The 57,671-nt window shown below is 71.9% G+C and carries 47 protein-coding genes (1 of these 47 running past the window's edge); 18 read left to right on the top strand and 29 right to left on the bottom strand.

All coding sequences use genetic code 11. The annotated features are described in order from the left end of the window. Positions 1-388 precede the first annotated feature (388 nt). From P696_RS51370 to P696_RS0140140, 3 genes are all read right to left on the bottom strand, one after another. Entirely contained in the window at positions 389-1,588 is a 1,200-nt protein-coding gene (locus P696_RS51370; RefSeq protein ID WP_051468977.1) for an FAD-dependent oxidoreductase, read from the bottom strand. Between the two features lie 163 nt (positions 1,589-1,751). Beyond that, complete coding sequence (locus P696_RS51375) at positions 1,752-2,150, bottom strand: spore-associated protein A (RefSeq protein ID WP_211245996.1); 399 nt, start codon at positions 2,148-2,150, stop codon at positions 1,752-1,754. A gap of 153 nt (positions 2,151-2,303) precedes the next feature. Beyond that, on the bottom strand, positions 2,304-3,785 hold the full coding sequence (locus tag P696_RS0140140) for a carotenoid oxygenase family protein (RefSeq protein ID WP_026416740.1): 1,482 nt from the start codon (positions 3,783-3,785) through the stop codon (positions 2,304-2,306). 53 nt (positions 3,786-3,838) lie between these two features. On the opposite strand from P696_RS0140140, the gene P696_RS0140145 reads away from it, so the two are divergent. The 4 genes from P696_RS0140145 (at position 3,839) to P696_RS0140160 (ending at position 8,555) form a co-directional block, all read left to right on the top strand. Continuing rightward, complete coding sequence (locus P696_RS0140145; RefSeq protein ID WP_084338989.1) at positions 3,839-4,546, top strand: TetR-like C-terminal domain-containing protein; 708 nt, start codon at positions 3,839-3,841, stop codon at positions 4,544-4,546. A 183-nt stretch (positions 4,547-4,729) separates the two neighbouring features. Then, a complete protein-coding gene (locus P696_RS51380; protein ID WP_170026729.1) occupies positions 4,730-7,426 on the top strand; it encodes a PQQ-dependent sugar dehydrogenase in 2,697 nt (898 codons plus the stop codon). 10 nt (positions 7,427-7,436) lie between these two features. Then, positions 7,437-8,264: a phosphotransferase family protein gene (locus P696_RS51385; protein WP_051468984.1), complete on the top strand. Its 828-nt coding sequence runs from the start codon at positions 7,437-7,439 to the stop codon at positions 8,262-8,264. A gap of 51 nt (positions 8,265-8,315) precedes the next feature. After that, positions 8,316-8,555: a TFIIB-type zinc ribbon-containing protein gene (locus tag P696_RS0140160; RefSeq protein WP_026416742.1), complete on the top strand. Its 240-nt coding sequence runs from the start codon at positions 8,316-8,318 to the stop codon at positions 8,553-8,555. 135 nt (positions 8,556-8,690) lie between these two features. Here P696_RS0140160 and P696_RS0140165 read toward each other — a convergent pair whose 3' ends face one another. From P696_RS0140165 to P696_RS53480, 3 genes are all read right to left on the bottom strand, one after another. Next, positions 8,691-11,222 (bottom strand): polynucleotide kinase-phosphatase, encoded by a 2,532-nt coding sequence (locus tag P696_RS0140165; RefSeq protein WP_026416743.1) that lies wholly within the window; start codon positions 11,220-11,222, stop codon positions 8,691-8,693. Next, positions 11,219-12,649 carry a 3' terminal RNA ribose 2'-O-methyltransferase Hen1 gene (locus P696_RS0140170; RefSeq protein WP_026416744.1) on the bottom strand — a complete coding sequence of 477 codons (1,431 nt, stop codon included), beginning with the start codon at positions 12,647-12,649 and terminating at the stop codon, positions 11,219-11,221. The genes P696_RS0140165 and P696_RS0140170 overlap by 4 nt, the downstream gene beginning before the upstream one ends. A 164-nt stretch (positions 12,650-12,813) precedes the next feature. Further along, entirely contained in the window at positions 12,814-13,740 is a 927-nt protein-coding gene (locus tag P696_RS53480) for a DUF3152 domain-containing protein (protein ID WP_051468986.1), read from the bottom strand. Positions 13,741-13,770: 30 nt separating this feature from the next. Between P696_RS53480 and P696_RS53485 the strand changes: the two genes are divergently transcribed. The 3 genes from P696_RS53485 (at position 13,771) to P696_RS51395 (ending at position 17,055) form a co-directional block, all read left to right on the top strand. After that, positions 13,771-14,097 (top strand): hypothetical protein, encoded by a 327-nt coding sequence (locus P696_RS53485; RefSeq protein ID WP_026416745.1) that lies wholly within the window; start codon positions 13,771-13,773, stop codon positions 14,095-14,097. Between the two features lie 66 nt (positions 14,098-14,163). Continuing rightward, positions 14,164-15,012, top strand: coding sequence for a TIGR02452 family protein (locus P696_RS0140185; protein ID WP_026416746.1), 849 nt, complete (start codon positions 14,164-14,166; stop codon positions 15,010-15,012). A 303-nt stretch (positions 15,013-15,315) separates the two neighbouring features. Beyond that, positions 15,316-17,055, top strand: a complete 1,740-nt coding sequence (locus P696_RS51395; RefSeq protein ID WP_157430227.1) for an MFS transporter — start codon at positions 15,316-15,318, stop codon at positions 17,053-17,055. A 94-nt stretch (positions 17,056-17,149) separates the two neighbouring features. Here P696_RS51395 and P696_RS0140195 read toward each other — a convergent pair whose 3' ends face one another. The 4 genes from P696_RS0140195 to P696_RS0140210 all read right to left on the bottom strand — a co-directional run bounded on the left by P696_RS0140195 (position 17,150) and on the right by P696_RS0140210 (position 20,726). Then, a complete protein-coding gene (locus P696_RS0140195) occupies positions 17,150-18,076 on the bottom strand; it encodes an LLM class F420-dependent oxidoreductase (protein WP_026416747.1) in 927 nt (308 codons plus the stop codon). Between the two features lie 102 nt (positions 18,077-18,178). Further along, complete coding sequence (locus P696_RS0140200) at positions 18,179-19,771, bottom strand: DUF11 domain-containing protein (RefSeq protein WP_026416748.1); 1,593 nt, start codon at positions 19,769-19,771, stop codon at positions 18,179-18,181. Positions 19,772-19,890: 119 nt separating this feature from the next. Next, positions 19,891-20,157 (bottom strand): hypothetical protein, encoded by a 267-nt coding sequence (locus P696_RS0140205; RefSeq protein ID WP_157430228.1) that lies wholly within the window; start codon positions 20,155-20,157, stop codon positions 19,891-19,893. A gap of 179 nt (positions 20,158-20,336) precedes the next feature. Further along, a complete protein-coding gene (locus P696_RS0140210) occupies positions 20,337-20,726 on the bottom strand; it encodes a helix-turn-helix domain-containing protein (protein ID WP_026416750.1) in 390 nt (129 codons plus the stop codon). 194 nt (positions 20,727-20,920) lie between these two features. On the opposite strand from P696_RS0140210, the gene P696_RS0140215 reads away from it, so the two are divergent. Both P696_RS0140215 and P696_RS51400 read left to right on the top strand, forming a co-directional pair. After that, complete coding sequence (locus P696_RS0140215) at positions 20,921-21,232, top strand: hypothetical protein (protein ID WP_034489573.1); 312 nt, start codon at positions 20,921-20,923, stop codon at positions 21,230-21,232. Between the two features lie 244 nt (positions 21,233-21,476). Next, entirely contained in the window at positions 21,477-24,554 is a 3,078-nt protein-coding gene (locus tag P696_RS51400; protein ID WP_051468988.1) for an NACHT domain-containing protein, read from the top strand. Positions 24,555-24,670: 116 nt separating this feature from the next. On the opposite strand, the gene P696_RS0140225 is transcribed toward P696_RS51400, so the two are convergent. Next, on the bottom strand, positions 24,671-25,288 hold the full coding sequence (locus P696_RS0140225) for an LUD domain-containing protein (RefSeq protein ID WP_026416752.1): 618 nt from the start codon (positions 25,286-25,288) through the stop codon (positions 24,671-24,673). Positions 25,289-25,437: 149 nt separating this feature from the next. Here P696_RS0140225 and sigJ point away from each other — a divergent pair, with 149 nt between their 5' ends. After that, on the top strand, positions 25,438-26,379 hold the full coding sequence (gene sigJ / locus P696_RS0140230) for an RNA polymerase sigma factor SigJ (RefSeq protein ID WP_026416753.1): 942 nt from the start codon (positions 25,438-25,440) through the stop codon (positions 26,377-26,379). Positions 26,380-26,416: 37 nt separating this feature from the next. Here the strand turns inward: sigJ and P696_RS0140235 are convergent, their stop codons facing one another. Further along, positions 26,417-26,872 carry a MarR family winged helix-turn-helix transcriptional regulator gene (locus tag P696_RS0140235; protein WP_026416754.1) on the bottom strand — a complete coding sequence of 152 codons (456 nt, stop codon included), beginning with the start codon at positions 26,870-26,872 and terminating at the stop codon, positions 26,417-26,419. Between the two features lie 94 nt (positions 26,873-26,966). On the opposite strand from P696_RS0140235, the gene P696_RS0140240 reads away from it, so the two are divergent. Further along, positions 26,967-27,383 (top strand): organic hydroperoxide resistance protein, encoded by a 417-nt coding sequence (locus P696_RS0140240; RefSeq protein WP_026416755.1) that lies wholly within the window; start codon positions 26,967-26,969, stop codon positions 27,381-27,383. 60 nt (positions 27,384-27,443) lie between these two features. Here P696_RS0140240 and P696_RS0140245 read toward each other — a convergent pair whose 3' ends face one another. Continuing rightward, complete coding sequence (locus tag P696_RS0140245) at positions 27,444-27,896, bottom strand: MarR family winged helix-turn-helix transcriptional regulator (protein ID WP_026416756.1); 453 nt, start codon at positions 27,894-27,896, stop codon at positions 27,444-27,446. A gap of 85 nt (positions 27,897-27,981) precedes the next feature. On the opposite strand from P696_RS0140245, the gene P696_RS0140250 reads away from it, so the two are divergent. Together P696_RS0140250 and P696_RS51405 are read left to right on the top strand one after the other, a co-directional pair. Next, complete coding sequence (locus P696_RS0140250) at positions 27,982-28,254, top strand: hypothetical protein (RefSeq protein WP_211245998.1); 273 nt, start codon at positions 27,982-27,984, stop codon at positions 28,252-28,254. Then, positions 28,251-29,432, top strand: coding sequence for a serine hydrolase domain-containing protein (locus P696_RS51405; protein ID WP_051468990.1), 1,182 nt, complete (start codon positions 28,251-28,253; stop codon positions 29,430-29,432). The genes P696_RS0140250 and P696_RS51405 overlap by 4 nt, the downstream gene beginning before the upstream one ends. On the opposite strand, the gene P696_RS0140260 is transcribed toward P696_RS51405, so the two are convergent. Further along, complete coding sequence (locus P696_RS0140260; protein WP_026416758.1) at positions 29,422-30,342, bottom strand: NADP-dependent oxidoreductase; 921 nt, start codon at positions 30,340-30,342, stop codon at positions 29,422-29,424. The genes P696_RS51405 and P696_RS0140260 overlap by 11 nt on opposite strands. Positions 30,343-30,520: 178 nt before the next feature. Between P696_RS0140260 and P696_RS0140265 the strand changes: the two genes are divergently transcribed. Both P696_RS0140265 and P696_RS0140270 read left to right on the top strand, forming a co-directional pair. Beyond that, entirely contained in the window at positions 30,521-30,712 is a 192-nt protein-coding gene (locus tag P696_RS0140265) for a helix-turn-helix transcriptional regulator (RefSeq protein WP_026416759.1), read from the top strand. Beyond that, complete coding sequence (locus P696_RS0140270) at positions 30,702-31,091, top strand: DUF2178 domain-containing protein (protein WP_026416760.1); 390 nt, start codon at positions 30,702-30,704, stop codon at positions 31,089-31,091. Before P696_RS0140265 ends, P696_RS0140270 begins: the two co-directional genes overlap by 11 nt. A 116-nt stretch (positions 31,092-31,207) precedes the next feature. Here the strand turns inward: P696_RS0140270 and P696_RS0140275 are convergent, their stop codons facing one another. Both P696_RS0140275 and P696_RS0140280 read right to left on the bottom strand, forming a co-directional pair. After that, entirely contained in the window at positions 31,208-32,563 is a 1,356-nt protein-coding gene (locus P696_RS0140275) for a class I SAM-dependent RNA methyltransferase (RefSeq protein WP_051468992.1), read from the bottom strand. Beyond that, positions 32,553-34,622 carry an APC family permease gene (locus tag P696_RS0140280; RefSeq protein WP_026416762.1) on the bottom strand — a complete coding sequence of 690 codons (2,070 nt, stop codon included), beginning with the start codon at positions 34,620-34,622 and terminating at the stop codon, positions 32,553-32,555. The genes P696_RS0140275 and P696_RS0140280 overlap by 11 nt, the downstream gene beginning before the upstream one ends. A gap of 189 nt (positions 34,623-34,811) precedes the next feature. Here P696_RS0140280 and P696_RS0140285 point away from each other — a divergent pair, with 189 nt between their 5' ends. Both P696_RS0140285 and P696_RS0140290 read left to right on the top strand, forming a co-directional pair. After that, positions 34,812-35,477: a potassium channel family protein gene (locus P696_RS0140285; RefSeq protein ID WP_026416763.1), complete on the top strand. Its 666-nt coding sequence runs from the start codon at positions 34,812-34,814 to the stop codon at positions 35,475-35,477. Continuing rightward, entirely contained in the window at positions 35,477-36,136 is a 660-nt protein-coding gene (locus P696_RS0140290) for a potassium channel family protein (RefSeq protein ID WP_026416764.1), read from the top strand. The genes P696_RS0140285 and P696_RS0140290 overlap by 1 nt, the downstream gene beginning before the upstream one ends. An 87-nt stretch (positions 36,137-36,223) precedes the next feature. On the opposite strand, the gene P696_RS51410 is transcribed toward P696_RS0140290, so the two are convergent. The 7 genes from P696_RS51410 to P696_RS51420 form a co-directional block, all read right to left on the bottom strand. Beyond that, the gene (locus P696_RS51410; protein ID WP_051468994.1) at positions 36,224-37,726 is read right to left on the bottom strand and encodes a hypothetical protein; all 1,503 of its coding nucleotides are present in this window, start codon (positions 37,724-37,726) and stop codon (positions 36,224-36,226) included. After that, on the bottom strand, positions 37,726-40,281 hold the full coding sequence (locus P696_RS0140300) for a serine/threonine-protein kinase (protein WP_084338999.1): 2,556 nt from the start codon (positions 40,279-40,281) through the stop codon (positions 37,726-37,728). Before P696_RS0140300 ends, P696_RS51410 begins: the two co-directional genes overlap by 1 nt. A gap of 123 nt (positions 40,282-40,404) precedes the next feature. Beyond that, on the bottom strand, positions 40,405-41,229 hold the full coding sequence (locus P696_RS51415; protein WP_064744313.1) for a DUF3159 domain-containing protein: 825 nt from the start codon (positions 41,227-41,229) through the stop codon (positions 40,405-40,407). Between the two features lies 1 nt (position 41,230). Then, entirely contained in the window at positions 41,231-41,641 is a 411-nt protein-coding gene (locus tag P696_RS0140310) for an OB-fold nucleic acid binding domain-containing protein (protein WP_084339001.1), read from the bottom strand. Between the two features lie 72 nt (positions 41,642-41,713). Further along, the gene (locus tag P696_RS0140315; RefSeq protein WP_026416767.1) at positions 41,714-43,693 is read right to left on the bottom strand and encodes an APC family permease; all 1,980 of its coding nucleotides are present in this window, start codon (positions 43,691-43,693) and stop codon (positions 41,714-41,716) included. Positions 43,694-43,830: 137 nt separating this feature from the next. Then, positions 43,831-44,505, bottom strand: a complete 675-nt coding sequence (locus tag P696_RS0140320) for a response regulator (protein WP_026416768.1) — start codon at positions 44,503-44,505, stop codon at positions 43,831-43,833. Then, entirely contained in the window at positions 44,502-47,138 is a 2,637-nt protein-coding gene (locus P696_RS51420) for a sensor histidine kinase (protein WP_064744315.1), read from the bottom strand. The genes P696_RS0140320 and P696_RS51420 overlap by 4 nt, the downstream gene beginning before the upstream one ends. A gap of 269 nt (positions 47,139-47,407) precedes the next feature. On the opposite strand from P696_RS51420, the gene P696_RS51425 reads away from it, so the two are divergent. Continuing rightward, a complete protein-coding gene (locus P696_RS51425; RefSeq protein ID WP_051468997.1) occupies positions 47,408-48,403 on the top strand; it encodes a L,D-transpeptidase in 996 nt (331 codons plus the stop codon). 23 nt (positions 48,404-48,426) lie between these two features. Here the strand turns inward: P696_RS51425 and P696_RS0140335 are convergent, their stop codons facing one another. The 6 genes from P696_RS0140335 to P696_RS51440 all read right to left on the bottom strand — a co-directional run. Continuing rightward, positions 48,427-50,358, bottom strand: coding sequence for an APC family permease (locus P696_RS0140335; protein WP_245628000.1), 1,932 nt, complete (start codon positions 50,356-50,358; stop codon positions 48,427-48,429). A 195-nt stretch (positions 50,359-50,553) separates the two neighbouring features. Further along, a complete protein-coding gene (locus tag P696_RS0140340) occupies positions 50,554-52,113 on the bottom strand; it encodes a Na+/H+ antiporter (RefSeq protein ID WP_026416770.1) in 1,560 nt (519 codons plus the stop codon). 145 nt (positions 52,114-52,258) lie between these two features. Then, a complete protein-coding gene (locus P696_RS53490; RefSeq protein WP_051468999.1) occupies positions 52,259-52,594 on the bottom strand; it encodes an SdpI family protein in 336 nt (111 codons plus the stop codon). Positions 52,595-52,627: 33 nt separating this feature from the next. Continuing rightward, positions 52,628-54,448 (bottom strand): APC family permease, encoded by a 1,821-nt coding sequence (locus tag P696_RS51435; RefSeq protein ID WP_245628001.1) that lies wholly within the window; start codon positions 54,446-54,448, stop codon positions 52,628-52,630. Between the two features lie 184 nt (positions 54,449-54,632). After that, positions 54,633-55,310: a response regulator gene (locus P696_RS0140355; protein ID WP_026416771.1), complete on the bottom strand. Its 678-nt coding sequence runs from the start codon at positions 55,308-55,310 to the stop codon at positions 54,633-54,635. Beyond that, positions 55,310-57,671 carry the 3' portion of a sensor histidine kinase gene (locus P696_RS51440; RefSeq protein WP_051469003.1) on the bottom strand. 305 nt of this gene lie beyond the right edge of the window, so the window shows 2,362 of its 2,667 coding nt (coding positions 306-2,667); its start codon lies off the right edge, out of view — the gene reads right to left on this strand; its stop codon occupies positions 55,310-55,312. The genes P696_RS0140355 and P696_RS51440 overlap by 1 nt, the downstream gene beginning before the upstream one ends.

Here is a 57,671-nt window from a genome sequence, read left to right on the forward strand (position 1 = left end):
TGGCCTGATCTATAAAGGCACTGGCTTTTAACACGCTGTTGAGTTCTCAAGAAACGGACACCCACGCGCTCCGTCCGCGTTTTCCGCGGCTTTCGCTCCGTGGCGACTCGCTTACTTTATCAGTTCCGTCCGGCTTGTCAATTCCCGGCCGATTCTGATTCCGCAGTTCCCGCCCGCTTTCGCGGCCGTTCCCTGCAGCACTTCTATTTCACCAGATCCGCGCCGATTCGCAAAATCGAGCTTTTCCGGAGCCATCAGGACACGCGGACACGACGGATCGGATCCGCATAATCGTTGATGGTCGCGCACACCGGGCCGGCCACCGCTCAGCGGCGTCCTGCATCCCTCAAGGCGCGAGGAAGTACGTTACCTACTTGTTCCGCAGGAGTCAAGTCGCGGACGCGCGGACGACATGGAGGGCGGCTGGGGGCCGGGAGACGGCCAGGGCGCTCAGCTCGTCGTGGCGGCGGTGGCTGAGGCTTCGAAGCAGTGTTCCCAGCACGGCGTTTCCGGTGTTGGCGGGGGCCAGGGACGTCAGGTTGAGCATCGGGAGGCTGTGTCCGAGGGCGGCCGGTCCGGTGAGGCGGATGGCGTCGCGGGCCAGGGCTCCGGCCAGGACGGCTCGGCGACGGCGGTTCCGCTCGTAGGTGCGTAGGGCCTTGCTCAGGTCGGATCGTCCTGCGAGCTCGGTCATCAGGACGGCCACGTCCTCCAGGCCCTGGTTGAGGCCGTGGGCCATGACCGGGGGCATGCCGTGTGCGGCGTCGCCGACGAGGGTGCAGGGTCCTCGGCCCCACACGCGCGGGATGTGGTGCCTGGTGTGGGGGAAGAGTTCCAGGTCGTCGTCGGTCAGGGCTTCGAGGAGGTCCGAGATCGGGGCGGCGAAGCCCCTGTGGTGCTTGCGGAGTTCGGCGAGGGGGTTGGCGGGAGTGGTGGCGCCGGATGCCCAGGGGACGTTGAAGAAGAAGGCGAGCATGCCGTCGCCCGCGCCCATCAAGCCGCAGTCGCGGGTGCGGTCGAGCATCATCGTCATGCGCGTCCCGGGGGCGAAGGGGGCGGGGATGAGGCCCTGCCAGGTCGCCATGCCGGTCGGACGTGCGGGGGTGGCGTCGACCAGGCGCGCGCGCACGCGTGAGTGGACGCCGTCCGCGCCTATGAGGAGGTCGGCGCTGTGCTGGGCGCCGTCCGTGGTGGTGACGGTGACGCCGTGCGGTGTGTGGGTGAGGCCGGCGAAGTTCGCGTTGAATTCGATGGGGATGCCGGACGCGAGCTGGCGTAGGAGGGCGCGGCGTGGAATGACGACGGCGGGGGCTCCGGCTTCGTGGGCGATGCCGGTGAGGTCGCAGTTCAGGACCGTCCTGCCGGTGGGGGTGCGGAGGTCGACCCCGGTGATGGGCTGTCCGGCGGTTTCGGGGTGGACGCCCAGGACGGACAGGACGGCGTTGCCGAACGGCCACACGGTGACGGCGCCCCCGCGCGTGCGCAGGGCGGGGGCCTGTTCCAGGACGGTGACCTCGTGACCCGCGGCGAGGAGTCCGCGCGCGGTCGCGAGGCCGACGAGTCCGGCCCCGATGACAAGAGCGTGCACCGTTGCACCTCCGACGATGAGTAGTACTACCTGTTGTAGTACATGCGCGGGCCGAGGTACAGACCCAAGTCGTCGGAGGCGGGTCGCGCCGAGGGCCCCGAGGCGGGTGGAGTCCGCCTCGGGGCCCTGGTGTTTCCCCTGGATGGTCCGGGGGTCAGCGGGCTCAGCCGCAGTGCGACCAGCCGCTGTACCAGTACTGGTAGTTCGTGCCGCCGCCCCAGATGACGCACTTGCCGGCGGCGCTGGCGTAGGTGGGTCCGGCGTAGGTCGTGTAGTTGTCGATGTCGGTGATCGCGTTGGCACCCTGGACCTGCAGGTAGGTCCCGGTGCGCGTGGAACTGCCGACGTCCTTGGTCTTGATGGTGACGACGCAGTTCTTGCCCGAGCCCGAGCTGTAGGCCAGGTAGACGGTCGAGCCGTTCAGGGCCTTGGAGTCGACGACGGAGTACCCGGATCCGCAGATGGCGGATGCGGAGGCCGCCGAGGCCGGCGCGGCGGCGAGGGCGCCGAGGCCTGTGGTGGCGGCCGCGGCGGTGAGGGATAGGACGGCGATGCGCTTCACGATCACTCCTTCCGGACACCGGCCCCTGCCGACGTCCGAAATGATCTTCATCTGCGCCCGCCGACCTGCGGGTGAACCCCAAATGATCTTGTAGTGGCGGGCGGCCCGGCGCGGGGTGACTGACGGGCCGTCCGACCTCGGGGCCCGGCGGTGTCAGGGGGTTGCGGGCATCCAGTTGCCGTGGAAGCCGCTGGGGATGCGGGCGGGGAGGTGGACGGCGCCGGTCTGTTCCAGGGTCGCGGCGTCCAGGAAGACCAGGTCGCTGCGGTCGGTGGTGGTGTCGAGGACGTAGCCCATGAGGACGCCGTCGTCCTCGGCGGACGCGTCGGAGGACGGGACGAAGGAGAACTCGCTCGCGATCCGGTTCGGGCCGAGACGGTGGACCTCGGTCTTGCGGTTCAGGAGGTCGTGCTTGAGGACGGCGTCCGGCTCGAAGACGGCGAGGTCGACGCGTTCGCCTTCGCCGAAGTCGGATCCGGCGATGTCGATGCCCACGCCATAGCCGTAGCGGTAGGGGCGTCCCACGAGGCGTTCGTCGTGGCGGGGGAACTCCTGGGGACGGTCGTCGAGGCGTTCGGTGCTGACGCGCCCGGTCGTCCGGTCGAGGGTCCAGCGGTCCAGGCTGGGGGCGCCTTCGCCGGGGATGCTGCCGGTGGCGAACATGCGCGGGTGGCGGATGACGTCCAGGACGACCGTTTCGCCGTCCTCGTAGGCGTTGAGCGGGTGGAAGACGTAGCACGGGTCGATGTCGAACCAGCGGATGTCACTGGCGCGTCCTTCGCGCGGGAGCAGGCCGACGCGGGCGGGGTAGGCGGGGTTCCAGGAGTACGGGAGGCCAGGGGGGCCGCCGCGGCGGGAGCGGATGGCGGCGGCGACGACCGGCTCGGGCAGGGTGCGGCGGCCGATGACACGGGACAGCAGGGACGTCACGGGTCCGGCGAGGGCGGACGGCACCCCGGCGGCGGCCTGGCGGGGGTCGAAGGTGACCGGCAGGTCGTACAGGACGACGTAGTGCTCGGTCAGGGAGAAGTCGTGCATCATCGGGCTGCCGTTGACCTGGACGTCCACGACCTTGCGGATGCGCCCGGACGTGCCGAGGACGGTGTACCGGACCTTGTCGCCCCAGCCGAAGAAGTACGAGACGGCGTGCAGTTCGCCGGTGGCGGGGTCGCGGTGCGGGTGGGCGGTGTACCCGCCGGGGAGCGTGCCGTCGAAGTCGCAGGGGCCGACGGTCTCCAGTTCGTCGGTGAGTTCGTAGGGGCGGCAACCGGCCTCGACGAGCGCGAAGGTGCGTCCGGCGTGGGCGAGGACGTTGGTGTTGACCGCGTAGTCCATGCCCGCGTGCGCGCGTCCGGGGCGGGGGCGCTCCCCCATCTGGCGGGCCAGGTCGGCGTGACGGACCCAGCGGTTGCGGTACCACTCGGCGCGGCCGTCGCGTAGGCGGACGCCGTGGACCATGCCGTCGCCGGTGAACAGGTGGTACGTCGCCGGATCGGGCGCGGCGAAGGGGTTGGGGCCGATGCGCGCGTACCGGCCGTCGAGGTGGGCGGGGATCTCGCCGGTGGTCTGCAGTTCGGTGACCGTCAGCTCCTCGTGCACGGGCGCGTACTGGCCGTCCAGGATTCCGTTCGTCATCTTGTCTGCCCTCCGCTGCGAAATAACGCTGTTATATGGGATATAACGCTGTTATGAGCGAGGCGTCAACGGCTGCGGCGAAACCGGCATCGACGAAGGGCGGCGGAGCGAGCGCGGGCGTGGGCCCGGCCGGTGCGGCGGCGGATGTGCGGACGCGGTTGCTGGAGGCGGCGGCGCGGCTGCTGGCCGAGGAGGGGCCCAAGGCGCTGACGGCACGCCGCCTGGCCGCCGAGGTCGGGGCGTCCACGATGGTCGTGTACACGCACTTCGGCGGGATGCCGGACCTGGTGCGGGCCGTCGTGGACGAGGGGTTCGAGCGGCTGGCGGCGATGCTGGCGGAGGTGCCGCCCAGCGATGACCCGCTCGCCGACCTCGCGCGCCTGGCCGTCGCCTACCGCGCGAACGCGTTGGCGAACCCGCATCTCTACTCGGTGATGTTCGGGGGCGTCGTGCTCGGCACGCTCTGCGAGGACGACGAGGAGATCCGTAGCGGACGGTTCACGGAGGGGGCGGGCACGTTCGGCGTCCTAGTGGAGACGACAGGGCGGGCGATGCTGGCCGGACGGCTTCCGGGGGCGGGCACCGCCGATCCGGCCGACGTGTCCGCGCAGCTCTGGAGCGCCCTGCACGGGTACGTGATGCTCGAACTGGGCGGACACTTCACGCCCGCGGACGAGGAGACGGTCTTCGTTCCGCTGCTTCGGACCTTGGCGGTCGGGCTTGGCGCCGCCGTCCCGGACGTGTGGACGGCCAGCAGCTGACGGCCGACCTCGGGCGACGCCATGCGGGTGGCGTTGTCGTGTGAAGGCACGCGGTGGTTGACGGTTTGCCCACTCTGGCCACGTTCGGTCCCGGTCTCCACATGAATGCGGTTTTCGTTCATCGTTCCCTGCTACAGCTGCGGATCATGCGGTTCCGCACCTGGGCTCGGGAGGGGTGCGGCCGTGAGCGAAGGGGCTGGGGCCCGGCGGACGCGGCGGCGTCCGGTGGCCTTGCTGGTGGCGGTGGTCCTGGGGGCGGCCCTGCTGACGGGGGCTTCGTTGATGCGCGCGGGCGCGGCGCGGGCGGCGTTGCCGGGCGGGTTCCGGCAGCAGACCGTCCTGTCAGGGCTGACGGCGCCGACGGCGGTGCGGTTCTCACCGGACGGGCGGGTGTTCGTGGCGGAGAAGAGCGGCATCGTGAAGATGTTCCAGTCGCTCACCGACACGAACCCGGTCGTGTACGCGGACCTGCGGCAGCAGGTGTTCAACGGGTGGGACCGCGGGTTGCTCGGGCTCGCGCTGCACCCGAACTTCCCTACGGATCCGCGGGTGTACGTGATGTACACGTACAACGGCGAGTTGGGCGGGGCGTATCCGAGGTGGCCGTCCGCGAACGGTAGCGACGACCAGTGTCCGGACCCGCCGGGTGCGAACAAGGACGGCTGCGTGGCTGCGGGCCGGATCTCGGTGCTGACGCCGCCCGTTCAGGCCGCGGGCGCGCTCGCGCCGCGCGCGGACAAGGGCCCGGCCACCGAGACGGTGCTGCTTGAGGACTGGTGCCAGCAGTTCCCGAGCCACACGGTCGGGACGCTCCAGTTCGGTGCGGACGGCATGCTCTACGCGGGTGCGGGAGATGCCGCGTCCTACACGTATGCCGACTACGGGCAGACCAAGAATCCCTGTGGTGACGCTCCTGGAAAGCGGGGCGAGAACCTGAAGGCGCCGACGGCGGAGGGCGGGTCTCTGCGTGCGCAGGATGTGAACACTCCGGCCGACCCGACGACCCTGGACGGTTCGATCATCCGCATCGATCCGGACACGGGGAGGCCCGCGCCCGGAAACCCCGCGACGACCGGGGACGAGAACGCCAGGCGGATCATCGCGCACGGGTTCCGGAATCCTTACCGCTTCACGATCCGTCCGGGGACGAGCGAGGTGTGGGCGGGCGACGTCGGGCTCAGCACGTGGGAGGAGATCGACCGGATCCCGGCCTTGCCCGCGAAGGCCGCCAACTTCGGATGGCCCTGCTACGAGGGGGCGGGGCATTACGCCGGTTACGAAGCCATCGGCCTCACCATGTGTCAGAAGCTCTATGCGGCCGGTGCGTCCGCTGTGGTCACGCCGTATTTCACCTACAAGCACTCCGCCAAGGTCGTGCCCAACGAGACGTGCGGGACGGGCAGTTCGGCCCTCAGCGGGACGGCGTTCTACACGGGGAGCGCGTACCCGCAGCGGTACCAGGGAGCGCTGTTCTTCGCCGACTACGCGCGCGAGTGCGTGTGGGCCATGCGCGCGGGCGCGAACGGCCTGCCGGATCCGAAGAGTGTTGAGACGTTCGACGCGTCCCCTGGCGGCATCGTCGATCTGGAGGCGGGGCCGAACGGCGACCTGTTCGGCGTGGACGTGCTCGCCGGACGGGTCGTCCGGTGGGTGTACGAGGGGGCCAACAACCCGCCGGTCGCCACGATCAAATCCAACGTGGTGAGTGGGAAGCTGCCCCTGAACGTGCGGTTCGACGCGTCGTCCTCGTCCGACGTGGACGGCGACCTGCCGTTCGCGTACGACTGGGACCTCGACGGCGACGGTGTTTACGGGGACTCGCACGACGCCCAGCCGTCCTTCGTCTACGAGCAGGCGCGCGCGTACGACGTCGGGTTGAAAGTGACCGACTCACGCGGTGCGACCGACACGGCGATCCTGCGGATCACGGCCGGGTCCACGCCGCCGGTCGCGAAGATCACGACGCCCGCGTCCGGGCTGACGTGGCAGGTCGGCACCCGCGTCCCGTTCACCGGGACGGCGGCCGACGCGGAGGACGGGACGCTGACCGGCAGGGCGCTGAACTGGCAGATCATCATTCATCACTGCCCGAGCAACTGCCACACCCACGAGATCACCGCGCAGGACGGGACGTCCGGGTCGTTCGTCGCGCCCGATCACGAGTACCCGTCCTGGATCGAGCTGCGGCTGACCGCGACCGACGCGTCCGGGCTGACCGACACCCGGAGCGTGGAGCTGCATCCGAGGACGGCGAAACTGACGCTGGCGAGCAGTCCGGCGGGCATCCCGCTGACCCAGGGGCAGCGCACCGGGAACGCGCCGTTCAGCGGGACGGTGATCAAGGGCTCGGTGGTCTCGGTCGCGGCGCCGACGGCGACGCAGATCGTCGGCGGGAACGCGTACGAGTTCGTGGGGTGGTCCGACAAGGGCGGGTCCGCGCACAACGTGACCGTCGGGCAGGACATGACGCTGACCGCCACGTACCGGCTCAAGGCGAACCTCGCGCTGAAGCGTCCGGTGACGGCGTCCAGTGTCGAGCAGTCCGGGTACCCGGCGCGGAGCGGAGTGGACGGCAACCGGAAGACGCGGTGGTCGAGCAAGCGGACCGACCCGCAGTGGTTCCGGGTGGACCTGGGCTCGGTGCGGCAGGTCGGGTACGTGTTGCTGCGCTGGGAGTCGGCGTACGCGACGGCGTTCCAGATCCAGGTGTCCAAGGACGGGCGGGCGTGGACGACCGTCCACGCGCGCACGAACGGGAACGGTGGCGTGGACTTCGTTCCGTTCACACCCGTGCAGGCGCGCTACGTCCGGACGGTCGGGACGAAGCGGGCGACCAAGTACGGGTACTCGCTGTGGGAGATGGAGGTCTTCAACAGGTGATACTTGCGTGGTGTCCGCGCAAGTCATCTATGACCGGAATGATGTTCTGGTGGTCCGGGCCCGGGACGTGGTCGCCAAGGCGCACCGTCCCGGACGGGCCGTCGGGCCCGAGTTCGCCCGCCGCGTCGAGATCGCCGCGTCCCTGCCCGAACTGTTCAACGCGCCGTTGGGACCGCCGCTCGACGTTGAGGGCCGGACGGTCACGCTAGAGCGCTACGGGACGCCCGTCGATCCGTTCGATCCGCCCTGGGAGGACGCCGGGCGCTTGTTGGCTGCGCTGCATGCCGTCCCTGTGCCTGCTGATACGCCGTCGTTCGGCCGTCCTACGCGGGTGGCTCGTGCCGTGTCTCGCCTGGGGGACGGCGAGGCGGCCGACGCGGTTCGGCGCGCGTTCACCGGGCTGCCCGCGTGGGTGCGCGGGGACGCGCCCGTCCCTGGGGTGAAGGACGAGCGGCTGCTGCACGGCGACTTTCACCTGGGCCAGCTCGTGCGCGCGGGCGAAGGTGGCACGTGGCGGTTCATCGACGTGGAGGACATCGGACGCGGCGACCCGGTGTGGGACCTCGCACGCCTGGCCGCGCTGTTCGCGGTGGGGATCCTGGCGCCGGACGCCTGGGGACGCTTCCTGCGCGCGTACCGGATAGCGGGTGGAGTGGCCGTCCCCCCTGATGAGGGGTCGGAGTGGACGGTGCTGGACATGCCGTCGCGCGCCCTGGTGGTGCAGATCGCGGCGACGTCGCTCCGGCTGGCGGCTGAGCAGGACAGGGATCTGGCTCCGGAGGAAACCGGGCTCGTGGGTGCGTGCGTCAGAATCGCAGAGCTGCCCGCTCTGCCTTAGATTTACCCTTTGATTACGTTGAACAGCTGGACCGGAAGGACGACATAGGCGATGCACTGCCCCAAGTGTCACGGCTTCATGCGCACGTACAACCGCAGCGGCGTCCAGATCGAGCAGTGCGACAACTGCCGTGGCGTCTTCCTCGACTACGGCGAGCTGGAGGCCCTCGGCCGTATGGAGTCCGGCTACCACGCCGCGCCGCCGCCCGCCCCGGGCTGGGGACACCACGGCGGGCACCACGGCCACCACGGTCACCACGGCGGCCTGTTCCACGCGCTCTTCACGACCTGACCGACCTGATCGGCGCCTCGCACGCGCCGAACGCGAGACGGCCCGCACCTGTCCGGTGCGGGCCGTTCCCGTTCGATCGCCCGGTCGTCGCGGGCCCACCGCCCGCTTGAGCCCAGGCGCGGCTGAGAGCGCTTCTCAGAGCCTCGGGTCCACCGGCTCGGACTCGAGGGCCAGGACGGCGAACACGGCCTGGTGGACGCGCCACAGCGGCTCGCCGGCGGTGAGCCGGTCGAGGGCGGCGAGCCCGAGCGCGTGCTCGCGCATCGCGAGCGACCGCTTGCGCCCCATCGAGCGGGCACGGAGCCGGTCCAGGTGGTCGGTGTAGTCGGGGCCGTAGATGATCCGCAGGTACTCGCGCCCGCGTACCTTCAGCCCCGGCTGCACCTTGCGCTCCGGCGGGAGCGGGCCGAGCGGCTTCACGACCATCCCTTCGCCGCCGTCCGCCGTGAGCCGCTCCCACCAGGACGTCGCGTCCGCCTCGGACGCGGGGTCGGCGAGGTCCACGATCCGCGTCGCGGTGCTCCGCACGAGTCCCGACTCGTCGGCTGCGGCGAGGCGGTCGGCCATGGACATGTGCCAGTCGTGCGCGCGGGTCGTCGCGAGCGTCTCCCCCTCGGCGGCGAGGAGCTGGAACGGCGCGATCCGCAGGTCGCCGACACCGTCCACGTCCCAGCAGTAACGCGCGAACGCGTCGCGGAAGCGGGCCGCGTTGGCGGCGCGGTGTTCGGTGCGTTCCCGCAGGTCCGCGATGTCTAGCCCGCGCGCGTGCGCTTGGGCGAGGGCCGTGGACGCGGCCGGGAGCGCGGCCCGCGCGGCGGCGGCGGTCGCGGCGTACTGCGTGCGGATCAGCTCCATCGCCTTCGCCGACCAGGGCAGCAGCTCGCAGTCCAGGACGAGCCAGTTGGTGTTCAGCTCGTCCCAGAGGCCCGCCTTGCCGATCGCGTCGCGCACGCGCGCGAGGACGGCGTCGGTGCGGGCCGCGTCCTTGAAGAAGGACCGTCCGGTGCGGGTGTAGAGCGCGCCCGTCGTACCGTCGTCCATGCGGAAGCGCGTCTCGGCCGTCTCCTTGTCGCGCGCGACCATGGCGATCGCGCGGGAGCCCATGTGCTTCTCCTCGCAGATCGCCTGGGTCAGCCCGAGGTCACGGTACGCGGCGAAGGCCTGCGCGGGGTGTTCCAGGTAGCCGGGCAGGGACGACGCGTCCGCTGGTGCCATCGTCGGCGGCAGGTACACCAGCCAGCGCGGGTCGACCGCGAACCGGCTCATCACCTCCAGCGCGGCGAGGGCGTTCTCCTGGCGGACGGAGACGCGTCCCATCAGCGTGGTCTCCACGCCGTGCGCGTCCATCACGTCCTCGATCTTCAGCAGGTCGTGGTCGCGGGACTCGTCCTTCAGCGGACGCGCGGGCTCGTACCAGACCTCGTGCGCGGGCGTCTGGACGAGCTGCTTCTCCGGGTAGCGAAGCGCGGTCAGCTTGCCGCCGAACACCGCGCCGGTGTCCAGGCAGATCGTGTTGTTGAGCCACTCGGCGTTCGGGACGGGCGTGTGGCCGTAGACGACCATCGCCTTGCCCCGGTAGTCGCGCGCCCACGGGTAGCGGACGGGCAGCCCGTACTCGTCGGTCTCCCCGGTGGTGTCGCCGTAGAGCGCGAACGAGCGGACGCGTCCGGACGCGCGGCCGTGGTACTCCTCCTTGAGTCCGGCGTGCGCGACGACGAGCTTCCCGCCGTCCAGGACGTAGTGGCTGATCAGGCCGTCCATGAACGTGCGCGCGCGTTCGCGGAACTCGTCCGGCTCGCGTGCGAGCTGCTCCAAGGACTCTGCCAGGCCGTGCGCGACCCGCACCTTACGGCCGTTGAGCGCGCGCACGAGCTTCTGTTCGTGGTTGCCGGAGACGCAGAGGGCGGTCCCGGCCTCGACCATGCCCATGACCAGGCGCAGGACACCCGGGGTGTCCGGACCGCGGTCGACGAGGTCACCGACGAAGACGGCGGTGCGGCCTTCGGGGTGGCTCGCGCCCACGGGACGTCCCTGATCGTCGCGGTCGACGGCGTAGCCGAGCTCGCCGAGCAGGTCCTCCAGCTCGGCGCGGCAGCCGTGGATGTCACCGACAATGTCGAACGGGCCGGTCAGCTCGCGCTTGTCGTTCCACGCCTTCTCGTACACGACCGTGGCCGCGTCGATCTCCTCAACGCCGTGCAGGACGTAGGAGCGCTTGAACTCGCGCCCCTGGAGCGAGCGCAGGCCGCGCCGCAGCTCGCGTCCCTGCCGCGGGATCACGTGGTCCCCGAAGTCGCGGTCGGGCCGCTCCTTGTTGCGCGCGGCGGCGAGGCTCTGTGGGACGTCCAGCACGATCGCCGCGGACATCACGTCGCAGTCCTTGGCGATCTGGATGAGCTGCTGGCGCGACCCGACCTGCACGTTCGTGGCGTCCACGACGGTCAGCAGGCCGCGCCGCAGCCGCGTCCGGACGATGTGGTGCAGCAGCGCGAACGCGTCGCCGCTGGCCGACTGGTCGTTCTCGTCGTCCGAGACCATGCCACGGCAGTGGTCGGACGAGACGACCTGCGTGGGCTTGAAGTGGCGGCGCGCGAAGTGCGACTTGCCCGATCCGGACACGCCGACGAGCACGACCAGCCCCATTTCGGGCAGCCGGATCTCGGTCATCGGGTGCTCTCCTCTCGGGTGAAGACGGCCATCTGGGTCGGCGCGCCCACGTCCGCGTCGTGGTCACCGACCGGGACGTACCGGACGCGGTAGCCGTTCCCGGCGGCCACCCGGTCGGCCCACGCGGCGAACTCGGCGCGCGTCCACTCGAAGCGGTGGTCGGGGTGCCGCATCGCGCCGTCCGCGAGGCCGTCGTAGCGGACGTTGTACTCGGCGTTCGGCGTCGTGACCACGACGGACGCCGGGCGCGCCGCGCCGAACACCACGCCCTCGACGGCCGCCAGGCGCGGCGGGTCGATGTGCTCGACGACCTCCATCAGGACGGCGGCGTCGTAGCCCTCGAACCGGCGGTCGGCGTAGGTCAGCGCGGACTGGAACACGCGCACGCGGGCGGGACGGCGCGGGTCGGACGGGTCGTCCGGCAGGCCGCGACGACGCATCATCTCGATCGCGCGGTACGACACGTCCACGCCGGTGACCTGCTCGAACGTCCGGTCGTCCTTGAGGCGCGCGAGCAGCTTGCCGGTGCCGCAGCCGAGGTCGAGCACCGTGCGCGCGTCCTGTTCGCGCAACGCGGCGAGGACGGCCTCGGCGCGCTGCTCCGCAAGCGAGACCTTCGGCTCCTCTTCCGGAGTCGCCGACGTGGTCTCCTCGTCGAGCGGCGCCTGGTCGAGAGCGTCCTCGGGGGCGTCGTCGGAGTCGGCCAGGCGGCCCAGGGCCGCGCGCACGAGGGGACGGCGGTTGGCGAGGTAGCGGCGGGTGATTCCGGAGCGGTCCGGGTGCGCCGCCAGCCACCCCTCCCCCGCGCGGATGAGCTTGTCCACCTCGTCCGGTGCGATCCAGTAGTGCTTCGCCTCGTCCAGCACCGGCAGCAGGACGTACAGCTGGTTGAGCGCGTCGGACAGCCGGACCTCGCCGGTCAGGGTCAGGCTCACGTAACGCGAGTCGCCCCAGCTGGGGAAGGCGGGGTCGAGCGGCACCGGAACGGCCTCGACGCGCCAGCCGAGAGGCGCGAAGTAGCGCTCGGCGCGTTCGGGCCCGCCGCGGCACGGTAGCGCGGGCAGCGAGATCTCCAGCGGGAGCGGAACGTCCGGAAGCTCGGGGCGCGCCTCGCAGCGTCCGCGCATCGCGGTGCGGAACACGCCCGCCATCGCGGACGCCAGCAGAGAAGACGCCGCGTACGGGCGGTCGTTCACGTACTGGCCGAGGGCGAAATCGGGGCTGTTCTTCCCGCGCGTGCGCACGAGCTTGACCGGGTCGACCTCCAACAGCAGCGCGGCGGTGCAGCGCGTGTCGTCGGCCTCTGGATAGAAGACGTGCGCGACGCCGGACGCCTGCTCGAACCGCTGCACCTTGTCGGGATGCTTGTGCAGCAGGAAGCCCAGGTCGGTCGCGGGCGCGCGGGTGGTCGTGATCGTCAGCAACACCCGCCCAGGATGCCCGAGTCGTCCGGTGCCGACCACCGGTTTAGCGGGCGTCCGGGCTGGTGGAAGGGCCGAGGGACGGACTCGGGCCAGGGGGCCTCAGCCCGTCACGGGATCTCCGGGCCCGTCACGGGATCTCCGGGCCCGTCACGGAGCCGCTGTTCCCGTCACGGAACCTCCGGGCCTGTCACGACCTTGCCCCTGCGGTCGTAGGGCCAGGCGTTCGGACGGCATCCGCCGAGTCCGCCGAGCTGCTGCATCATCACCGGCGCGGGCTTGTTCGCCCCCGGGCAGGACACCCGCTTCTGGTGCAGCATCCGCCCGACCTCGAAGTTCAGCATCTGCGCCCGGTACGAGCCGGTCTGTCCCTGGTAGTAGGTGGTGGTCAGCAGCCAGCGCCGGAGGTTCATCACGACCTCCTTGTCCGAGGCGCAGTTGCCGCGTCCGGCCGTCATGATCCCGGTGGGGGCGCACAGCTTGTCGGTGGTCTCCGGGGACGCGAGCCTGACCACGAAATCAACCTGCTGACCAGGGCCGACGCGCCTGAAGCCGTACTTTCCTCCGGCCGTCCAGCCTCGCCGGTCGGTGAGGATCCGGTCGACGAGGCGCGTGAAGGACGCGCTGCTCTGCTTCGTCCCGCCCTCGACCTCGACCGCGTAACGGCGCACCTTGCCATGGCCGGCCGTCAGGGTCTCACCCGACGCGCGCGTGAACCTGCCGGTGCCGTGGTCGGGGATGAACGGCTCGTGCGCCATGGGAACGGTCGGCGGGTCGGGCGGGACGTCCCCCGCGTGCGCGCCCATCGTCGGGACGACCTGCGGTTCGAGCTGCGGTTTGGGCGGCTTTCCGCCGGACACCATCGTCGCGGCGACCATCGCGCTGATGCCCGTCCCGGCGATCAGCACGAGCGCGCCGATGCCGAGGACGTAGGTGAACGTCCGGCCGCGGTCGGCTCCGGCGAAGTCACGGTCCAAATCCTTGGAGAGACGCTCGTCCAGAACCGGGCTGCCGACGCGTCCGGCCGGGTCGAACATGCCGTCCGCGGTGTATCCGCCCTGGGGCGGGTCGTCGTCGAAGAACCCGCCGCCGGGCATGTCGTCGGGCGCCGGGGTGGGAGCGGGAGCGTGCTGTTGCGGGAGCGGCGCCGGGTGGTACTGCGGCTGTTGCTGTTGCGGCGGTTGCTGCTGATGTGGCGGTGGCTGTTGCTGCGGCGGGCGCTGGGGCTGCGGCTGGGGTTGGCGCGGCTGCTGTGGAGACTGCGGCTGCTGTGGGGCCTGCGGCTGTTGCGGTTGCTCGTCGTACCGCGGACCATACGGCGACTGCTCGTAGGGCTGCTGGCCGTACGGGTTCTGCTGCGGGTACGGATCGCGCCGTCCCCGGCGGGGGCGAGGGGGCTCCATGACGGAGCAAGCATGCCAGAAACCCGACCGGATTCGATCCTTTTGGCCTGATCGGCGGGTCGCCGGAAGGCGATAATGGCTGGCAGGCCATGGTGTATGTCCGAAATCATCCGTGCGATGAGCAGAGAACGGAAGCGGGCGCAGGCTCGCCAGACCCTCGAGATCCTCGAGCGCGGAAGTTATCGCGCGCCGTCCGGCCGTGAGGTCGATCTGAGCGCCACGCTGCGGGCGTCCGTGGACGGGACGATCCTGCATCGTCCCAAGGAACTCGCCGCGCTTCTGGACCTCCTGCCGCCGGTCGCGGACGACGCCCCGCGCACGCGCGTCGAGGTGACGACCGAGACCACGTTGGAGGCGGCGCGCCGCCTTGGCGAGGGTGACGGAACGGCGGATCCGTTGGCGTTGAACTTCGCGTCCGCGAAGAACCCGGGCGGCGGTTTCCTCAACGGCGCGCACGTGCAGGAGGAAGGACTCGCGCGCGCGTCCGGTCTGTACGCGACGCTGCGGGCCGCGCCCGAGTACTACGACGTCCATCGCGAGCTCCGCGACCCGCTGTACACCGACCACGTGATCTACTCCCCCGCCGTGCCGGTGTTCCGCACCGATTCCGGGGCGTTGCTGGACAAGCCGTACAGCGTCGCGTTCCTCACCTCGCCCGCGCCCAACCGCGGAGCGACACGCGACGACGACAGGCTCGCCCGCCTTCCGGACGTGTTGCGCCGACGCGCGCTGAAGGTGCTGGCGGCGGCGGTCGCACACGGACACCGGCGGATCGTCCTGGGCGCGTGGGGTTGCGGGGTGTTCCGCAACGACCCGTCCGAGGTGGCCGAGGCGTTCGCGGACGCGCTCCGTCCGGACGGCGGACCGTTCGCGGGCCGCTTCGAGACGGTCGTCCTCGCCATCTACGACACCTCGCCGGGCGCGCCGCGCCTCGCGCCCTTCGAGCGCGCCTTCGAAGGCTTCTAGCAGGTCGAAAGGGGCAACAGCCCTACGCCGTCACGGAGCGCCGCCTGTCCCGCGAGTTCGCGGGCGGCGGCGCTCCGGCGTCTCCGGCCCCGCGAGGGCGGCGGTGTGAGCGCGGGTCGCGGCGGGCGAATTTCGCGATACATCTTGACTTGCCACGAACGAGATATATCGTCTCTACACGAGAGAGGTTATCCCGGCCGGGTCCGCCGCTCCACGGTACGAACATCGTACTTGACACGAACGGTGTTCTTTTAGAGAACTGCGTTTGCGGACACGAACATTGTTCCTCTTCCTTCGGGAGCCATGATGATCGACACCACCGGTGAGGCGCCCGCGGCGACCGAGCCACCGCCCTTCCGCTGGCGCTGGGTCGCGCTCGCGGTGATCCTGCTCGGCGAGATCATGGACATGCTGGACTCGCTGGTCACCACGATCGCCGCCCCCACCATCCGCGCCGACCTGGGCGGATCCGCCGCCACCATCCAGTGGCTCGCCGCCGGGTACACCCTGGCGATGGCGATCGGCCTGCTCACCGGCGGACGCCTCGGCGACCTCTACGGACGCAGGCGGATGTTCCTGATCGGCGCCGCCGGGTTCACGATCGGGTCGCTGCTGTGCGGGACCGCCGTCTCCCCCGGCATGCTCGTCGGCGCGCGGCTGCTCCAGGGCCTCGCGGGCGCGATGATGATCCCGCAGGGCCTCGGCATGATGCGCCGGATGTTCGCGCCCAGCGAGATGAACAAGGCGTTCGGCGCGTTCGGGCCGGTCATGGGCCTGTCCTCGGTCGCCGGGCCGGTGCTCGCGGGCTGGCTGATCGACGCCGACCTCTTCGGCACCGGCTGGCGGATGATCTTCCTGATCAACCTGCCGCTCGGCCTGGCCGCGGTCGTCCTCGGCGCGGTCTTCCTGCCGCCCGGACGGGACGCGCACGGGTCCCGGCTCGACATGGTCGGCGCGCTGCTCGCCGCGCTCGGCGCCGGGCTGATCGTCTACCCGCTCGTCCAGGGCCGCGAGCTGGACTGGCCCGCCTGGATGTTCGCGCTGATGGCGGCGTCCGGCGTGGTGTTCCTCGTGTTCGCCTGGCACGAGCTGCGGCGGCAGCGGCGCGGCGGCGACCCGCTGATCACGCCTTCGGTGTTCGCCAAGCGCGGCTTCTCCGGCGGCCTCGCCGTCGGGATCGTGTTCTTCGCCGGGATGGTCGGATTCTCGCTGACCTACTCCCTCTACCTGCAGATCGGGCTCGGCTACTCGCCGCTCAAGGCGGGCCTGTCACAGATCCCCTGGTCGGTCGGGACGGTGTTCGGGTTCCCGGTCGCGATGGCGATGCAGAAGCACGGCCGGACGGCGCTCCAGGCCGGCGCGCTGGTCATGGCGTCCGGTGTGGCCGCCCTGGTGCTCACGCTCCAGATCGCCGGGACCGGCGTCGACCCGTGGCAGCTCGCCCCCGCGCTGGTCGTCACCGGCTTCGGCATGGGCCTGCTGATGGCGCCGTTCTTCGACATCGTGCTCGCCTCGGTCGAACCGCACGAGACCGGGTCGGCGGGCGGCACGCTGTCGGCGGTGCAGCAGCTCGGCGCGGCGCTCGGCGCGGCCGTCCTCGGCACCGTGTTCTTCGGGCTGCTCGGCGGGCACGTCGCGACGTCCGCCGACCGGGACGCGCCCGCGCTGCGCGCGAACCTCGCGTCCGCGGGGGTCGCGCCGTCCGGGCAGGACCTCATCGTCGCCGGGCTGCGCGCCTGCGGCCACGACCGCGCCACCGCGAAAGACCAGGCGAAGACCCCGGAGACGTGCGTCCGGCTGGAGTCCGACGTCCGGACGGCGGCCGCCGCGAACCCGCAGTCGGCCGGACGCGTCGCCACGATCGTCCGGTCGTCCGCGCAGCACTCGGCGAAGACCGGCTTCGGCGCGGCCATGAAGATCACGCTGTGGATCGTGGCGGGGCTGCTCGGCCTGACCTTCCTGATCGCCTTCCTGCTCCCGCCGCGCGCCCGCGAGGAGGACGAGACGGCGCCCGTCGATGAGACCGCGCCCGCGACCGCCTGACCTCGCCCCCTCCCCTGTTCCGCGTACCGCGCGTGCTGTGTCGCGTGCGGTACGCGGAACAGGGGAGTCGGCCGTGTCCGTGGTTCGGGGACGGTCAGAGCTTGTTCAGGACCTCGAAGGCGATCAGCTCAAGGTGGTTGAGGTCGGACAGGTCGAGAATCTGCAGGTAGAGGCACTCCGCGCCGGCGTCGCCGAAATTCCCGATCTTCTCGAGGATCTCGGCGGGCGTCCCACACAGGCCGTTCTCGCGCAGCTCGTCCACCTCGCGGCCGATCGCGGCCGCGCGGCGGCCGATCTCCGCCTCGTCCCGGCCGCAGCAGACGACCTGCGCTGCGGAGTAGACCATCGGACGCGTCCGGTTCCGCGCCTGGACGGCGTCCCGGACCCGTCCGAACGCGGCGGCGGTGTCGCCGATCTGGGCGAACGGGACGTTGTACTCGTCGGCGTACTCCGCGGCGATGCGCGGCGTCCGCTTGGCCCCGAAACCGCCGATCAGGATCGGCGGGCCGTCCGGACGGGCGGGCTTGGGCAGCGCGGGCGAGTCCTTGAGGGAGTAGTGCCTGCCCTCGAAGTCGAAGGTCTCGCCGTCGGGCGTCCGCCAGAGGCCGGTGAGGATCTGGAGCTGCTCCTCGAGCCGCTCGAACCGCTCGCCGAGGCTCGGGAACGGGATGCCGTACGCGGTGTGCTCCTCCTCGAACCAGCCGGTGCCGATGCCGAAGTCGACGCGTCCGCCGCTCATCTGGTCCACCTGCGCGACCGAGATCGCGAGCGGGCCCGGGTACCGGAACGTCGCGGCGGTCATCAGCGTGCCGAGCCGGATCCGGCTCGTCTCGCGGGCCAGCGCCGCGAGGGTGATCCACGCGTCGGACGGTCCGGGCAGTCCCGACACGTCCCCCATTTTCACGTAGTGGTCGGAGCGGAAGAAGGCGTCGAACCCGAGGTCCTCGGTGGCCTTGGCCACGGCCAGCAATGTCTCGTAGCTCGCCCCCTGCTGGGGCTCAGTGAAGATTCGAAGACGCATACCCACCATCCTCATACGTCTTGATCTCGTGCGCACGCGCGGGGGTGACCCTGCGCGCACGCGATGGCACGGGACGGGACGGCACGGGACGGTGCGGAACGCCTACTCGCTTGAGCGGATCACGCGACGGCGCCGTCCGACGTACATCAGGATCAGGCCGCCGCCGAGCAGGCCGAGCGACGCGTCCACGATGAGGCCGCTCTCGTCGCCCGTATGCGGAAGGAAGTGCAGGCGGCGCAGGCCACGCGGGATATCCCAGTGGGAATGCTGGTCGACGGCGTGACGAAGACGCAGCATCTGCCCCGTGGGAGGCTGAAGCTGCCCGGGGCCTGGCGTGGGCTGCTCCTGGCCCAGCTGGCCTGCCGGGGCGACTGCGTGCCCCGTCCGTCCCGGCACGGGAAGTCCGTTGCCCTGCCAGTTGGTGAGGCTGACCGTGTGGACCTGTCCGCTCATCCCAGACAGCACGCGGGTCCGCACTCTCGACGCGGAAGCCGTGCGGCCCCGCCCGCCGGACGGCGCGGTCGGGCGCTTCGATCCGCGTGACGCGGGGAGCCGGTGGATTTGCGGTGCTGGCGCCAGGCGCTCGCTACTCGTCCGTTCGAGCAGTGGGAACAGCCGACTCAGACGCCCCACCGCGGACACCTTGCGATTCTGGCGCTCCGACGCGACGGGCTTGTCGGCGCGGCGTCCCGATACGGCAGAGTTGCGGGGCTTTTGTCCCGAGGTGGCGGGACGCTGGTGGACGGGCCCGTGCGGCGCGATCGCGGAACCGTTCAGGACCCGGGTCTTGAAGGTCGTGTTGTTGTTGGCGAGGTTCACCTCCGGCGTGGACGTGCTCACACGGACCGGGGCCTCCAGCACCTGCCCGCGCTTCAGGCCACGCGGTGTGATCGAGGTGCGGATCTCCTTCTTCGCGCCGACCGAAAGCGTCCCGAGGTTGCACGTATAGCCCTGGACGGCCTTGGTCGCGCCACCCGCAGAGCTGAGGGAACAGGACGAGCTCTTCAGAGTGGCCCCGGCCGGGAGCTGCCCGCTGACCACCACGTTCTGCGCGGCTGCGGGACCGGCGTTGCCGACCGTGGTCACGTACGCGATCGACTGTCCGGGGGAGGTCGCCTCAGGCCCCTTCCTGACGACCGAGATGTCCGCGGTCTCGGCGACGCTCGTCGCCGGGAACGGCTTCGACGCCGTCGACGACCCCCACGACACGGTGGCCGTGCTCGTCACCCGCTCGCCCGGTCTGGCCTTCATGGACACTTTCGCGCTGAGCACGCCCACGACCGTCTGCCCCGGCTTCAGCGCGCCGATCGCGCAGACCGCGCTGCCCCCGCCGCCGGGCGCGGCGGTGGTCCCGGCTCCGGAGGTCAAGGCGAACGAGCAGTTCTCCGAGCCCGACACGTACTCCAGCGAGGCCGGGAGCGGTGCCTTCAGGGCCGCGGACCCGGCCTTGGCCTTGCCGTTGTTGGTCACCGCGAACGGCCAGCTGTAGGTGCGGCCGGGCATGAGCCGTCCGGTCGGGCCGGACGTCTGGACCACGAGCTTCGCTGACCTGCCGGTCTTGTCCGCCCCGGCAGACAGTCCGTCGGCCTCCGCGGACACCTGGTAACCGACCACGGGGGCGACGCCCAGCAGCGGGACCGCCGAAAGCGCAGCGAGGCCCCGGGCACCGATCCGCCCCGTTCCCTTCTGGACCATTCCCGCTCCCCCGTGACCTGCCCGGACACCGACATGATCGGGTCCGTTGTAACCCGGCCGGGGGGAATGCCCTAGCGCCGCGTCCGCGTGTCGTCACATCAGGTGACGCCACGCGTCGGTCAGAGCGCCGGGGAACCGTCCGGGCGTCCGTCGGTCTCGGACGGCGGACGCACCGGAGCGCCGTCCGGCCGCTCACCTGGGATTTCGTCGGACGTCGCGGCGAGGCGGGCCGCGGCGGCCATGACGCGGGTCTGGAGTTCCACCTCGCGGGTGATGCGGCGCTGCCCGGCACGGATCTCACGGCCCTGCCGGACGGCCGCCGCCGCGAGCACCAGTGCCAGGGCGCCGAGCAACCCGGCGCCGGTCGCGATAGCGAGGGCGAGCATCGCTTCGACCACTCCTCATCCGATGGGAGCGGGACCCCGGGGCGCACCGGGATCGGCGACGCCCGCCGGGCCGCGCTGACCCGGTCCGGCTCCCCTAGTGTGCCCCCGAGTCAAGTCCGCAACAACCGGTCAGTACGAGAAAATCTCAAATGCCGGAAGCGGTCACGGGTCGGGCCAGGTCAACGTCCGTCGGGCTCGTTGTAGAGGGCGCGGAGGAAGGCCAGCGCCATCCGGCGCTTGTCGGCGTCGGCGGTGCGGAGGTCGGCGAAGTAGGCGTCCAGTTCGGCGAGTTCGCGGACCGCCTCGTCGCCGCGCGCCTCGCGCCGCTCGGCCTCGTCCGGCTCGCCCCCGTCCCCGACCAGGACGAGGTCGCCGGACCGCCACCGCAGCGCCGCCTCGATCGCGCCGCGCGTGCGCGCCTGCGGCCAGCGTCCGCCCGCCTCGAGGTTGTAGACGGTCTTGACCGTGACCCCCGCGTGTTCGGCGAGTTGCTCCTGCGTGAGGCCGAGCGCTCCGCGCCGCGCCACCACGTACTTGGCGACCCGCTCCCGGTCGGGACCGTTTCCCATGCCCCCAGCATGGCGGAAACAGTAAGGAACATCCAGCAATCGGAAGCGGAAAATTTCCCACATCAGAGTTTCCGGTTATTACCAGACATACCCTTGTCACCTTGCCGGAACATTCCTATGGTGGAAACACGGGTCCGTGGGACGGACCTCCCCGGTCACCGGCGCGGCCCGCGAACGACGAGAGGCTGAAGCCGTTGACCGAGGAAGGACCCCTCACCGTCGAGCTGGCCCTGGCGGAGCTGCGCCGCGGCACCGATGTCCGGATGGCCGGGCTGGAGGGCAGGCTCGCCCTGCTGCTCCAGCGCGACGACCTGCACGACCGGCGTGCCGACGACCTGACCCGCCAGCTCCAGGACCTGGACGACCGGCTCACCGCGACCGAACGCGAACAGGTCACCCGGGGCACGCTCGACACCCGCTTCCGTCACACCGTCGCCCTGCTGTCGCTGATCACCGCGGCGGCGGCCGTCCTCGCCACCGTCGTCACGGCCTTCCTGGCCCGCTGAACCAACCGCCCTCCCGCGGCCCCTCCGGTCGGCGCGGGTCCCCGGGCCCCGTAGCCCGGCGCACCCCACCCCCGCGCCGACCGGAGGCACCACCTCCCCCGCGCTCAGGCCTCCGAGGAACCGGAGGGACCGTCCTCCTCGCCCGTCCCTCCGGGCGGAGGCGGGGCCGGAGGGGCGACCTCCTTCGCCCGCCCCTCCGGCCCCGCCGCCGCAACACTTCGGCCACCCCGAGCGTCTCACCGGTATGGCCCGCGGACTCAGTTACAAGGACGCCGTCAAGATCCTCGGTGGCAGAAGCCCTGTCGTGGAAGCCCTCGACCGCCTGATGGGCGGGGTGCTTCTCACGGCGACGGCAGGTGGCGGCGAACTCGCCCTCAGCCTGTTCGACGCGAAGGGCGAGCTGGGGAAGCTGAGCCGCGAACTGGTCTCGGGGTTGAGCGACCGCATGCGCGGCCTGTCCCGTTTCTCCCGCACCGAACGCCTGGAGGCGGCCCGCAAGGTCATCATGCTGGCCGCCTTCTTCGACGCCCTCGCCGCCGCCGACCTCCCTTCGGGTCTGCGCTCCTTCACACGCGCTGACCAGCTGAGTCTTGTGGGGGCCGAGCCGTCCCGGCGGCTGAAGCGGGTGGTCTCGTACCTGACGCAGAACGACGTCCGGCAGGACGCCTTCGTCCGCTACCAGGATGCGCCTCACCAGGATTGCCTCCAATTCTTTCAGGGGCTCGGTATGGCCATCTCCGACCTGGCGTCGGTCGCCCCTGAAATGAAAGGGCAGGCCCGGCAGGCGCGGATCACGCTCACCGTGACCCTGCCCGCCGCCGCGCTGCGCCGGTACCAGGAGCTGTATCTGCGCCTGGCCACGGACTTTCCCGAACTCGCGTTCTGGACCAACCAGACGGACCACCAAGCGATGCGCGCCGAACTGGCATCGCTGCGGACGGGTTTGGAGGGGTTGCGGGCCGTCCTCGAACGACTCTCGTCCGGGGCCGCGCCCGACGACCGGCGGGCCGCGCTGGCCCGGGCGCATCGCGCGCGGCTGGACCGTCCGGTGGCGTTGAGCGCCGAATCGCCGGAGTCCCTGGTCTTCCCGAGCCTCGCCGAGATCTACGTCAACCCCCGATACCGGGTCGCGCAGGCGCATCCCACCATCGTGAGGCTCAACGAGGAGGAGACCTGGGACGTCGGCGGCGTCCACGACGATCTGCAGGCGTTCCTGGTCGGATACCTGACGTCGTTCGCCACCGTCAGCGAGCCGCTTCTGCTGCTCGGGCAACCGGGGTCGGGCAAGTCGAAGTTCACGGAGATGCTGGCGGCGTCACTGCCGCCCGAGGACTTCCTCGCCGTGCGGGTGGCGTTGCGCGAGGTCCCGGCGGACGCCGATCTCCAGACCCAGATCGAGGCCGGTATCCGCGCCGCCACGGGCGAGACCATGAGCTGGCCCGACCTCGCACGCAGCGCCCGGGACGCTTTGCCGGTCGTCCTGCTGGACGGCTTCGACGAACTCCTTCAGGCGACGGGCGTCAGCCAGTCGGACTACCTGGAGCAGGTCGTCCGCTTCCAGGAACGCGAGGCCGCGCAGGGCCGTCCGGTCGCGGTGCTGGTCACCAGCCGGACGTCGGTGGCCGACCGCATGCGCATCCCGGCGGGCGGCATCGTGGCCGTCCGGCTGGAGCCCTTCTCCGAATCCCAGACCGCCCGCTGGCTGGACATCTGGAACAGCGCGAACGCCTCAGCCCTCACCGCCCGCGGCCTGACGCCGCTCCCCGCTGCGACCGCGCTCCGCCACCCCGACCTGGCGTCCCAGCCGTTGCTCCTACTGATGCTCGCGCTGTACGACTCGGACGACAACGCCCTCCAGAAGGACGACCACGCTCTCGACTCAGCGGACCTGTACGAACGGCTGTTGACCCGCTTCGCCGAACGCGAGGTCCGCAAACTCCACCCCGAACTGGACGGCGCGCCCTTCGCAGACGCCGTCGAGGACGAGCTGCAGCGCCTCTCGATCACGGCGTTCGCGATGTTCAACCGAGGCCGCCAGTGGGTCAGCGAGGACGAACTCACCCGCGACCTGGCCACGCTGCTCCCCGAGCCCCCCGCCACGCACCAAGGGTCCGTCCGCGCGGCACTGACGCCTGGGCAGGTGGTCGTCGGCCGCTTCTTCTTCGTCCACCGCTCGCAGGCCATGCAGGACGGTGAGATAAGCGGCACCTACGAGTTCCTGCACGCGACGTTCGGCGAGTACCTGGTCGCGCGACTGGTCGTCCGTGAACTGTCGGCCCTGACGTCCATCGCGAGGATCTCGCGAAGCCATCACCAGCGTCTGGACGACGCCTTCCTGCACGCACTGCTGTCGTTCGTCCCGCTCACCGGCCGCCTGCCCGTCGTCCACTTCCTCCGGACGCTGATCGCCCGCTCGCCGGACCGCGATGCCCTGAGCCCGCTCCTGCATGACTTGTTCCACGAGGCGTTCGCACCCCGCGTCGGCCGAACGCTCAGCGAGTACCAACCCCTCCGGTCGTCCAGCCCCGCACGCGTGGCCGTCCATTCGGCCAACCTGCTTCTCCTGCTCGTCGCGGCAAGGAAGCAGATCACCGGACGTGAACTCTTCCCCGACTCCCTCGAACCACTCGAATCGTGGCTACGCTGCACCGGCCTGTGGCGTTCGCAACTCGAGGCCGACGGCTGGCTGGGGCTGGCCGCCTCCCTACGCCTCGAACGCACCTGGGCGAACGACCGACCAGAGATCCTTCTGGTGAACGACGCCGCGCTCGTCGGGCCGACTCCCACGGTGGACTGGCTCCTTTCAAGTGAGAGGTTCAAGAACCTCACCGCCGGCAAACTCCTCGCCTCAGCGCACTTCACCTGCGACCCCGAGACCGATCTTCTGATCCACGCGCTCGACTCGCCACTCTGGAATGACCCGGAGGTCGAAGAGCCACTCATCACCTTCCTCGCCGAGACGTCGACGGGGACGGGGACGGGGATCGTCTCAGGCGCCAACGCCTATCTGAGGCTGTGCTGGGCGGGCCCGGCGACCGACGTGGGTGACCTGATCGTCCGCTATTCGGATTGCCTCGGTTTTCTGGAGCGCACAGGCCAGACCGAGTGGGCGGTTGTCATCCTGCGTCACCTGATCGTGGACATCGAACGCCTGCCGGAGCCTGCGCAGCGCGTGATGTTCGACCGCCTCTTCGGGTTCTGCCGCGGAGCCAGCGTGGCGAGGTCCCTGTTCGAGCGAGCCTTCGCGAATCTGGATTGGGTCGAGGGGATCGAACTGTGGGGTTCAGGGGACTCCGAAACCGCTCCGAGGCCGCAGTCATGATTCCGGACACCTTTTGCGGGATCGTCCGGGCGGCTGAGTGCGCGGGTGAGCGCACCGGCTGGGTGAGGCGGCCGTTGGGTGGGAGCCGTCCGGGGTGGGGACGGCTCCCGGTGGGGTCAGAAGCCGATGGCTTCGCGGAGGAGGAGGACGGTGCCTCGGTTGGGGGTGGGTTCGGCGTTGAGGATGAGGAGGCGGTTGAGGGCGCTGGGCTTGCCGTAGGTGGTCATGGCGCGGTCGTTCTCCAGGGGGAGGCAGTGGTCCTCGACTCGGCGCAGGGCGGTGGGGAGGTCGGGGACGATCTTCTGCGCGCCGACGATCCAGATGGCGCGGGCCGCCGCGCCGGCCATGGCGGGGAGCTGGCTTCCGCTGGCGGAGGCGATCACGAGGGAGCCGGTCTCGGTGACCGCGTGGACGCTGGCCAGGATGACATCGGGGGTGGACATCATCCTCCAGATCTCGGCGAGCTGGGTCTCGCGGTCCATGGTGAGGCCGCGCGGGCGGAGGGCGTCGTAGCGTCCGCCGGCGTTGATGTCCTCGTCGATGCCGGAGAGACGGAGGGTCTCGCTGGCCCCGGTGAAGACGCTGGCGCCGTCCGGGATCAGGTCGGCGACGCGGGCGCGGGCCGCGGCGGCGTCGTCAAGGATCTCCACGGTGAAGCCGTTCTCGGCGAGGGCCTTGGCGGCCCGCTCGATGCTCTGCGCGGAGGCCGGGGCGGTGAACGTCTCGGTGGTCATGGGTCTTCCGTTCGCTCGATGATGGGTTCGTCGCAGCGTTCGACACGGCAGCCCGGCGGAATGTCTGGCGGGGCACCGGCCTGACGTTCCGGTGCGCTGTGGTGTCGGACGGGGTGAGGACAGACGCGACCTAGGGAGCAACGGGCACCATGACCACCGGATCTGGGGCGGAAACCGTCGACCCGGGCCTGCCGGGCCTGGACGCGATCATGAGCGAGCGGCGTCAGCTGATCAATCTCGCGTACCGGCTGCTGGGCTCCCTGGCGGAGGCCGAGGACGCCGTCCAGGAGACCTACGCCCGCTGGTACGCCATGTCCCGGGAGGAGCAGGACGCCATCGCGTCGCCCGGCGCGTGGCTGACGACGGTCGCCAGCCGGGTGTGCTTCAACGTGCTCAGGTCCGCGCGGGCGCGGCGGGAGACCTATGTGGGCGAGTGGCTGCCCGAGCCGCTGCCCGACCGCGCGGAGTGGGGCGGCGTGCGGACGGGCGGCGCCCCCGTCGATCCGGCCGACCGGGTCACCCTCGACGAGTCGGTCAACCTGGCCTTCCTGGTCGTGCTCGAGTCGATGACCCCGGCCGAGCGCGTCGCGTTCGTCCTGCACGACGTCTTCTGCCACTCCTTCGCCGAGGTGGCCGAGATCGTCGGGCGGACGCCGGGGGCGTGCCGGCAGCTGGCCTCCTCGGCCCGCCGGCGGATCCGCGAGTCGCAGGCCCCCGTGAGTCCGACGGCCCGGCAGGCGGGGATCGTCCGGGACTTCAAGCAGGCGTGGGAGGCCAAGGACATCGAGGCCCTGATCGGCCTGCTCGACCCCGAGGCCACGGCGGTCGCGGACGGCGGCGGCCTCGCCCTCACCTTCCTGGAGCCGATCGAGGGGCGCGACCGGATCGCGCGCGCCTGGGTCGAGCTCGCGGGCCGGGTGCCCGCCGACCAGACGTTCCTGGAGCGGACGGTCAACGGCCAGCCCGGCCTGGTGGCCCAGCAGGACGGCGTCGTCGTGACGGTGTTCGCGTTCGAGATCGCGGACGACCGGATCAAGCACATCTGGGTGCTTCGCAACCCCGAGAAGCTCCGGGCCTGGACGACGGGCTGACTCAGAGGCCCGCCTGGTCGAGGTTGGACCGGCTGAGTCAGAGGTTCGCCCGGTCGAGGTTGGTGGTGACCGTGGCGAGGAGGGCCCGGAGGGTCTGGAACTCGTCCCGGGTCAGGCCGGACGCCTCGGCCATGCGGCGGGGGACGTCGGCGGCCCGGGCACGGAGGGCCTCGCCTTCCGGGGTGAGGGTGACGACCACCGAGCGCTCGTCCTCCTCACTGCGGCGGCGGTGGACGTGGCCCGCGGTCTCCAGGCGCTTGAGCAGGGGCGACAGGGTGCCCGAGTCCAGGCGGAGCAGGTCGCCGATCTCCTTGACCGGCAGCTCGTCGTGCTCCCAGAGGGTGAGCATGACCAGGTACTGCGGGTAGGTGAGGCCGAGGTCCGCCAGGACGGTCCGGTAGACGCCGGTGAACGCGCGGGACGCGGCGTGCAGGGAGAAGCAGAGCTGGCGGTCCAGCCGGAGCAGGTCGTCGGCGCGAATCTCGGTCGTCATGTGACCAGGATATCTCTCGAGCAATTAGATTGCGCCCAACTTAGTTGTGTACAGTCAATCGCATCAGAGAGATCTTCTCGAGAGGAGTCCGATCATGGACGCGCTGTACACCGCCGTCGCCACCGCCAACGGACGGGACGGGCGGGCCGTCAGTTCGGACGGCCAGCTCGACCTGGCGCTCGCCTTCCCGACCGTGCTGGGCGGGAGCGGGAAGGGCACCAACCCCGAGCAGCTGTTCGCCGCGGGCTACGCGGCCTGTTTCGCGAGCGCGATGGGCGCCGTGGCGCGGGAGATGAAGCTGGACGTCAAGGACGTCTCGGTCACGGCCGAGGTCGGCATCGGCAAGGACGCGTCGGACGGCGGGTTCGCGATCGGCGTCGTCATGCGGGTGGAGCTTCCCGAGCACCTCGAGGGCGAGGTGGGCGAGAAGCTCGTCGAGGCGACGCACGCGGCCTGCCCGTACTCCAAGGCCACGCGCGGCAACATCCCGTTCGAGATCGTCATCGAGTAGCGGACGAGGCCGCCGCCCCGCCCGGCGACGGACGAGGACGCCCCCGGCCGGACGGGGGCGTCATCGGGCAGGGGGGCGTGACTCGGCGATGAGGCGGTAGAGGCGCTTGAACTCGGCATACGCGTCGGGGCCGAAGGTCTCGGCATGGCGGGCCTCGATGGCGGCGAGGATCGCGTCCGAGTCGCGCATCTGGGCCAGGCCGCGCCCGGTCGGGACGACGAGCTTGGCGCGGCGGTCGGACGGGTCGGGGCGGCGTTCGACGTAGCCGAGGGCCTCGAGCTCGTCGACGAGCTTGCCGGTGACCTGTTTGTGCTGGCCGGAGCGTTGCGCGAGGTCGGTGGCCCGGGTGCCGTCCTCGTCCAGGTAGGCGAGGACGGCGCCGTGCTGGGCGCGCAGGTCGTCGTAGCCCTGCTCGGCGAGGGCGCCGAACAGTTCGCGCTGGATGCCGAAGAAGAGCCGGGTCGTGAGGATGCCGAGGTCCGGATCCGCGCGCTTGCGCTCGCCGCGGCGCATAGTCACCTCCAGGTGATTATCACCTCTGTTGACTTTATCTGGAGGTGACTATACCGTCCCGTCTCGTTGAAGGAGGCGAGACACGGTGATCGAACTGACCCGGTTCACGGCGCACGACAGGGAGCGGCTGCTCGCGGCCCGTCCCGCGATGGTGGCCGACTTCGAGGCCGACCGCGCGGGGTTCCTCGGCGCGCGGCTGGTCGAGCTGCCCGGCGGCGAGTGGCTGGACATCGTCGAGTGGCGGAGCGCCGAGGACTTCCGGATCTCGCGGGAGAAGGGTCCGAACCGTCCGGGGATCGCGGAGTTCTTCGCGGCGATCGACGGTCTGGTGAGCGACGAGCGGGGAGAGCTGCGATGAGGGACGTGCACGGGTTCGCGGCGGACGGGTTCGACGGGGTCCGCGCGGCGTTCGCGGCGGCCGTGGACGGTCCGGACGGCGATCCGGACGCTCAGCTCGCCGTGTTCCAGCAGGGCCGGAAGGTCGTCGACCTGTGGGCCTCACCGGACGGCGAGAACGCGATCACCGCGCTGTTCTCGACCGCCAAGGGCGCCGCGCACCTGGTCGTGGCGATGCTCGTCCAGGACGGGACGCTCAAGCTGGACCAGCCGGTCTCCGAGGTCTGGCCCGAGTTCAGCGGGTTCGGGAAGGAACACCTGACCCTGCGTGAGCTGCTCGGACACCGGTCCGGGGTGATCGGGGTCGACGGCGGGTTCACGAACGAGGAGCTGGCGGACGACCGGCTGCTCGCGGCGCGGCTCGCCGGGCAGCGGCCGTTCTGGGAGCCCTGGACGGCCTACGGGTACCACGCGTTCGTGATCGGCGCCCTGACCGGCGAGGTCGTCCGGCGCGCCACGGGACGGTCGATCCAGGAGCACTTCGAGGAGCGGATTCGCGCGCCGCGCGGACTCGACTTCTTCCTCGGACTTCCCGAGTCGGAAGAGTCCCGTTTCCTCCCGGTCCTTCCGCCGACCAGGCGCAAGGGGCGGATGCGCGGCGACACCCTCATCGGCGTCGCGTTCAACGCGAACGCGCCGCAGGTGGACGACATGGGCGAGTTCCTCGTCGGGTTCGCGAACACGCGGAACACGCGGGCGCTCGGCCCGGCGTCGTCCGGCGGGGTCGGGAACGCGCGCGGCGTCGCGGGCGTGTACGCGGCGGCGATCGGCGACGGGACGACGCCGCCGCTGCTCACCGGCGACACGATCGCCGAGTTCACGACGCCCCAGGACGCGGGCATCGACCTCGTCACGCACGAACGGAACCACTTCGCGCTCGGCTTCGAGGTGACCTCCCATGCCTACCCCGAGCTGGGGACGGACTCGTTCGGTCACGCCGGCGCGACCGGGACCCAGTCGTTCGCCGACCCCGCGTCCGGGATCGCCTACAGCTACGTCCGGCGGCGGTTCTCGACCGGCGGCGGAGGCGGCGCACCGGAGAACACCGGCCTGATCGCGGCGGTCATGGAGGCCGCGAGTCAGGGACGCGGCGGGCCGTCCGCCGGGCCCGCCGCGTTCTTCCCCGAGGTCAGTCCATGACCAGGACGACCTTGCCCCGGCCGTGGCCGGTCGCGACCCGCTGGTGCGCGTCGGCCGCCCGCGTCCACGAGTAGGCGTCCCTGATGTTGAGGGACAGCCGTCCGTCCTCGAAGAGGCTGGCGGAGTCGGCGACCCGCGCCATCGAGCGCTTCGAGAACGTGGTCGTCCGGATGCCCAGCTCCTCGGCGCGGCCGTGCTCGACCAGCGTGAGGATGCGGTCGCGGTCCTTGACCAGCTCGAGCGAGACCTCGAGGGCGTGGCCACCCGCTCCGTCCAACGCGGCGTCGACGCCGTCCGGCGCGGCGGCGCGCACGCGGTCGGCCAGGCCCTCGCCGTACGTCACCGGGATCGCGCCGAGCGAACGCAGGTACTCGTGGTTCTCCTCGCTGGCCGTCCCGATGACGGTGGCCCCCGCGTTCACCGCCATCTGGACGGCGACCGCGCCCACGCCACCCGCCGCCGCGTGGATCAACAGGGTGTCGCCCTCCCCCACGCGCAGGTCGTCCAGCGCGATGTGCGGGGTCATGACGGCGGCGGGAAACGCCCCGGCGACCTCCCACGGCATCCCGGCGGGTTTGCGCACGACGTTCGCGACCGGCACGACGACGAACTCGGCGTACGAGCCGAGGACGGAGTTCCCCATCACCTCGTCCCCGTCCGCGAACTCCGTCACGCCGTCCCCGACCTGGTCCACGACACCGGCCCACTCGTTGCCCGGCACGCGCGGGAACGGCGGCGGCGTCTCCATGTAGGGAGGCGTCCACCCCTCCCGGACGGCGAGGTCGAACGGCTGCACCCCCGCCGCCCGCACCCGCACCCGGACCTCCCCCGGCCCGGCCCCCGGCGTCGGCACGTCCAAGATGCGCAGAACGTCCGGCCCGCCCGGCTCACTGAATCCCGCAACCCGCATGATGACCTCCTCGAACTCTCAGATGATCACCACCGTAAAACCTCAACCAAAATTGAGGTCAACCCCGCAGCACGCCCCGCGCGAGCTCAAGGAGGGCGCCGCCGCTCCGCCACGCTCGGCGGCGAGGGTGATGTAAAGGACACTTGACATCTCGGGGTGTAAAGCTTACTTTCCATGTGTGCGTAATGACGTGCGTGAGCTGCGGACGGGCAAGGGGTTGTCGCAGGCCGAGCTCGGACGGGAACTCGGGGTGTCGCGGCAGACGGTGAACGCGATCGAGCAGGGGCGGTACGACCCGTCGCTGCCGCTCGCCATCGGCATCGCGCGGTACTTCGGGACGACGGTGGAGGGGATCTTTCATGTCGACTGAGCGCGCCCAGCGGTGGGGCGCCCCGGCGCTCGGGGCGGTCGCCGGAGTCGTCTACTTCGTGATCTTCATGGCCTGGGGCGAGGTCTGGATGGCCGTGTTCGGGCTCGCGGTGATGTGGGTCTACTCCGCGCTGCTCGTCCTCGGGTCGCGGCGTTCGGAGACCGTGGCGCTGATGCGGGGCGAGGTGAAGGACGAGCGGCACCGGCAGATCAACCTGCGGGTCTCGTCGTTCACACTGAACGTCCTGGTCGTGGTGATGGTCGGCGCCATGATCTTCGAACTCGCGCGTGGCCACGACGGGCGGCCGTGGACGTGGCTCGCCGCCGTCTTCGCCCTCACCTACGGCGGAGCGACCGCCTTCTACTCGCGGCACGGCTGACCGTCCGCGCGGGGCCGCCGACGCTTCAAGATCGTGCGTCACTCATGCGTGAGGATCTTGAAAAAACGGCTGTTCCCCGCGGATGGATCCGCGGGGAACAGCCGTCTGACCTGCGGCTAGCCGCGGACGAGCGTGGCCAGGCACTCCACGTGCTGGGTCATGGGGAAGGCGTCGAAGGCGCGGAGGGACTCGAGGGTCCAGCCGCGCTCGGAGAAGTAGCCGAGGTCGCGGGCCAGGGTGGCCGGGTCGCAGGAGACGTAGGCGATCTTGCGGCCCGCGAGGGCGGCGACACGGTCGACGACCTCGCGGCCCGCGCCCTGGCGGGGCGGGTCGAGGACGACGATGTCGGCGCCGCGCATGCGGGAGCCGCGGCGGTGGCCGGAGGCGCGCTTGTTCTGCGTCCGGGCGGACGAGTCGTCGGAGCGGCCGAACTCCAGGTCGGCGATGACCTCCTCGACCGGGCCGCGCTCGAACGAGACCTGCGGCAGGTCGCGGAGGTTGAACTTGGCGTCCCGGACGGCCTGGCCGTCCGACTCGATGCCGACGACGAGGCCGTCGCGGCCGACGCGCTCGCCGATGAACGCGGCGAACAGGCCGACCCCGCAGTACAGGTCGAGGGCGATCTCGCCGGGCTTGGGCTCCAGGGCGTCGATGACGGCGGCGGCGAGGGTCTGCGCCGCGCCCGGGTGCACCTGCCAGAAGCCGGATCCGGAGACCTGGAACATGCGTCCCTGGACCTCTTCGCGGACGTACGGCGGCGTGGTGCCCTGCTCGGGCTTGCCGCGCATGAGCCGGACCGGGACGTCCAGGCGCGGGACGCGGATCTTGCGCGGGTTCGGGCCGCGGACCGACACCAGGCGGTCGCCGGTCGCCGCGGACGTGATGCCCTCGACGCTGTTGGCGCCCTGCCAGCGCTTGGTCTCGATGCCCATGATCTCGACGCCCGGGTGGGCGATCAGGCACTCGTCGATCGGCTCGATGTCGTGCGAGCGGTGCCTGCGCAGGCCGGGCGTGCCGTTCTCGACCGCGAACTGGACGCGGGTGCGCCAGCCGAGGCCGGGCGGGGGCGTCATGTCCTCGCCCGCGAACGGGTACGGGACCTCCTCGACCGTGACGGTGCGGGTGATCCCGGCGACGCGGGCGAGCTGCTCCTCGACGACCGCGGCCTTCAGGCGGCGCTGGGCGGGCAGCGACACGTGCTGCCAGTCGCAGCCGCCGCAGCGTCCGGGACCGGCGAACGGGCACGGCGCCTCGACGCGGTCGTCGGACGCGGTGATGATCTCCACCGCGTCCGCGCGCAGGAACCGCTTGGTGGCCTCGGTGACCCGAGCCCGGACCCGCTCGCCGGGGAGCGCGTGCCGGACGAAGACCACGCGGCCCTCGTGCCGGGCCACGCAGAAGCCGCCGTTGGCGACGTTGCCGACCTCCAGTTCGAGGAGGTCGCCTTCGTGGGGTCCGAGATCAGCTGTCACGTTCCGAAACGATACCGCCACCAGCGGACGCCTCATCCCGCCGCCCGTCCCCCGCGCCAGTCCCGCCGGAGCCGGTCGGCATGCGGTAGGACGACCCGAACGCCGGTTCGGCGCGTCCCTTCAGCCGGTCGGACGACTGGAGCTGCCAGGCGACGCTGGTGACCATGACGCCCGGCTGGAACAGCAGCCGCCCCTTGAGCCGCAGCGCGCTCTGGTTGTGGAGCAGGTGCTCCCACCAGTGGCCGACGACGTACTCGGGGATGAACACGGTCACCACGTCCCGGGGGGACTTGCGGCGGACGCTCTTGACGTAGTCCAGGACGGGCCGGGTGATCTCCCGGTACGGCGAGTCGAGGATCTTCAGCGGGACGGGCACGTCGAGGGCGTCCCACTCCTCCTGGAGCCGGTGCGCCTCCTCGGCGTCGACCGAGACCGTGACCGCCTCCAGCGTGGACGGACGGGTCGCCCGGGCGTAGGCCAGCGCCCGCAGCGTCGGCTTGTGGATCTTGGAGACCAGGACGATCGCGTGGTTGCGGGCGGGCAGCGCCACGTCCTCGCCGGTCGGCTCCAGCTCGGCGGAGACCCGGTCGTAGTGCTTGCGGATCGCCTTCATGAGCAGGAACAGCACCGGCATCGCGATGCAGACGATGTAGGCGCCGAGCATGAACTTGGTGACCAGCACGACCACCAGGACGATCCCGGTGAGCGTGGCGCCGAACGCGTTGATCGCCCGGGACGTCCGCATGCGGCGGCGCTGCTGCCCGTCCTGCTCGGTGCGCAGCAGGCGGTTCCAGTGCCGGACCATGCCGACCTGGCTGACCGTGAACGACACGAACACGCCGACGGTGTACAGCGGGATCAGCTTGCTCACCGACGCGTCGTAGGCGTAGATCAGCAGGCCCGCCATGGTCGCGAGGATGATGATGCCGTTGGAGAACGCCAGCCGGTCGCCGCGGGTGTGGAACTGGCGCGGCAGGTAGCGGTTCTGCGCGAGCACCGAGCCGAGCACCGGGAAGCCGTTGAAGGCGGTGTTGGCGGCCAGGAACAGGATCAGCGCGGTCATCGTGGTGACCAGCGCGAAGCCCGGCGTGAAGTTGGAGAACACGGTGTGCGCGACCTGCGCGATCACCGGGTCGGCGTCGTGGACGGCCTTGCCGGTGGCCGGGTCGATCAGCTGGCTGCCCTGGCTCGGCTCGGCGAACTTGGCCTTGGTGTAGTAGGCGAACGCGGTGACGCCGCCGAACATCGTCATCGCGACCAGGCCGAGCATCAGCAGCGTCTTGGCGGCGTTCTCGCCCTTGGGCTTGCGGAACGCCGGGACGCCGTTGGAGATCGCCTCCACGCCCGTCAGGGCCGCACAGCCGGACGAGAAGGCCCGCAGCAGCAGGAAGATCAGCGCGGCCCCGCCGAGCCCGGCCTCCTTGCCGACGATCTCGTAGTCGGCGGTCTCCGCCTTCAGGTCCGTGCCGAGGCCGAGCCGGACCATCCCGTAGAGCAGCATCGCGATGATCGAGAACATGAACAGGTAGGTCGGGATCGCGAACGCGACGCCCGCCTCCTTCAGCCCGCGCAGGTTCGCGATCGTCACCAGGACGACGATGCCGATCGCGACCAGCACCTCGTGCGGCTGCAGGAACTTCAGCAGCGCGCCGAGATTCTCCACGCCGGACGACACCGACACCGCGACCGTCAGGACGTAGTCGACCAGCAGGGCGGCGGCCACGACCACGCCCCAGTTGTCGCCCAGGTTGGTGGTGGCGACCTCGAAGTCGCCGCCGCCGCTCTGGTACGCCCGGACGTTCTGGCGGTAGGACGCGACCACGGTGAGTAGAATCACCACGACGGCCGCGGCCACCCACGGGGTGTACTGGTACATCGCCAGGCCGCCGACCCCCAGCGCGAGCAGGATCTCCTGCGGCGCGTAGGCCACCGACGACAGGGCGTCGCTCGCGAACACCGGGAGCGCGATCCGTTTGGGAAGTAGCTGCTCGTGCTGCTGAGCGCTGCGCAGGGCGCGTCCCAGCAGCAGGCGCTTCACAAGGTCCGGAGCCTTCGACACGAGAGCAGACTCTAGCCTGCCCTCTTTACGACTTCTCAACACGCCCGCGACGACCGCCTCCGAGGCCCGCGCGGGCCGTCCACCACAGGGGTGTGACGTGGGGTCGGGTAGTAAGGGGTCAGGCGGCTGTGTAGTTTTGCAGCCCGGCAAGGATCATCGGAAACCTCGGGCTCCGGAGAAGGAACGGCCGTGCATATCGTGATCATGGGGTGCGGACGGGTCGGATCGACCCTCGCCCACATCCTGGAGGACAAGGGCCACTCGGTGGCCATCATCGACCAGAACCCCGAGGCGTTCCGGCGGCTGCGCGGCGGCTTCCGCGGCCGCCGGGTCACCGGCGTGGGCTTCGACCGGGACACCCTGACCGAGGCGGGCATCGACCAGGCGTCCGCGTTCGTCGCGGTCTCCAGCGGCGACAACTCCAACATCATCTCCGCGCGGGTGGCGCGCGAGACCTTCGGCGTGGACAACGTGGTCGCGCGGATCTACGACCCGCGCCGGGCCGAGGTGTACCAGCGCCTGGGCATCCCGACGGTCGCGACCGTCCGGTGGACGGCCGACCAGATCCTGCGCCGCCTGCTGCCGGAGGGCGCCGAGCCGCTCTGGCGCGACCCGACCGGCACCGTCGTGCTCGCGGAGCTGGACTCGGGCGCGTCCTGGGTCGGTGAGAAGGTCGCCACGCTGGAGGCCGCCGCGGGCACCCGGGTGGCCTTCCTCACCCGGATGGGCGAGGCCCTGGTGCCCGAGGCCGACACCGTCGTCCAGGACGGCGACATCGTGCACGCCATCTGCCGTGCCGAGGACCTGGAACGGATCAACGCCGCCGTCGCGGTGCGCACCGAGGGAGAGCACTGATGCGGGTCGCCATCGCCGGGGCCGGCGCCGTCGGCCGGTCCATCGCGCAGGAGCTGCTGGAGAACGGGCACGAGGTCCTGCTGATCGACAAGAACCCCCGCGCGATCAAGGTCGAGATGGTGCCGCGGGCCGAGTGGCTGCTCGCCGACGCGTGCGAGATCGCCGCCCTGGACGACGCGGCGCTGGAGCGCTGCCAGGTCGTGGTCGCCTCGTCCGGTGACGACAAGGTCAACCTGGTGGTGTCGCTGCTCGCCAAGACCGAGTACGGCGTGCCCCGGGTCGTCGCCCGGATCAACCACCCGAAGAACGAGTGGCTGTTCAACGAGTCGTGGGGCGTGGACGTCGCGGTGTCCACGCCGCGCCTGCTGTCGGCCCTGGTCGAGGAGGCCGTCAGCGTCGGCGACCTGGTCCGGCTGATGACCTTCCGGCAGGGCGAGGCGAACCTGGTCGAGCTGACCCTGCCCGAGGACGCGCCGCTCGGCGGCGAGCGGGTCGGGTCGGTCACCTGGCCGCGCGACACCGCCCTGGTCGCGATCCTGCGCGAGGGCCGGGTGCTCGTCCCGACCCCGGACGACACCCTGGAGCCCGGCGACGAGCTGATGTTCGTCGCGTCCCAGGACGTCGAGGACGAGCTCGCCGAGCTGCTCAACGCCAACTGACGCCCGCCGCCCCACAAGGTCCCGCCGCGCCCTCCCGGGTGCGGCGGGACCTTGTGTTCTGCCCCGCCACCGGTGTGTTCCGCCCCTCTACCGGTACTCGGCCAGGCGGGGGCGGACGCCCACGAGGACCAGGCCGATGATCACGACCGCGGCGACGGGCGGGACGACCGTCCAGCCGGACAGGACGTCCCCGCCGCTCCTGATGTTCGAGGCGAACTGCGCGTCGTTGATGCCGATCACCCGGGCCATGGCCGCGTCGAATGCGGTGAACGAGCCGTTGGAGGCGCTGGGGCTCGGCGAGGTGTCGAAGCCCGCCGCCTCCTGCGTCCGCCCGCGGGCCACCATGTCGCGCAACCGGACGTCGTTGCCCTGATAGGTCTGCCAGCCCTTCAGGACGTCCTCCGCCGCCGTCCGCTCCCCCGGGAAGGTGATGTTGCGGAACTCGTCCATGATCAGGCCGGGGAAGGTGGAGAACGTGGGGTACGCATGGCGCGACGCGCCCGCCTCGTACGTCTCCACGATCTTGCCGAGACCGTGCTGGTAGTCGCCGGGGAGGCCGCTGCGGGTGTCGACGAGTCTGTTCGCCTTGGCGTAGAAGTCGGCCTGGTAGACGACCGAGCGCTGCGGGTCGACGATGTAGCGGGACTCGTCGGCGTTGGCGTCCCAGGCGATCGCGCGGGCCCGGGTGAGTGCGAGCACCGAGTCGAAGGCGTCCTTCTTGGCGACGCGCAGGTGGTCGGCGGCCGACCCGAGGGTCGACGTGGCCGTGATCGTCCCGCCGAGGGCGGCCAGGGTGGCCAGGACGAGCGCCGGGTTGACCAGGCGGCGGGTGCGGCGGGCCAGGGAGAACTGGAGCAGCGCCAGGGCCGCGACCGTGCCGGCGCCGAGCGCCAGGGCGGCGTCCGCGCCGGAGCTCAGCGCGCGGTGCCTGCTCTGGTAGGCGCTCTCGACGCGGTCGGCGTTGGCGCTGCGGAGCGTGTCGGCGGCGGGCAGGACGACCTGCTTCAGCTCGACGTTCGCCTGCCTGTACAGGGTGAGCGCGGCGGTCGGCGGCCTGGCGGCGGGGTGCGGGCGCTGGCCGTCCAGCAGGATCGCCTGAGCGGCGAGCGCCTGGTAGCGGCCGAAACCGTCCAGGGCCCGGCGCAGCGCGAGGGCGGCGCGCTGGTCGTCCCCGGCGAGCGCGGACGCCTTCTGGAGGTCCGCGTCCGCCTGCCGGCGGCGCTGGTCGAAGTCGCTGAGGACCCGCTCGCGCGTGACGCCGAGCCCCTGGGCGTTCCCGATGAGCAGGACGTTGGCGAACTGGGCGTCCATGTCGTTCAGCGCCAGGTACAGATCGGACGACGCGACGACCTGCGGGCCCGCCTCGTGGCCGATCTCCCTGAAGCCCTCCTCGCCGCTGGACGCCCGGACGGAGGTCAGCACCGCCAGGACGACCGTCAGCAGCCCGATCAGGGCCGCGAGGTTGCGGAACCGGTCGGGGGTGAGCCAGCCGCGTGGGTCGATCACCATGTGGCCGGACGGGGCGGTCCGGACGGGCAGCCGGATGCCGTCCTCGTCCGCGGGCGGCAGCGCGGCGGGCGTGCGGGCCATCAGAACACCGTCCTCGGTCGAATCGAGTTGGCACGATCCACGAAGCCGCGGCGGCGGCCCCGCGAGGTGGAGAGCCGTGCGAGGTCGCGGTAGACGCCGTCCAGCGCCCCGCGTAGCGCCTTCTCCTCATAGGCGACGCCGAGGACGCGCCGGTCCGGCGGCGGGCCGCCGTTCCGTTCCAGCTCGGCGACCAGGGCCTCCAGGAGGAGGGCGATCACGCGGGCTCCGCGCTCCTCGGGAAGGTCCAGCGCCTCGACCCGGTCGAGGGCGGCCAGCAGGTCCTCGCGGGTCGCGCGCCAGCGGACCGGGTCGGCTCCGGGGGCCCAGCCCCGGATCGTCACGACGACGGCGGCGACCTGCGCGTCCAGGTGCCGCCCGGACGAGGCGGGCACCTCGGTGAGCACCCGCACCGCGGCCTGGTCGTCCTGCTCGGCGATCAGCGCCCGGGCCAGCCCGAACGCCGCGTTCTCGTAGGAGCGGTCGGTGCGCCAGACCGCCCGGTGGAAGTGGACGGCGCCCGCGGTGTCGCCGACCGCCTCGGCGGCGAACGCCAGGGCCAGCTTCACCGCCGCCTCGCCGGGCAGCACGTCGTAGACGCGGCCGAACTCGGGGGCCGCGGCGGCTCCGTCACCGTCGGCCAGCGCGGCGAGGCCCCAGAACCAGTGCGCGCGCCAGTCCGCCTCGTCCAGGGCAATGATCAGCTCCCGGGCGCGTTCCTGACAGCGCAGCTCGATCAGCGCTCTGACCAGCCGGAACGTCTCCTCCGCCGAGCGCGGGCGGTCGCCGCCCAGCGCCACGGCGACCTGTTCGGGCGCGGACGCGGCGAGCGCCGCGACGTTCCGCGCGCCGGGGTCGTCCGGGTCCACCAGCGGCACCGGCAGCGCCGAGGCGGCCTCCCGGAACGTCGGCGGACGTCCCAGCCTGGCCCCCACCACCCGCGTCTCCGGCCCGAACAGCGTGGACGCGGCGGGCCGCGGCTCCCCGTCGCGCGCGGCGAGCGTCTCCCGCAGCACCCCGGTGAGCTGCTCGGTCATCTCCTGCGCCGACCAGAACCGCTCGTCCGGGTTGGGGTGCGCGGCACGGCGGAGCAGCCGGTCGAAGGACGGGTTGGCGGCGAGGACCGGCACGTCCGCGGCGTCCGGGAGGCCGACCCGGTGGACGCCGGTGTAGCCGGTGAACTCGAAGCTCATCACGGCCATCGCCCGCGCGACCGTGTACAGGTCGGACGAGACCGACGGGCCCTCGCCCGCGATCTCGGGCGCCTGGTAGCCGACCGTCCCGTAGACCGCGCCCTCGTCGTCGTCCAGCCGCCGGACGCCGCCGAGGTCGACCAGCTTCAGCTGCTCCTCGGCCTGGATCGCGTTGTCGGGCTTGAAGTCGCAGTAGACCAGGCCCCGTTCGTGCAGGTGGCCGAGGGCGCGCAGCACCTCCAGGCCGTAGGCCATCACCTGCGCGGGCGTCAGCGGCTCCCCGGCGGTCCGCCGCTCCAGCACCAGCTCCTTGAGCGACCGCCCGCCGACGTACTCCATGACGATGTAGCCCGCGTCGCCGTGCTGGACGAAGTTGTAGATCTTGACGACGTTGGGGTGCTCGACCTCGGCGAGGAACCGCCGCTCGGCGACCGCGGCCTCCATCGCGTCCGCGTCGCCGGTGTCGAGCAGGCCCTTCAGGACGACCCAGCGGTCCGAGACGTTGCGGTCCTTGGCCAGGTAGATCCAGCCGAGGCCGCCGTGCGCGAGGCAGCCCAGCACCTCGTACTGCCCGCCGACCAGCTCGCCCTGTCCCAGTTTCGGGGTGAACGAGAAGTGCGTCCCGCACTTGGGGCAGTAGCCCTCGGACCGGCCGGGATTCCCGTCCCGGCCCCGCCCGACCGGGGCGTCGCAGTGCCCGCAGCGGCGCTTGTGCTCGGGGACCTTCGGGTCCTTCATGATCGCGGTGGACGGGTCACGCTCCGGCACCGCGGGCATCTCGACCAGGCCCGCGCCGAGCTGGCCGCGCCGGGACGCCCCGGACGACCCCCTGCTCCCCCGCGACCCGCGCGACCCGCGCGAGCCCCGGGATCCGCGGGACCCCTGCGTGCCGCGTGTCCCGTTCGCGGGGCCCGATCCGGACACGCCGGACTCCGCGCGTCCGCCGTGCGTGCCCGCCTTGCCGGATCCGCCGCCGTTGGCGCGGCGGGAGGCGACGCGTCCGCTCAGGGTGCGCGCCAGGACCTCGTCCGGGACGCGCGCGGACGTGCCGATGACGCCGAACGGGGTCGGAACGCCGCTCGCCGAACCGGCCCGGCCGTCCCCGCCCGATCCTGGGCCGGACGCGCCCGGCGGCGAGCCCTGCCGGACACCGCCGCCGATCGTCGGGCGGCTGGGGCGGGTGCTGGCGGTCGCGGCTCCCGTGACCGCTCCGGCACGCCCGTCCGGGCTTCCGTTTCCGTGGTTCGCGAGTGCTCCGGCCTTCGCCGCGGACGGCGTCAGGGCCGTCCCGTCCGGCGGGAATCCGCACACGTCGCAGTAGCCGTCCTCGATGCTCCCGGAACAACCGGAGCGCAGGCACCGCATCTTCGCGCCGTCACCGACCTCGACTCCACCGGAGCCTCCCTGGCCCCGGGATCAGTCAAGATCGTAGGTCCGCGAACGTCCCGTTTCGTGGCGTCTTAACGCGATCCTGACGGCAGGATCCGGTCAGCTCTCGCGGGGTTCGACGGCCCCGGCGGGCGTCGCGTCCGGGACCTGCCCGGACGCCTTTCCGGCAGCGGATTCGGCCGTGGCCCCCGTGCTCGGGAGTGAGGAGCCCGGGACCGGGGCGGTCTGCAGCGGGGTGCTGGTGCGCATGAGCATCAGCAGCGCCAGGCCGAGGGCGCCCACGTACGCGGGCCAGCCGAGCACGACCTTCGCGACGCCGAGCGCGGCGACCTGGCCCGCGAGGTACAGCGGGATCTGGAAGGCCAGCTTCAGCACGCTGGGCAGCATGAGCAGCCAGGACAGCCGCGTGCACACCCGCACCATGGCCGGGTCCTTGCGCCAGCCGAACGGGTCGTCGGGGTTCGCCGCGCCGATCATGAAACCGACGAACGGCCAGCGGGTCACGATCGACAGCAGCATGAGCAGGCTGACGGCGCCGGAGTAGAGCATGCCTGGCAGGAACGCGTCCTGCGCTTTGCCCGAGCGCAGCGCGAAGAAGGCCGCGATGGCGATGCCGAGCAGGCTGTTGAGGACGAACTGCGGCGTCGTCCGCTGGACGATCCGGGCGGCGAGCAGCAGCAGCGCCGAGCCGCCGCCGACGTACAGCGACAGCCGCAGGTCATGGGTGATGACCCAGCCCCCGGTGAACGCGATCGTGGGCACCGCGCCCTCGACCACGCCGCGCCGTCCGCCGAAGACCTTGGTCAGCTGGGCGCGGATGACCTCCTCGACGGTCTCGAACCCCGCATGGCCCGGGGCCGCGGGGCTTGAGGAGGCGTCAGGGGACGGGACGTCGCCGGACGAGGCGGTGTCACCGGCCGCCATGTCACGCGCCCCGCAGTTCGTAGCGGGGGTTGAACATCACCTTGCGGCCGTCCTGGACGCTGACGAAGCCCTCGGCGCGCAGCCGACGGCCGGGGTCGATCCCGGCGATCTTGCGCCGGCCCAGCCAGACCAGGTTGACAACGTCGGTGCCGTCGTAGAGCTCGGCCTCCAGGGCCGGGGCTCCGCCTCGGGGTCGCAAAGTCACGGTCCGTAGCGTACCGGCCACGCAGGCGCGCTGCCGAGCCGTGCACGCGGTGATGGGGGTCGCCCCCTCCTCGCCGGTGGACCGCTGGAGCTCCTCGGCCTCCAGCTCCTCCTTGCTCGACGCCATGCGCCGCAGGAATCGCCGCAGGCCACCGGGCCGTGCCCCGCCTCCGTCGGTGGAGGTCGTACCGGCCGCTCGCTCGTCCATGATTCGAAGCCTAAAGCATCCGGTCCGTGAAAGAACCGGTCCAGGACCGCTGATACGGCACCGTCACCCCCATCACCCGCCGGACCCGGACGACACGGTCTCCCCCGGGCCCGGCGGGACGGAATCGGGTTCGGCGCGCGCCGAACCGAGCTGCCACGGGACGCTGATGACCATGACGCCCGGCCGGAACAGCAGCCGGGCCTTCAGCCGCAGCGCGCTCTGGTTGTGCAGCAGCTGCTCCCACCAGCGTCCGACGACGTACTCGGGGATGAAGATCGCCACGACGTCGCGCGGGGACCGGCGGCGGAGCCGCGCCACGTGGTCCAGGACGGGCCCGGTGATGTCCCGGTAGGGCGAGTCCAGGACGACCAGCGGGACGGGGATGTCGCGCTCGGCCCATTCGGTGCGCAGGGTGTCCACCTCGGCGTCGGACGTCTTGACCGTCAGCGCGGTCAGCGTGGACGGCCGGGTCGCGCGCGCGAACGCCAGGGCCCGCAGCGCCGGGGTGTGCAGCCGGGAGACCAGCACGACGGCGTGGATCCGGCTGGGCAGCGCCACGGCGTCGTCCCCGGGGGTCAGCTCGGCGGCGACCCGCTCGTAGTGCCGGTGGATGGCCTTCATCATCAGGAAGACCACCGGCATCGCGATCACCACGATCCACGCGCCGTGGGTGAACTTGGTGATCAGCACCACGACCAGGACGAGGCCGGTGAGCAGCGCGCCGAACGCGTTGATCACGCGGGCGCGGCGGACCCGCCCGCGCCGTCCGGGCGGGCAGGTGCGCAGCTCGTCCGTCCAGTGCTTGACCATGCCCGCCTGGGACAGGGTGAACGAGACGAACACGCCGATGATGTACAGCTGGATGAGCCGGGTGGTGCTGGCGTCGAAGGCCCAGATCAGCAGCCCGGCGAGCAGCGCGAGGATGACGACGCCGTTGCTGAAGACGAGCCGGTCGCCGCGCCGGGAGAACTGCCGGGGCAGGAAGCCGTCCGCGCCGAGGATGGACCCGAGGATCGGGAAGCCGTTGAAGGCGGTGTTGGCGGCCAGCACCAGGATCGCCGCGGTGAACCCCGCGACCAGGAAGAACAGCAGGGAGTGGTCGCCGCCGGAGACGGCCGCCGCGACCTGCGTGATCACGGTCTTCTGCTCGTACCCGGCGGGCGCGCCGACCAGCCGGGCCGGGTCGTCGCTGATGTGCACCTTGCTGACCAGGGCGAGCAGGGAGATCCCGGCGAGCATCACGATCGTCAGGACACCCATGATCGCCAGGGTCCGGGAGGCGTTCGCGCTCTTCGGCCGCTTGAAGTTCGGCACGCCGTTGGACACCGCCTCGACGCCCGTCAGCGCGGTGCATCCCTGGGAGAACGCGCGCAGGACGAGCGCGACCGCGAGCAGCCCGGTCGAGCCGTGCTCGGCGTGGATCCCGATGCCCGCGGACTCGGCGTGCAGGCTCCCGCCGAACGCCACCCGCAGCGCGCCCCAGAGGATCATGAAGTAGACGACCGCGACGAAGCCGTACGTCGGGATCGCGAAGACCGTCCCGGACTCCTTGACGCCGCGCAGGTTCATCACCGCGAGCACGGCGACCAGCGCCAGCGAGATCGGCACCGCGTACGGGACCAGCGCCGGGAACGCCGAGGTCACGTTGGCGACGCCCGCCGCGACCGACACCGCGACGGTCAGCACGTAGTCGACCAGCAGCGCGCTGGCGGCGGCCAGCGAGGCCGTCTCGCCGAGGTTGGCGCGGCTCACCGCGTACGCGCCGCCGCCCCCGGGGTAGGCGTGGCAGGTCTGCCGGTAGGACAGCACGACCACGGCGAGCAGGACGATGACGGCGAGGGCCACCCAGGGCGCGAGGCGCAGCAGCGCGACGCCGCCGAGCCCGAGCCCGAGCAGGATCTCCTCGGTGGCGTAGGCGTTGGACGACAGGGCGTCGCTGCAGAAGATCGGCAACGCGAGCTTCTTCGGCAGCAGCGTGTCGCCGAGCTGCTCGGTGCGCAGCGGACGGCCGACCAGGAGGCGCTTGGGCGCCCTGAGCAGGGGAATTCGCACACCAGAACGGTTCCGTCAAAATCAGGCCATTCCGGGCGTGCTAACGCCGTCTTGACGCCGCCTCGATGCGTCTTAACGCCTTCTTAACGCGCGCCTGACGTCCCGCCGGACGCCCGAGCGCTCTCCCGGGACGCGGGTCACGCCTCGAAGCGGTAGCCGATGCCGGGGGCGGTGATCAGGTACCTCGGGTGGGACGGGTCGTCCTCGAGCTTGCGGCGCAGCTGGGCCATGTAGACGCGCAGGTAGTTGGTCTCCTTGGCGTACGACGGGCCCCACACCTCCTGGAGGAGCTGCTGCTGGCTGACGAGCCGTCCGGCGTTGCGGACGAGCAGCTCCAGGATGTGCCACTCGGTCGGGGTGAGCCGGACGTCCGCGCCGTTCCGCTCGACCCGCTTGGCGGCCAGGTCCACGCTGAACGCGTCGGTCCGGACGACCGCGGCCTCCTCGACCGGCGCGGAGCGGCGGACGGCGGCGCGCAGCCGGGCCAGCAGCTCGGCCATACCGAACGGCTTGGTGACGTAGTCGTCGGCCCCGACGTCCAGGGCCTCCACCTTGTCGTCGGACTCCTGCCGGGCCGACAGCACGATGATCGGCACGGTGAGCCAGCCGCGCAGGCCCCGGATCACCTCCGTGCCGTCCATGTCGGGCAGGCCGAGGTCGAGCAGGATGACGTCCGGGTGGCGGCGCGCGGCGAGGTCGAGCGCGGTCCGGCCGTCCGGCGCGGCGTCCACCTCGTAGCCGCGCGCCTTCAGGTTGATCCGCAGCGCGCGCACGATCTGCGGCTCGTCGTCCACGACGAGAACGCGTGTCACGTCCTGTCCTCTCGCTCGTCCCGGCTGCCATTGTCACGGGTGGGGTCCTCGCGGACGCCCGGCGGGGCGGCCGGGACGCCGCCCGGGGCTCCACCGCCTGGGGCAAGGGGCAGGCCGAAGACCATGGTGAGGCCGCCGCCGGGGGTGTCCTCGGGGGTGAGGGTGCCGTCCATCGCCGAGACGAAGCCGCGCGCGACGGCGAGGCCGAGCCCGACGCCGGTGCCCTTCGGCGCGTCCCCGAGCCGCTGGAACGGCGCGAACATCCGCTCCTTCACCACGTCCGGGACGCCGGGGCCGCGGTCGACGACGCGCAGCTCGACGCGGTCCGGCTCGCGGCCGAAGCGCAGCTCCCCGGCCGTGACGAGGACGGGCCCGGCGCTGTGCCGGACGGCGTTCTCGACCACGTTGGCGAGCGCCCGCTCCAGCAGCCCGGCGTCGGCGGCGACCGGCGGCAACGTCTCGGGCACGTCGAGCCGGACGCGGTCCTCCGGGACGTTCAGCAGGGCGCGCGGGAGCACCTCGTCCAGCGCGACCGGGCGGATCAGCGGGGTGACCACGCCGGTCTGGAGGCGGCTCATGTCGAGCAGGTTGCCGATCAGGCCGTCCAGCCGGTCGGCGGACTCCTCCACCGACGCCAGCAGCTCGGCCTCGTCCTCGGGGTCCCACTGGACGTCGGTGGCGCGCAGGCTGCTGACCCCGGCCTTGATCGACGCGAGTGGCGTGCGCAGGTCGTGCGAGACCGCCGCGAGCAGCGCGGTGCGGATCTTGTCGCCCTCCTCCAGCCGCCGCGCGCGGGCCGCCTCCTCGGCCATCCGCCGCCACGCGAGGACGGCCCCGGCCTGCGAGGCGAACGCCGACAGCACCCGCCGGTCGGACGCGGGCAGCACCCGCCCGGACAGCGCCAGCACCGTCTCCTCGCCCGGCTCGCCCGCCGCCGCGCCATCGGCGGCGCCGCCGACCTCGGCGGTCGCCTCGGCGTCGTCGGGGTCGGCGGCGGGGTCCGCGCCGACCGCGCCGCGCGTCCGCCAGCCGTCGCCGGTGTGCTCCAGCAGCGCGACCGCGCGCACCCCGAACGTCTCGCGGACGCGGTCGAGCAGCGCGGGCAGCGCGTTCTCGCCGCGCAGCACCGACGTCGCGAGCATGCTGAGCGTCTCGGCCTCCGCGCCGCTGCGCGCGGCCTGCCGGGTGCGGCGGGCGGCGAGGTCGACCACCGAGGAGACCGCCACCGCGACGGCGACGAACACCAGCAGGCCGAGCGCGTTGCGCGGCTCGGCGATGGTCAGGGTGTGCAGCGGCGGGGTGAAGTACCAGTTCACGGCCAGGAACCCGAGGACGGCCGCGAGGATCGCGGGCCACAGTCCCCCGGCCAGCGCGACCAGGACGGTCAGCGCCAGGAACAGCATCAGGTCGGTGGTCAGGCCCGGCCGGTCCCCGGCGTCCAGGACGGCGACCAGGGCGGGCGGGCCGATCAGCGCCAGCGCCCACCCGGCGACGCGGCGGCGGACGCTGAGCGGGCTGCCCGCGAGGCTGACCAGTCCCCGCCCCTTCCCGACGTGCTCGTGCGTGACCAGGTGGACGTCGATCTCGGACGACTCGCGCGCGACCGTCACGCCCACACCCGGCCCGAACACGAACTGCCAGCCCCGGCGGCGGCTCGACCCCAGCACGAGCTGCGTCCCGTTCACCCCCCGGGTGAACTCCAGCAGCGCCTTGGCCGGGTCGTCGCCGAGGACCTGGTGGTAACTGCCGCCGAGGCCCTCCACCAGAGCGCGCTGCCGGTCCAGGTTCCGCGCGGACGCGCCGGACGCCAGCCCGTCCGCCCGGGACACGTGGACGGCCAGCAGGTCGGCGCGTCCGGCGCGGGCGGCGATCCGGGCCGCGCGGCGGACCAGCGTGTCGCCCTCCGGGCCGCCGGTCAGGCCGACCACGATCCGCTCGCGCGCCTCCCACGGCTCGGTGATGCCGTGCTGGTCGCGGTAGCGCTCGAGCGCCTCGTCCACCTTGTCGGCCAGCCACAGCAGCGCCAGCTCGCGCAGCGCGGTCAGGTTGCCCGTGCGGAAGTAGTTGGCGAGCGCCGCGTCGATCTTCTCCGGCGCGTAGACGTTGCCGTGCGCCATCCGGCGGCGCAGCGCCTCGGGGGTCATGTCGATCAGCTCGACCTGGGCCGCGCGTCGCACGACCTCGTCCGGGACGGTCTCCCGCTGCCGGACCCCGGTGATCCGCTCGACGACGTCGTTCATCGACTCCAGGTGCTGGATGTTCACCGTGGAGATGACGTCGATCCCGGCGTCCAGGATCTCCTCGACGTCCTGCCAGCGCTTGGCGTTCCGCGAACCCGGCACGTTGGTGTGGGCCAGCTCGTCCACCAGGACGAGCCGTGGCCGGCGGGCGATGACGGCGTCGACGTCCAGCTCGGAGAAGTGGCCGCCGCGGTAGGCCAGCGCGTGGCGCGGCACGACCTCCAGGCCGTCGATCTGCTCGGCGGTGCGCGCGCGGCCGTGGGTCTCCACGAAGCCGACGACCACGTCGGTGCCGCGCGACGCGCGGCGGTGGGCCTCGCCGAGCATCGCGTACGTCTTGCCGACTCCGGGCGCCGCACCGAGGTAGATGCGGAGCTCGCCCCGCGTCCCCATGATGGCCTCCCCCAGGCGAAATCTACCAAAGGGGTGCCCCACGCTCCGATTCGGCCGGGATGTGCCTCACCGCCTCCGACCTGCGCCTGAGGGGCGGGTCGGGCGACACGTGCGCTTTCGCCCGGTCCGGCGGCGTCGTCACCCAATCGAGACACGGGACTTCGGCGGCCCGGCGCGTCCCGATTCCGATCAGCGTCTATTTTGCCGAGTGTCATCGCTTTCGGTGACCGTATGATCACCGATGGTCCCCACACCGTCCCGAGGTACGCATGCTCCACCGTGTCCTGGCAGTTCCGGCCCTGGGCGTCCGGCCGCGGACGGCCGTCGCGCTCGTCCTCCTCGCGCCCGTGCTCGCCGGGTGCGGAGAGGGGTCCGGCGGGCTCGACCGCGCGGACGCGCTCGCGGCGCCCGCCGCCGCCCCCACCGACGACGGCTCGACCCCGGCCCCGCCGAGACTGAAGGAGATGCGCGCCCGGACGTTCCGGGTCTCGGCCGTGACGCCGCGCGAGGGCGAGGTCGTCGGGATCGGGATGCCGATCATCGTGACGTTCAGCCGTCCGGTGCCGTCCCGCGCGGCCGTGGAGCGCGTCCTGCGGGTGCGGATGTCGCGGCCCGTGCGGGGCGGCTGGTACTGGCTGTCGTCACGCCAGGCGGTCTACCGGCCGCGCCGCTACTGGCCGGGCGGCGAGCGGATCACGCTGGACGCGCGGCTGAAGGATGTGAAGGACGCGTCCGGGATGGCGGGCGCGAAGAACGTGACGCGCAGCTTCCGGGTCGGACGGGCCCGGATCAGTGTCGTCAACACCCGCACCCACCGCATGCGCGTGAGCGAGAACGGCCGCGTCGTGCGGACGACCCCGATCAGCGCCGGACGCGGCGGCAAGCTCGCCTACACCACGACCAACGGCATCCACCTGGTCATGGGCAAGAGCGATCCGGTGGTCATGACGTCCGCGTGGATGGGCGTGACCGACCCGAAGAACCCGCGCTACTACAAGCTCAAGGTGCGGTACGCGGTGCAGATCTCGTCGAGCGGCGAGTACGTCCACTCCGCGCCCTGGTCGGTCGGCTCGCAGGGCAGGGCGAACGTCAGCCACGGCTGCGTCAACGCGGGCCCGTCCTTCGCGGCCTGGTACTACGGCCGGTCGCAGCGCGGCGACGTCGTCATCGTGACCGGGACGAACCGTCCACTGGCCTGGACGAACGGGTACGGCTACTGGCAGATGCCCTGGAAGCGCTGGAAGGCCGGTTCGGCCGTCCGGTAGAGCCGGGGGCCTCGGGGCCGGGGCTAGGAGACGTGGACGCGGGGGCGGCGGGACGGGTCGGGTTCGGCGCGGCGCAGCACCTCGCGCGTCACCGGCGGGACCTCGCCGTCCCCGAAGACCAGGAACTTCAGCAGGTGGCCGAGCGGGTGCCCCTCCGTCCAGTCGAAGTAGACGTTCGGCTGTTCCCCGGTCCGCTCCCGCAGCGCCATCAGGACCGCGGCGATCGTGTTCGGCACGACGGGACCGGTGACCCGGAGCACCCGGAACTCGTGCAGCACCTCGCCACAGACGTCCAGATCCGCCCGGAAGTCGGACGAGTCGGACACGGTGACCTCGAGGAACAGGATGTGCTGGTCCTCCGGCATCGGGATGTCGTCGCGCTGCGCGCGCTCCTTGAGCGCGTACTCCTCGCGGTCGCGGGCCTGCGGCTCGTTGGCGATGATCCGCAGCGGGCCGAACACGGCGGCGGCGTCCACCAGGCGCTCGGCCTCCGGGTCGAGGGTGACCGTGCCGGTGCGCAGCTCGAACGCGCGGTGCACCCGGGACGCGAACGAGGTGACGAGGATGCCCGCGATGAACATCGAGGCGATCTTGATCCCGTCCGGCCGCTCCACCACGTTGGCGCCGACGGTGTAGAGGAACACGGCCGTGATCAGCCCGAACCCGGTGGACGCGCCGTGGTGCCCGCGCCGCCAGGTCGCGACGCACGAGGCGAACGCGGCCGACAGCATCACCATCAGGACGCCGGTCGCGTACGCGCCGCCCTGCCGGTCCACGTCCGCGTCGAACAGCCAGGTCACCAGGAACGCGATGGCCATGAACACCAGCGCCAGCGGCCGGACGGCGACCGCCCAGTCCGGGGCCATGCCGTACCGGGGCAGGAAGCGGGGGACGAGGTTGAGCAGCCCGGCCATCGCGGACGCGCCCGCGAACCACAGGATCGCGATCGTGGAGACGTCGTAGACCGTCCCGAAGCCGCCGCCCAGGTACTCGTGCGCGATGTAGGCGAGCGCGCGGCCGTTCGCGCCGCCGCCCGGCTTGAACGCGTCCGCCGGGATCAGGACGGTCGTCGCGAAGCTGGACAGGATGAGGAAGCCGCTCATGATCAGCGCGGCCGTCGTGAGGAGTTTGCGGGTCTCCCGGATGCGTCCGGCGGGCCTGGCGTAGGTGTCCGACGCGTCCCCGCGGACCTGGGGCATCACCGCGACGCCGGTCTCGAACCCGGACATGCCGAGCGCCAGCTTCGGGAACACCAGCAGCGCCACGCCGATCATCGCGAACGGCGAGGAGTGCGCGGCGCGGGCCGCGTCCCACCAGTCGCCGATCCGCACCGGGTGCGTCACGACGTGCTCGACTGCCGTCGCCACCACGACCAGGTTGAGCCCGAGGTAAATCACGACCAGCACCACGGCGATCCCGATCGCCTCGCGGAACCCGATGAGGAACACCCCACCGAGCGCGGCCAGCAGCACCAGTGTGATGGCCATCGTCTGGCCGTGCGTCGCGGACGGGGCGAGCGGGTTGGCGACGAAGTGCGCCGACGCGTCCGCCGCGGACAGGGTCATGGTGATCATGAAGTCGGTGCAGGCGAAGCCGAGCAGCACCAGAACGAAGACCTTCCCGGCCCACCAGGGCAGCAGCCGCTCCAGCATGGCGATCGAGCCCGAGCCGTGCGGGGACTCCGACGCCACCCGCCGGTACACCGGCAGCGCCCCGAACAGGGTCAGCGCGACCAGCACGATCGTCGCCATCGGGGACAGCAGCCCGGCGGCGAGCGCCGCGATGCCGGGCTGGTAGCCGAGCGTGGAGAAGTAGTCGACGCCGGTCAGGCACATGACGCGCCACCACCGGTGGCCCTCGTGCTCCTCCGGGAGCTTGCCGTGCGGGCCGGGGTGGATGCCGCTCCGCTCGGTCAGGCCCTCCAGCAGCCAGGCGCGCCAACGCGGTGAGGGCACGGCTCCGCCTCCGGCCCCACCGCCCCCGACGTCCGCCCCGGCCATCGCCGCCTCCGTAACACGATCGGTACCGGGGACGTTTCCAGCGGGCGGGCCCCTTACGCGCGCCCGCCGCCATCGATCGGGGCGCGATACCGGCCACCGCCGGACGGATCGGGGCGAACCCAACAGAAAGAGTGCGTCGGGGGCGGTGGGTCAGGGGGAGCGGTCGAGGGAGGTGTCCTCCAGGTCGAGCAGGCGCTGGACCTCGCGGACCGTGGTCTCGCCGATCTCGCCGTCGTCGTGCAGCCGGTGCAGTTCGGCGGTCTCGGCGGCGATCAGGTCGCGGCGCAGCCGCCGGTAGTCGGCGAGGATGCCGTCGATGCCGTCCTGGCCGTCCAGGCGGAGTTCGCCGCGTTCGATCCGGTCCTGGACGCCGACCCTCAGCCGTTCGATCACCACCGCGGGCGCGGCCTCCAGGTCGGCGAGCTCCTCGAGCCGGGCGCGGGCGGCCAGCGCGAGCCGCAGCCGGGCGAGCGCGAACTCGCGCCGTCCCTGCTCCTCCGGGACGACCAGCCGCGCCGCCCGCACCAGCGGGGCGAGCGTGAACCCCTGCACGACCAGCGAGATCGCGATGACGCAGGTGGCCAGGACGACGACCAGGTCGCGGCTGCCGAGCGGCGCGTCCGAGTCGGTGGTCAGCGGGATCGCGAGAGCGGCGGCGAGCGGCACCACCCCGCGCGCGCCCGCCCACGACACCACGGCGGGCACCTCCCACGACGGCCGCCGTCCGCCGCGCCACGCCTGGAGCGCCGACAGCGGGAACACCCACGCGACCCGGACGGCCACCAGCGTCGCCGCGAGCAACACGGCGGGCACCAGGTAGGACGTCGCGGACCGGTGCAGCTCGCGGATCAGCGTCGGCAGCTCCAGCCCGATGAGGCTGAAGACGACCGATTCGAGGAGGAAGATGACCGTCCCCCAGACCGCGCCGAGCTGGAGGCGGATCCCGGCGTTGGTCAGCGCGGGGGCCTTGCGTCCGAGCATCACGGCGGCGACCACGACGGCCGTGACGCCCGAGGCGTGCGCGGACTCGGCGAGGACGTACGCGAGGTACGGCGTGAGGAGCGCGATGACGGTCTCCAGCACCGGGTCCTCGGTGCGGCTGCGGATCAGCCCGACCACGAGCGCGGTGACCGCCCCGGCCGCCGCGCCGCCGCCCGCGAGCAGCGCGAACTCGCCCATCGCGCCCCCGGCCGAGAACGACCCGGCGACCGCCGCCGCGACGGCCAGCTTGTAGAGCAGCAGCGAGGTCGCGTCGTTGAACAGGCTCTCGGCCTGGACGAGCGTCTGCACCCGGGACGGCAGCGACAGCCGCCGTCCGAGCGCCGCGACCGCCACCGGGTCGGTGCTGGCCAGGACGGTTCCGAGCAGCAGTCCCATCGTCCAGGACATCCCGGTGACCGACGCGGCGACCGCGCCGACGGCGGCGGCCGACGCGAGCACCAGGCCCACGGCGAGCAGCGTGACCGGACGCCACACCGCGCGCAGCATCCGCCAGGACATCTCCTCGCCCGCCGCGTACACCAGCGGCGGCAGGACGACGAGGCTGACGACCTCGGGCGGCACCCGGACGGCGGGCAGCCCCGGCACGAGGCCGACCAGGAGACCGGCCACGACCAGCAGGGACGGCGCGGGGACGCGCAGCCGCCGGGCTCCCACCGCCACCACGGTGGCGAGCACGACCAGCCCCAGGACGATCTCGACGCTGCGCATCTCGGCGGTGGCCTCCGGTCCGGTCCCCCTCGCGGGAGTACGACGAAAGAACGCCGACCAGACTTCCCGGCACACCAGAAAGGGACCGTATCAGCGACACAAAGGCCAGGACACCATCAAAGCGGACACGCGGCCGGTGGCCGCGTCAGCGGACGCGGTCGCGGAACGCCGTGTGGCCCATGTAAACGGCGACCACGGCCAGCACCACGCAGAGGACCGCGCCCACGAGCGTGGCGGTCATCCGTACCGTCTCCGACCCGGCGGTCGCCGTGACGGTCCCTCCGATCAGCAGCGCCAGGCCGCCCGCGGTGAGCCACGGCCCGCCCGCCCGGTGCACGATGTCCCACGCCTCGTCGCTGGACATGGACGTCCGGGTGCGGATGCCCACGAAGGCGTTGCGGCGCAACCGTCCGGCGCCCGCCGCCAGGCCGCTGACCACGACCGCCAGACCGGCGACGGCGAGCACGATTCCCTCGACCATGGTTCCTCTTCCTCCGGTTCCCCTGGCTGCGGATCAGTGGACGGGCTGCGGGCGACGGCGCTGTCCGGGCAGCGGGGCGACGCGGAAGCGCATGCGGCAGATGACGCTGTCGGTGTCGCGGCGCAGGGCGTGGGCCAGGACGGCGCCGCGCTGGTTCTGGAGGACGCGTTCCCAGACGTGCTCGGGCTCGACCTCGGGGATCAGGACGAACACCTGCTTCTCGCGGACGCCCCGGACGTACTCGACGATCGGCTCGACGAGGCGACGCCGCGCATCGGAGATCACCACCAGCTCCACGTCCGGGTTCCAGCGCTCCCACTCTTCCACAAAGCGGACACGCTCCCCCTCCTCGTCCGGGTGGACGACGCGGACCGCCACCACCCGGTCGCCCAGGCTGAGCGCGGCGGCGAGCGCCTGCCGGGTGAGCGTGCTGACCCCGCCGACCGGCACGACGACCAGGGCGCGGCCGGGCCGCGGCGGGGCCGGGACCTCGCCGAGGCCGAGGCGCTCGCCGATCCGGTCGTAGGCGTGGTGGACGCGCTCCATGACCAGCACGAGCACCGGGAGCATGAGCAGGATGAGCCAGCCGCCCTCCAGGAACTTGGTGGCGGTGACGATCACGGCGGCGACGCCGGTGAGCAGCGCGCCGAACCCGTTCAGGGCGAGCCTGCCCTGCCAGCCGCGCGGACGGTCGGTCCACCAGTGCCGCACCATCCCGGCCTGGGACAGGGTGAACCCGACGAACACCCCGATCGCGAACAGCGGGACGAGCGTGTTCATGTCGCCGTTCGCGGCGACGAGCAGCGCGGCCGAGGTGAGCGCGAGGAAGCCGATGCCGTACCGGTGCACCTGCCGCCGCGCGCGCAGCGCGAACAGGTGCGGCAGGTTGTTGTCGGCGGCGAGCAGCCGGGCGAGGACGGGCAGCCCGCCGAACGAGGTGTTCGCGGCGAGCGCCAGCAGCACCACGGTCGCGAACTGCACCACGTAGAACATCGCGCCGTGCCCGAGGGACGCCTCGGTGACCTGCGACAGCACGGTCACGCCCTCGACGGGCCGGATGGAGAACCGCTCGATGAGCACGGCGATGCCGATCAGCATGACCGCGAGCAGGCCGCCGAGCGCGACCTCGGCGTGCTGCGCCCGCCGCACGCGCGGCCTCCTGAAGGACGGGACGGCGTTGGCGATCGCCTCGACGCCCGTCAGGGCCGCGCAGCCGTTCGCGAACGCCTTGAGCAGCAGCAGGACGCCGACCGTCTTCAGGCCGTCCGCCTGCGCCTGGACGGCGTGCTCGGACACCACCGCGTGGTCGCGGAACAGGCCCGCGACGACCACGGCCAGGATCGCGCCCACGTAGATCACGGTCGGCGCGACGAACAGCCGGGCGCTGTTGGCGATGCCCCGGTAGTTGACCGCCGTGATCAGGGCCAGCACGCCCAGGCAGAGCCACGGCGTGTAGGGCAGCAGCTCCGGGACGGCCGAGGTCAGCGCCGCCACACCGGCCGCGACCGACACCGCGACGTTGAGCACGTAGTCCACCACGAGGGACGCGGCCGCGACCAGGGACGACCGGCGGCCGAGGTACCGCTTGGCGACCCCGTACGCGCCGCCGCCCTCGGGGAAGGTCGCGATCACCTGGCGGTAGGAGACCGTCAGGACCGCCAGCAGCCCGGCGATGGTGAGCGTCACCGGGAGGGTGAACCCCATCCCCGCTCCCCCGGCCAGCGCCAGGACCAGGACGATCGCCTCCGGGCCGTACGCCACCGACGCCATCGCGTCCAGCGACAGGGCGGCCAGGCCGCCGATCACACCGAGCCGATGCCGTTCCTCACCATCGACACGGGCACCGTCACCCACGAGCTCCACCGTGCACTCTCCCTTACCGGCACGTTTTGCCGGTTACGTGGAGATCGTGCACCTTGTGGCCGCTTTGTGGGGTGGGCCTTAACGCGTTCCGAACGACCCGCCCCGCACTCCTGACGCGTTGGAAACGGGACGGCGACGCGACCGCGATGCACGGCACTTCGACCGGCCCGGACGGTCAGGGCTCGAAGCGGTAGCCCATGCCCGGCTCGGTGATGAGGTGGCGCGGGCGGGACGGGTCGTCCTCGAGCTTGCGGCGCAGGGACGCCAGGTAGACGCGGAGGTAGTGGGTCTCCTTGACGTGGTTCGGGCCCCACACCTCGGTGAGCAGCTGCCGCTGCGGGATGAGCTTGCCCGGGTTCCTGACCAGCAGCTCCAGGATCCCCCACTCGGTCGGCGTGAGGTGCGTCCTGGCCTCGTCGCCCGCCGTGACGGTCTTGCGGGCCAGGTCGACCGTGTGACGGCCCAGCAGGACGGACGGGTGGTCCTCGTCGAGCGGGGCGCGGCGGGTGATGGCGCGGATGCGGGCGAGCAGCTCGTCCACGCCGAACGGCTTGGTGACGTAGTCGTCGGCGCCCGCGTCGAGGGCGTCGACCTTGTCCTTGGACCCGGCGCGCCCGGACAGCACGATGATCGGGACGCGACTCCAGCCGCGCAGCCCCCGGATCACCTCCACGCCGTCCAGGTCGGGCAGGCCGAGGTCGAGGATGATCAGGTCGGGATTCCAGTCGGCGGCCCTGGACAGCGCCTGCCCGCCGCCGGTCGCCACGGTCACGTCGTAGTGCCTGGCGCGCAGGTTGAGCCGGAGCGTCGCCAGAATCTGCGGTGAATCGTCCACCACAAGGACGCGCGTCATCATTGCCCCCGTTCGTTCGATGATTCCCTGTCGTCCTCCCGGCGGTGCCGGAAGACGGCCACGCGGTCCAGCATCAGCGGGTCCGCGGCGGTCAGGTCGGTGACCGAGGGGTCGGCGGGAGCGTCGGTGTGCGCCCGCGCGGTGGGCAGGGTGAGGACCATGGTGAGGCCGCCGCCGGGGGTCTCCTCGATGGCGATCGAGCCGTCCATCGCCTCGGCGAGGCCGCGGGACAGCGCGAGGCCGAGCCCGACGCCGGTGTGGTTGTCGCGGTCGCCGAGCCGCTGGAACGGCTCGAAGACGCGGTCGCGGTCACCGGCCGGGATGCCGGGGCCCCGGTCGATCACGCGCAGTTCGAGGCGGCCCGCGAGGGCGCTGGCGGTGACCAGCACCCTCGCGTCCGGCGGGCTGTGCCGGACGGCGTTGGAGATCAGGTTGACCAGCACCCGCTCCAGCAGCGCCGGGTCGGCGAGCAGCTCGGGCAGCCCGGCCGGGACGCGGATGTCGACCGGCGCGTCGTCGCCGAGGTCGGCCAGGGCGCGCGGGACGGCGTCCTCGGCGGCGATCGGGCTCAGGGACATGCCGAGCGACCCGGCCTGCAGGCGGCTCATGTCGAGCAGGTTGGCGACCAGGCGGTCCAGCCGGTCCAGCGACTCGGCGGCGGTCGCGGCCAGCTCGTCCTGGTCCTCGATCGACCAGGTCACGTCCGGGCTGCGGAGCGACTCGACGGCCGCCTTCGCCGAGGCGAGGGGGGTGCGCAGGTCGTGGCTGACCGCGTTCAGCAGCGCCGTCCGCATCCGGTCGGCGGCCTCCAGCGGACGGACCTGCCCGGCGGTCTCGGCGAGCCGCTGCTGCCGCAGCGCGACCGCCGCCTGCGCCGCGAACGCCTCGACGATCCGGCGGTCCTCGGCGGGCAGCGTCCGGCCGCGCAGCACCAGCGCGAGCGCGCCGTCGTCCAGCAGGACGTCCGACTCGCCCTCGTCGGGCGTCGTGCACGGCGTGCCGCCGGTGGTCGCCACGATCGTCCAGCTGGACGGGTCGCGGTTGTCGTCCGGGCCGTCCTCGGCGGTGCGTTCCAGCAGCGTGACGGCGGTGAGCCCGTACGTCTCGCGCAGCCGTTCCAGGATCGCGACGAGCGGACGGTCGTCCCCGCCGCGCAGGATGTCGCCCGCCAGCGTGGACAGCACCTCGGCGTCCGCGCGCGCGGCGGCGGCCTCACGACCCCGGCGCGCGGTGACGTCGACGACGGTCGACACGGTCAGCCCGACGATCACGTACACCACCAGCTGCAGGATGTTCTCCGGCTCGTTGATAGTGAACTCGTGGAGCGGCGGTGTGAAGTAGTAGTTCAGCAACAGCGACCCGCCGACCGCCGCGAACAGCGCGGGCCAGAGCCCGCCGAACAGCGCCACCCCCACCACCGCCGCCTGGAACAGCAGGATGTCGCTGGCGAGCGAGAACTCGCTCCGCGTCCGGTCCAGGACGAGCGTGAGCAGCGGGAACAGGACGGCGGTGAGCGCGAAACCGGAGCGCCGCCGCTTCGCCGGGACGCCCCACGAGGCGCGCAGCGCCTTCCACCGGCGGCCCTGGTTGACCTCCTCGTGCGTGACCAGGTGGACGTCGATCGCCCCGGACTGCGCGGTCGTGGTGACGCCGACGCCGCGCGAGAACAGCTGCGCGACGCGTCCGCGCCGGGACGCGCCGAGCACCAGCTGCGTCGCGTTCACGCCGCGCGCGAAGTCGAGCAGCGCGTCCGGGACGTTCGGGCCGACGACCTGGTGGTAGCTGCCGCCGAGGCTCTCCACCAGGGTGCGCTGGCGGGCGAGCGTGGCGGGGTCGGCGCCCGTGAGGCCGTCGCTGCGCGCGACGTGCACGGCCAGCAGGTCCGAGCCCTTGGTCCGCGCGGCGATCCGCGCGGCCCGGCGGATCAGGGTGTCGCCCTCCGGTCCGCCGGTGAGGGCGACGACCACCCGCTCCCGGGCCTCCCACGTCCGCCGGATCTCGTGGTCGGCCCGGTACCGGTCGAGCTGGTCGTCCACCTTGTCGGCCAGCCACAGCAGCGCCAGCTCGCGCAGCGCGGTCAGGTTCCCGATCCGGAAGTAGTTGCCGAGCGCCGCGTCGATCTTCTCCGGCGCGTAGACGTTGCCGTGCGCCATCCGGCGGCGCAGCGCGTCCGGCGTCATGTCGATCAGCTCGACCTGGTCGGCGCGGCGGACCACCTCGTCCGGCACGGTCTCCCGCTGCGGGACGCCGGTGATCCGCTCGACCACGTCGTTGACCGAGTCCAGGTGCTGGATGTTCACGGTGGAGACGACGTCGATCCCCGCGTCCAGGATCTCCCTGACGTCCTGCCAGCGCTTGGCG

This window comes from Actinomadura oligospora ATCC 43269 (genome assembly GCF_000518265.1).
Classification (GTDB): Bacteria; Actinomycetota; Actinomycetes; order Streptosporangiales; family Streptosporangiaceae; genus Spirillospora; species Spirillospora oligospora.

Bases quoted from the DNA above. Each gene is read 5' to 3' on its own strand.
- P696_RS0140140 (WP_026416740.1), bottom strand. From the start codon at position 3,785: ATGACGAACGGAATCCTGGACGGCCAGTACGCGCCCGTGCACGAGGAG.
- P696_RS0140145 (WP_084338989.1), top strand. From the start codon at position 3,839: ATGAGCGAGGCGTCAACGGCTGCGGCGAAACCGGCATCGACGAAGGGC.
- P696_RS0140160 (WP_026416742.1), top strand. From the start codon at position 8,316: ATGCACTGCCCCAAGTGTCACGGCTTCATGCGCACGTACAACCGCAGC.
- P696_RS0140165 (WP_026416743.1), bottom strand. From the start codon at position 11,222: ATGACCGAGATCCGGCTGCCCGAAATGGGGCTGGTCGTGCTCGTCGGC.
- P696_RS53480 (WP_051468986.1), bottom strand. From the start codon at position 13,740: ATGCCCGGCGGCGGGTTCTTCGACGACGACCCGCCCCAGGGCGGATAC.
- P696_RS0140185 (WP_026416746.1), top strand. From the start codon at position 14,164: ATGAGCAGAGAACGGAAGCGGGCGCAGGCTCGCCAGACCCTCGAGATC.
- P696_RS51395 (WP_157430227.1), top strand. From the start codon at position 15,316: ATGATGATCGACACCACCGGTGAGGCGCCCGCGGCGACCGAGCCACCG.
- P696_RS0140195 (WP_026416747.1), bottom strand. From the start codon at position 18,076: ATGCGTCTTCGAATCTTCACTGAGCCCCAGCAGGGGGCGAGCTACGAG.
- P696_RS0140200 (WP_026416748.1), bottom strand. From the start codon at position 19,771: ATGGTCCAGAAGGGAACGGGGCGGATCGGTGCCCGGGGCCTCGCTGCG.
- P696_RS0140205 (WP_157430228.1), bottom strand. From the start codon at position 20,157: ATGCTCGCCCTCGCTATCGCGACCGGCGCCGGGTTGCTCGGCGCCCTG.
- P696_RS0140210 (WP_026416750.1), bottom strand. From the start codon at position 20,726: ATGGGAAACGGTCCCGACCGGGAGCGGGTCGCCAAGTACGTGGTGGCG.
- P696_RS51400 (WP_051468988.1), top strand. From the start codon at position 21,477: ATGGCCCGCGGACTCAGTTACAAGGACGCCGTCAAGATCCTCGGTGGC.
- P696_RS0140225 (WP_026416752.1), bottom strand. From the start codon at position 25,288: ATGACCACCGAGACGTTCACCGCCCCGGCCTCCGCGCAGAGCATCGAG.
- sigJ (WP_026416753.1), top strand. From the start codon at position 25,438: ATGACCACCGGATCTGGGGCGGAAACCGTCGACCCGGGCCTGCCGGGC.
- P696_RS0140235 (WP_026416754.1), bottom strand. From the start codon at position 26,872: ATGACGACCGAGATTCGCGCCGACGACCTGCTCCGGCTGGACCGCCAG.
- P696_RS0140240 (WP_026416755.1), top strand. From the start codon at position 26,967: ATGGACGCGCTGTACACCGCCGTCGCCACCGCCAACGGACGGGACGGG.
- P696_RS0140245 (WP_026416756.1), bottom strand. From the start codon at position 27,896: ATGCGCCGCGGCGAGCGCAAGCGCGCGGATCCGGACCTCGGCATCCTC.
- P696_RS51405 (WP_051468990.1), top strand. From the start codon at position 28,251: ATGAGGGACGTGCACGGGTTCGCGGCGGACGGGTTCGACGGGGTCCGC.
- P696_RS0140260 (WP_026416758.1), bottom strand. From the start codon at position 30,342: ATGCGGGTTGCGGGATTCAGTGAGCCGGGCGGGCCGGACGTTCTGCGC.
- P696_RS0140270 (WP_026416760.1), top strand. From the start codon at position 30,702: ATGTCGACTGAGCGCGCCCAGCGGTGGGGCGCCCCGGCGCTCGGGGCG.
- P696_RS0140290 (WP_026416764.1), top strand. From the start codon at position 35,477: ATGCGGGTCGCCATCGCCGGGGCCGGCGCCGTCGGCCGGTCCATCGCG.
- P696_RS51410 (WP_051468994.1), bottom strand. From the start codon at position 37,726: ATGGCCCGCACGCCCGCCGCGCTGCCGCCCGCGGACGAGGACGGCATC.
- P696_RS0140300 (WP_084338999.1), bottom strand. From the start codon at position 40,281: ATGCGGTGCCTGCGCTCCGGTTGTTCCGGGAGCATCGAGGACGGCTAC.
- P696_RS51415 (WP_064744313.1), bottom strand. From the start codon at position 41,229: ATGGCGGCCGGTGACACCGCCTCGTCCGGCGACGTCCCGTCCCCTGAC.
- P696_RS0140310 (WP_084339001.1), bottom strand. From the start codon at position 41,641: ATGGACGAGCGAGCGGCCGGTACGACCTCCACCGACGGAGGCGGGGCA.
- P696_RS51420 (WP_064744315.1), bottom strand. From the start codon at position 47,138: ATGGGGACGCGGGGCGAGCTCCGCATCTACCTCGGTGCGGCGCCCGGA.
- P696_RS51425 (WP_051468997.1), top strand. From the start codon at position 47,408: ATGCTCCACCGTGTCCTGGCAGTTCCGGCCCTGGGCGTCCGGCCGCGG.
- P696_RS0140340 (WP_026416770.1), bottom strand. From the start codon at position 52,113: ATGCGCAGCGTCGAGATCGTCCTGGGGCTGGTCGTGCTCGCCACCGTG.
- P696_RS53490 (WP_051468999.1), bottom strand. From the start codon at position 52,594: ATGGTCGAGGGAATCGTGCTCGCCGTCGCCGGTCTGGCGGTCGTGGTC.
- P696_RS0140355 (WP_026416771.1), bottom strand. From the start codon at position 55,310: ATGACGCGCGTCCTTGTGGTGGACGATTCACCGCAGATTCTGGCGACG.